Here is a 47,306-nt window from a genome sequence, read left to right as displayed (position 1 = left end):
CCCTCCTTCAAAACGTCGAAACCCCGGTTAAACAAAGGAAAAACCTCTGTTTAACCGAAAGTCCCCCTTAGGCAGTTCCCGATTGTGCACAACAAGCGATGTTTCTGTACGAAATTTCTCGATAATGCATCATATCCATTATAGACAAAAGGGAAAATTCTATACAGAAAAATTAAACACGACGACGTTTTGGCGGACGACATCCATTATGAGGAACTGGAGTAACATCTCTGATTGCTGTTACTTCTAGACCTGCAGCTTGAAGAGCACGAATTGCAGCTTCACGACCAGCACCAGGACCTTTTACAGTAACCTCTAAAGTTTTTAAACCGTGTTCCATTGCAACTTTAGCAGCAGTTTCAGCAGCCATTTGCGCAGCGAATGGAGTAGATTTACGAGATCCACGGAAACCAAGTGCACCAGCACTAGACCAAGAAAGCGCGTTACCATGAGTATCTGTAAGTGTTACGATTGTGTTGTTGAAAGTAGAACGAATATGAGCTATACCAGCTTCAATATTCTTTTTCACACGTTTTTTACGAGTGTTTGTTTTACGTGCCATTGTTAGTTCAACCTCCTTTACTTATTATTTCTTTTTATTTGCTACTGTACGACGTGGACCTTTACGTGTACGAGCATTGTTTTTAGAGTTTTGACCACGAACTGGTAAACCACGACGGTGACGAAGACCACGGTAAGAACCGATCTCCATTAGACGTTTAATGTTAAGAGAAACTTCACGACGAAGGTCTCCTTCAACTTTGATACGATCGACGATATCACGGATACGTCCTAATTCGTCTTCTGTTAAATCGCGAACTCGTGTTTCTGAAGAAACACCAGCTTCAGCAATAATTTTTTCAGCAGTTGTGCGACCAATGCCGAATACGTAAGTTAAAGAAATAACAACGCGTTTGTCACGAGGAATATCTACACCTGCGATACGTGCCATTCCGAATGCACCTCCTTCTGATTAACCTTGTTTTTGTTTATGTTTAGGGTTTTCACAAATAACCATTACTTTTCCACGTCTACGAATAACTTTACATTTTTCGCAGATCGGCTTAACTGACGGTCTTACTTTCATGTCTCGAACCTCCTTAAAGATTACGGAGTGCTATATTATTTAAAGCGGTACGTGATACGACCACGATTTAAATCGTACGGAGATAATTCTACCGTAACTTTATCTCCTGGTAAAATACGAATGAAGTTCATACGGATTTTACCAGAAACGTGAGCCAATACAACATGCCCATTCTCTAATTCTACTTTGAACATAGCATTTGGCAACGTTTCAATAACGGTACCTTCGACTTCAATTACATCATCTTTAGCCATTCAATGTTCTCCCTTCTTCAAATCAGTAACATTTTACACTGTTCTGAAATTCCGGAGAGCCAGCTACCTATAAAGTGGTAAGGATTTCGTATCCTGCTTCTGTAAGAGCAATCGTGTGCTCAAAATGTGCACACCATTTACCATCTACCGTTACCACTGTCCAGTCATCAGATAGTGTTTTTACATATCGTCTTCCTTGGTTCACCATCGGCTCAACACAAATGACCATTCCCGGTTTTAATCTAGGCCCTTGATTTGGTGGACCATAGTGCGGGATTTGTGGGTCTTCATGTAAGTTTTGCCCGATTCCGTGACCGACATACTCCCTAACGATCGAGAATCCACTATCTTCAACATACGTTTGAATCGCATGTGAAATATTAGATAATCGCTCGCCCGGTTTTGCGTGTTCTAGACCAAGATACAACGATTTTTCTGTGACATCAAGTAGCTTTTGAACAGATTCAGAAATGTTTCCTACTGGATACGTCCATGCAGAATCTCCATGGTATCCATTATGTTTCGCACCAATATCGATACTAATAATATCGCCTTCTTGGAGCTTGCGCTTTCCTGGAATCCCGTGTACAAGCTCTTCGTTTACCGAAGCACAAATGCTTCCCGGAAATCCGTTGTATCCTTTAAAAGATGGCACAGCGCCATATTTTAGAATCGTTTTTTCCGCTATTTGATCGAGCTCTTTCGTTGTAATTCCTGGGGCAATATGCTTTTTTAACTCTTGATGAGTTAAAGCCACAATCTTGCCAGCTTCTCGCATAATCTCGATTTCGCGAGGAGTTTTGCAAATAATCATTACGCTAAGCCTCCGATGAGAAGATCGACATCAGCAAATACTTTATCGATATCTTGCTCACCATTAATGCTTTTTAAATAACCAAGCTCTTCGTAGAAATCAAGCAAAGGCTTTGTTTGCTTAATATTCACTTCTAAACGATTTGCTACAGTTTCTTCATTGTCATCAGAACGCTGATATAACTCGCCACCACATTTATCGCACACGCCTTCTTTTGCTGACGGATTGAATTCTAAGTGGTAAGTCGCACCGCACTCTTTACAAATGCGACGGCCTGTTAAACGTTTTAGCAGTAATCCTGAATCCACATTAATGTTTAAAACATAATTAATCTTTTTGCCAAGATCTTTCATGATTTCTTCAAGAGCTGAAGCTTGTGCAACTGTTCGTGGAAAACCATCTAATAAGAAGCCTTTTACACAGTCTTCTTGACTCAAACGCTCACGCACGATTCCGATTGTAACTTCATCTGGTACAAGTGCTCCTTTATCAATAAAGGACTTAGCTTGTAAACCAAGTTCAGTTTCATCTTTCATAGCAGCACGAAACATGTCTCCTGTTGAAATGTGAGGGATGTTATACTTGGCAACAATCTTTTCGGCTTGTGTACCTTTACCGGCACCTGGAAGCCCCATTAAAATTAAGTTCATCGGTATTCCCCCTCATGAATGAGCATATAGGGAAGATGAATCTTCCCGCTTACTCACTGTTTGATAAACCCTTTGTAATGGCGTTTTACTAATTGACTTTCGAGCTGCTTCATTGTTTCTAAAGCAACACCGACAACAATTAGTAAACTTGTTCCACCTATCTGTGCAGATTGTGGCAGGTTTGCAAATTTAATAAATAAAACAGGCAGGATTGCAATCGCTGCTAAGAAAATTGCACCTACAAAGGTCAAACGATACAAGATCTTTGTTAGATACTGTTCTGTATTCTTACCCGGACGAATACCAGGAACATATCCACCTTGTTTGTTTAAGTTTTCAGCCATCTGTTCAGGATTTACTTGAACAAATGCATAGAAATATGCAAAGGCAATAATTAATGCAACGTATACGATCATACCCACTGGATGAGAATAATTAAAGTTTTCAATAATCCACTTCGATATTTCATGATTCGGGAAAAACTGTGCAATAGTCGGAGGCGTAATCAAGAATGAAACAGCAAAAATTACTGGAATAACACCAGCACTATTTACCTTAAGTGGTAAATGAGTGTTTTGTGCTCCAGTATAACCACCATTTCCAGTTACGCGCTTCGCATATTGAATCGGGATTTTTCTAACAGCTTGTTGAATGTAAATAACACCAACAATAACTGCTAACACAGCTAACAAAATTAAACCAACTTTTACGATACGGATGAACATTTGATCTCCGGCATCTTGGAATTGCTGTGCATACACTTGATTTATAGTATTTGGGATCGCTGCGGTAATACCAGCAAAGATGATGATAGAAATACCATTTCCTACTCCCTTTGCTGTAATTAACTCACCTAACCACATTAAAAATGCAGTTCCGGCAGTTAGTACCGTTGCAATATATAAATAAGTTGACCAGCTAGGGTCCAAAATTAATTGTCCACCTGCCATACCGTTAAAACCGATTGACATACCGATCGCTTGAATAAAAGCAAGAACAATTGTAAAGTAGCGGGTAAACTGAGCTAGTTTACGACGACCCATTTCACCTTGTTTTGACCATTCCGTAAATTTAGGAACAACATCCATCTGCAATAATTGCACGATGATGGATGCTGTAATGTACGGCATGATTCCCATCGCAAAGATGGAAAAGTTTTTTAAGGCTCCGCCGCCAAATGTATTCAGAATGCCCAATACATTCAACTGGTCTTGCGCTCTCAGTACATCTGCATTTGTATGAGGCACTGGGATGAACGTGCCAATTCGAAACACGATTAACATCGCTAAAGTGAATAATATTTTATTTCTTATCTCAGCAACGCGCATAAAGTTGGAGATTGTGCGAAACATTAGATCACCTCAACTGTTCCGCCAGCTGCTTCAATAGCTTCTTTTGCACTTGAAGAGAACTTGTGAGCTTTAACAGTAAGCTTCTTCTCTACAGCGCCGTTTGCAAGAATTTTAACACCGTCGTTTAATTTGCTGATAACGCCAGTCTCAAGCAATAATTCAGGTGTTACTTCTGTACCGTCTTCGAAACGATTTAACGTTGTTAAGTTAACGATAGCAAACTCTTTACGGTTGATGTTTGTGAAGCCGCGTTTTGGTAAACGACGGAATAATGGAGTTTGACCGCCTTCAAAACCAAGACGAACACCGCCACCAGAACGTGCGTTTTGTCCTTTGTGACCTTTTCCAGCAGTTTTACCGTTACCAGAACCGATACCACGACCTACACGATTACGAACTTTACGAGAACCTTCCGCAGGTTGTAATTCATGAAGTTTCATTCCCAGGCACCTCCTTATATTGATGAGTTATGATTAAGCTTCTTTTACAGTTACAAGGTGAGAAACTTTGTTGATCATACCGCGAATAGCAGGAGTTTCTTCCTTAACTACAGTTGAATTCAACTTTTTAAGACCTAAAGCTTCTACAGTCGCACGTTGATCTTGTGGACGACCAATTACACTACGAGTGAGGGTAATTTCTAACTTTTTCGCCATTATATTTTCCCTCCTTCTTAACCTAGTAGCTCTTCTACAGATTTACCGCGTAATTTTGCTACATCTTCAGCACGCTTAAGATCTTTTAATCCGTTCACAGTAGCACGGATCATGTTAATTGGTGTGTTAGTACCAAGAGATTTAGAAAGAATATCTTGTACACCAGCTAATTCAAGAACCGCACGAACTGGACCACCAGCGATAACTCCAGTACCTTCTGCAGCAGGTTTTAAGAATACTTCACCTGCTCCAAAGTTACCGATAATTTCGTGTGGAATTGTTGTACCAACTAATGGTACTTCGATTAAGTTTTTCTTAGCATCTTCGATAGCCTTGCGAATTGCATCTGGCACCTCTTGCGCTTTACCAGTACCGAATCCAACATGACCGTTTTTATCACCAACTACAACCAGTGCAGCGAAGCGGAAACGACGACCACCCTTAACAACTTTCGCAACACGGTTTATCGTAACTACACGTTCTTCAAGTTCAAATTTACTTGGGTCAATGCGACGCATCTATTTTCCCTCCTTTGACCATTAAAATTGTAAGCCAGCCTCACGAGCAGCTTCAGCTAAAGCTTTAACACGACCATGGTATAAGTAACCGCCGCGATCAAATACTACTTCTTTAACGCCTTTCTCTACAGCACGCTTAGCAACTAGCTCGCCAACTTTAGTGGCAGCTTCAGTGTTGCTAGTACCGTTAAGAGTAAGTTCTTTATCAAGAGTAGACGCACTTACTAATGTTACACCATTTACATCATCAATTACTTGAGCATAAATGTGTTGGTTAGAACGGAACACGTTTAAACGTGGACGTTCAGCTGTACCAGTAAGTTTTGCACGTACACGTGCATGTCTTTTCTTACGAACCGCATTTTTATCAGGTTTAGTGATCATTCTTGTCACTCCTTTCTTTCACCTAACGGGTTTACTTAGCAGTTTTACCTTCTTTACGACGTACAACTTCGCCTTCATAACGAATACCTTTGCCTTTATATGGCTCTGGAGCACGTACAGCGCGAACGTTAGCAGCAAATTCGCCAACACGTTGCTTGTCGATACCTTTAATTACGATCTTTGTAGGAGCAGGAACTTCAACTTCAAGACCAGCTTCTGGAGTCATCTCAACTGGGTGAGAATAACCTACGTTTAATACAAGTTTGTCACCTTGTTTTTGTGCACGGTAACCAACACCGATTAATTCAAGTCCGCGAGCGAAACCTGTTGTTACACCTTCAACCATGTTTCCAAGAAGAGCACGAGTTGTTCCGTGTAATGCACGGTGTTCCTTCTGTTCAGTAGGACGTTCTACTGTTAAGATATTTTCTTCAATTTTGATAACCATATCAGCATTGAAAGTACGAGTTAATTCACCTTTAGGGCCTTTTACAGTTACTGTATTATTTTCTGCTACTGTAACTGTAACACCTGCAGGGATTTCAAGAATCTTTTTACCAATACGAGACATGTGGTCACACCTCCGTTCGTTTTAAATATATATTACCAAACGTATGCTACTACTTCTCCACCAGTTTGTAATTGACGAGCATCTTTGTCTGTCATTACGCCCTTAGATGTAGAAACAAGTGCAATACCTAATCCGTTAAGTACACGTGGTACTTCATCAGCTTTTGCATAAACGCGTAAGCCAGGCTTACTAATACGTTTTAATCCAGTGATTACACGCTCGTTGTTTACACCGTATTTTAGGAAAATACGAAGGATACCTTGTTTGTTATCCTCGATGTATTCCACATCACGAATGAAACCTTCACGTTTTAGGATTTCAGCGATTTCTTTTTTGATTTTAGAAGCAGGAACTTCTAATTTCTCATGACGTACCATGTTCGCATTACGGATGCGAGTAAGCATATCTGCAATTGGATCTGTCATCACCATGTGTTTTACCTCCTTCCCATTTGTGGGTTTTACCAACTAGCTTTTTTAACACCAGGAATTTGACCTTTATATGCAAGTTCACGGAAACAAATACGGCAAAGTTTAAATTTGCGGTATACAGAATGCGGACGACCGCAGCGCTCGCAACGTGTATAGTCTTGCACTTTAAACTTAGGAGTACGCTTTTGTTTCGCAATCATAGATTTTTTAGCCACGTTTTCGCCTCCTCTACTTAGCGTTGGCTTCCATTATTTTTGGAATGGCATACCGAATTGTGTTAAAAGTTCACGAGCTTCTTCATCAGTTTTCGCTGTAGTAACGATTACGATGTCCATACCACGAACTTTGCTTACTTTATCATAATCAATCTCAGGGAAAATTAATTGCTCTTTAACACCTAATGTGTAGTTACCACGACCATCAAAAGATTTCTTAGATACACCACGGAAATCACGTACACGTGGTAAAGAAACTGATACTAATTTGTCGAAGAACTCATACATTTGCTCGCCGCGTAAAGTAACCTTTGCACCGATAGGCATACCCTCACGAAGACGGAAACCTGCGATAGATTTTTTAGCGCGAGTTACAACAGGCTTTTGACCTGCGATTTGTGTTAATTCTTCTACAGCACTGTCTAATGCTTTAGAATTGGATACCGCGTCACCAACACCAGTGTTGATTACAATCTTTTCGATTTTCGGTACTTCCATTACAGATTTATAGTTAAACTTGCTCATAAGAGCAGGAGTAATTTCTTTTTGGAATTTCTCTTTAAGGCGATTCAATGAAGGGACCTCCTTTCATATAGAACTTATTTATCTAATGATTCACCAGATTTTTTTGCAACACGAATTTTTTTACCATCTTCCACTTTGTAGCCTACACGAGTAGGTACACCTGTTTTAGGATCTAATGGCATAACATTAGATACGTGGATAGCTGCTTCTTTCGTGATAATTCCACCTTGTGGATTTAATTGAGATGGCTTAGAGTGCTTCTTAACGATGTTAACACCCTCAACGATAACACGGCTTTCTTTTGGAAAAGCTGCTAGGATAACACCTTGTTTCCCTTTGTCTTTACCACTGATTACCTGTACTTTATCACCTTTTTTTACATGCATCTTACTTCTGCACCTCCTTAGCAAGGCAATACCTTAAATTATAGAACTTCTGGAGCTAAAGAAACGATCTTCATGAAGTTGTTATCACGTAATTCACGAGCTACTGGTCCGAAGATACGAGTACCACGTGGGCTCTTATCGTCTTTAATGATAACCGCTGCGTTTTCATCAAAACGAATGTAAGAACCGTCTGGACGACGAGCACCGCTCTTCGTACGTACTACTACTGCTTTAACAACGTCACCTTTTTTAACAACGCCACCTGGTGTTGCTTGTTTTACCGTAGCAACGATAATATCACCGATGTTTGCGTATTTACGACCAGAGCCGCCTAATACTTTGATTGTTAAAAGTTCACGTGCGCCAGAGTTGTCAGCTACTTTCAAACGAGATTCTTGTTGGATCATGTTATGAAACCTCCCTTCGGACTTAAAATTCCGATTCGTCTATTTAGATAATAACCGCTTCTTCAACGATTTCAACTAAACGGAAACGCTTAGTAGCAGAAAGCGGGCGAGTTTCCATGATTTTTACGATATCGCCAACTTTTGCTTGATTTTGCTCATCATGCGCTTTATATTTCTTAGAATACTTAACGCGCTTTCCGTATAAGGAATGAGTTTTGTAAGTTTCAACTAAAACTGTAATCGTTTTGTCCATTTTGTCAGAAACAACACGACCAGTGTAAACTTTGCGTTGGTTACGTTCGCTCACTTTGCAAACCTCCCCTCAATTTATCGATTAATTCCGATCTCTCTTTCACGAACTACAGTTTTCATACGAGCGATCGCTTTACGCACTTCACGGATGCGTGTTGGATTCTCTAATTGTCCTGTAGCAAGTTGGAAGCGAAGGTTAAACAACTCTTCCTTTAATGCTTTAACTTTTGTTTCGATTTCAGCAGTGGTTAATTCACGAATATCATTAGTTTTCATTAGATTCACCACCATTTTCTTCACGTTTTACGAATTTACATTTCACTGGTAATTTGTGAGCCGCAAGACGTAATGCTTCGCGTGCTACCTCTTCAGATACACCCGCAATTTCAAACATAACCTTTCCAGGTTTTACAACTGCTACCCAACCTTCAGGAGCCCCTTTACCGGAACCCATACGTACTTCTAGAGGTTTAGCAGTGTAAGGTTTAGAAGGGAAAATCTTAATCCAAACTTTACCGCCACGTTTCATATAACGAGTCATTGCACGACGAGCTGCTTCGATTTGACGGTTTGTAATCCAAGATGCTTCTTGAGATTGTAAACCAAACTCACCAAAATGCACTTCAGCGCCACCTTTTGCACGACCACGCATTTTACCACGATGCTCTCTACGATATTTTACGCGTTTAGGCATTAACATATTATTTTCCTCCTTCCTCAGAAGCTTTCTTTTTTGTAGGAAGGACTTCTCCACGGTAGATCCATACTTTTACACCTAATTTACCGTACGTTGTATCAGCTTCAGCTGTTGCATAGTCAATATCAGCGCGAAGTGTATGAAGTGGAACAGTTCCTTCACTGTAAGATTCTGCACGAGCGATATCAGCTCCGCCAAGACGACCAGAAACCTGTGTTTTAATACCTTTAGCTCCTGCACGCATAGCACGTTGAATTGCTTGCTTTTGTGCACGACGGAAAGATACACGGTTTTCTAATTGACGAGCGATGTTTTCGCCTACTAATTTAGCGTCAAGATCAGCTCTCTTAACTTCTAAAATGTTGATGTGTACACGTTTACCTGTTAATTGGTTAAGAGCTTTACGAAGTGCTTCAACTTCTGTACCACCTTTACCAATTACCATACCAGGTTTTGCCGTGTGAATTGTAACATTTACACGATTTGCCGCACGCTCGATTTCTACTTTAGAAACAGCAGAATCTTTTAAGCGAACGTTAATGTATTCACGAATTTTGATGTCTTCATGTAAGAATGTAGCGTAGTCTTTTTCAGCGTACCAACGAGATTCCCAATCGCGAATAATACCGACGCGAAGACCAACTGGACTAACCTTTTGACCCATCGATTATCCCTCCTTCTTTTCTGATACCACAACTGTGATGTGGCTTGTGCGTTTGTTAATTTGGCTTGCACGACCCATTGCACGTGGACGGAAACGTTTTAACGTTGGACCTTCGTCAACGAAAACTTTCTCAACAACTAAGTTGTTTACATCCATTTCGTAGTTATGTTCTGCATTTGCAATTGCAGATTTCAAAACTTTTTCTACAACTGGAGAAGCAGTTTTTGGTGTGTGGTTAAGGATAGCAATCGCTTCACCCACTTGCTTACCTCGGATTAAGTCTACTACTAAACGAACTTTACGAGGAGCAATACGAACTGTTCTCGCTACTGCTTTAGCTTGCATTGAAGTGCCTCCTCTCATTATCTTCTAGTTTTCTTATCGTCAGCATCATGACCTTTGTACGTACGAGTTGGTGCGAACTCACCTAACTTGTGGCCTACCATATCTTCAGTTACGTATACAGGAACGTGTTTACGACCATCATATACAGCGATTGTATGACCAATAAACTGTGGGAAGATCGTTGAACGACGAGACCAAGTTTTTACAACTTGCTTTTGCTCAGTTTCATTTAACTTTGCAATTTTGTTCATTAAATGATCATCAACAAATGGTCCTTTTTTCAAGCTACGAGCCATTTTGGTGCCTCCCTTCGTGATTGCCGTACGGTTCTAGAAATGAACCGTACTACAACCCCATTATTTTTTACGACGACGAACGATGAATTTGTCAGACGCTTTATTTTTCTTACGAGTCTTGAATCCAAGAGTTGGTTTACCCCATGGAGACATTGGAGACTTACGTCCGATTGGTGAGCGACCTTCACCACCACCGTGTGGGTGATCAACTGGGTTCATTACAGAACCACGAACAGTTGGGCGTTTACCTAACCAGCGAGAGCGACCTGCTTTACCAATTTTAATAAGTTCATGGTGCTCGTTACCTACTTGACCTACTGTAGCGCGGCAAGTTGATAAGATTAAGCGTACTTCACCAGAAGTTAAACGTACAAGTACGTATTTACCTTCTTTACCAAGTACTTGAGCAGATGTACCAGCAGAACGAACTAATTGTCCACCACGACCTGGTTTAAGTTCGATGTTATGAACAACTGTACCTACTGGGATGTTGATTAATGGTAATGCGTTACCGATTTTAATGTCTGCTTCTGGGCCAGACATGATTTCCATACCTACTTCTAAGTTTTTAGGAGCAAGGATGTAACGTTTTTCACCGTCAACGTAGTGAATTAATGCGATATTCGCAGAGCGGTTTGGATCGTATTCGATCGTAGCAACGCGTCCTGGAATTCCATCTTTGTTACGTTTGAAGTCGATGATACGGTATTGACGCTTATGTCCGCCACCTTGGTGACGTACAGTGATTTTACCTTGGTTATTACGTCCAGCCTTTTTGCTTAAAGGCGCAAGTAATGATTTTTCCGGTCTATCAGTCGTGATTTCAGCGAAATCATTCGTAGTCATATTACGACGACCGTTAGTAGTTGGATTATACTTTTTGATTGCCATCTGATTTTCCCTCCTTCTTTAGTAAGAATTAAACTCCTTGGAAGATCTCGATTTCTTTGCTGTCAGCAGTAAGCTTAACGATTGCTTTACGACGACGGTTAGTAAAACCAGCGTGACGACCAACACGTTTTGCTTTTGGCTTGTAGTTCATGATATTTACTTTATCAACTTCAACACCAAAGATCGCTTCTACAGCATCTTTAACTTCCGTTTTATTAGCTTTAACGTCCACATCGAACGTGTATTTTTTTTCAGCCATCATTTCCATAGAACGTTCAGTGATAACTGGGCGCTTAATGATATCACGAGGATCTTTCATTATGCAAGCACCTCCTCTACTTTTTCCACTGCCGCTTTTGTCATGATTAGCTTATCATGATGAAGCACGTCTAAAACGTTCACGCCATCAGCAGTGATTACTGTTACTCCAGGAATATTGCGAGCAGATAACTCAACTGCTTCGTTTACATCAGCAGTTACGATAAGAGCTTTCTTCTCAACAGTTAATCCTTTAAGAACTGCTACCATGTCTTTTGTTTTTGGTGCATTTAACACTAAATCCTCAAGAACCACGATGTTGTTCTCAACTACTTTAGTAGCTAATGCAGATTTAATAGCTAAGCGACGAACTTTTTTAGGTAGTTTGTAAGCATAGCTTCTTGGTGTAGGTCCGAATACCGTACCACCACCACGCCATTGAGGAGAACGGATAGAGCCTTGACGAGCACGTCCAGTTCCTTTTTGACGCCATGGTTTACGACCTCCACCGCGCACTTCAGAGCGAGTTTTTACTTTGTGTGTACCTTGGCGTAAAGATGCACGTTGCATCAATACTGCTTCGAAAAGTACAGCTTGGTTTGGTTCGATACCGAAAATAGTTTCAGCTAATTGGATTTCACCAACTTCAGAACCAGTTTGATTATATAACTTTACTTTTGGCATTGGGGTTCCTCCTTTCTTACAGAAAATTATTTGCTAGCCTTAACAGCACTACGAACAACTACAAGAGATTTCTTAGCGCCAGGAACGTTGCCTTTTACTAATAGTAAATTGCGTTCAACATCAACTTGAACGATTTCTAAGTTTTGAATAGTAACTTGGTCTCCACCCATACGTCCAGCAAGTTTTTTGCCTTTGAATACACGGTTCGGAGCAACAGGCCCCATTGAACCAGGACGACGGTGGTAACGAGAACCATGAGACATAGGTCCGCGAGATTGTCCGTGGCGTTTAATAGCACCTTGGAAACCTTTACCTTTAGAAACACCTGTTACGTCTACAGTTTCACCTGCAGCGAAAACTTCTACTTTTACCTCTTGACCAACTTCTTGTCCTTCAACGTCTGCATCGCGAAGTTCGCGAATGAAGCGCTTAGGAGCAGTAGTTGCTTTAGCAGCGTGGCCTTGTTCAGGTTTGTTAGCTAATTTTTCACGTTTGTCAGCGAAGCCTAACTGAATTGCGTTGTAACCATCAGTCTCAACCGTTTTCTTTTGAAGAATAACGTTTGGAGTCGCTTCGATAACAGTTACAGGAATTAGCTCGCCATTTTCAGCAAATACTTGAGTCATACCGATCTTTTTTCCTAAGATTCCTTTGGTCATGAGTTACACCTCCTACATTTTAACTTATATAAATTATAGTTTGATTTCGATATCTACACCAGATGGTAAGTCTAAACGCATTAAAGAGTCTACTGTTTGTGGAGTAGGGCTCACGATGTCGATTAGACGTTTGTGCGTGCGCATTTCGAATTGCTCACGAGAATCTTTGTATTTATGAACCGCACGAAGAATCGTGTAAACAGTTTTTTCAGTTGGTAATGGGATTGGACCAGAAACTGTCGCCCCAGAACGCTTAGCTGTTTCTACAATTTTCTCAGCTGACTGATCAAGAATACGGTGATCGTAAGCTTTTAAACGAATACGAATTTTTTCTTTTGCCATTATTTTCCCTCCTTCGTTCGCCTATTTTAAAAATAGACATTCTCCATGGAAATTTCCACACACTCGCCATGGCAAAGCGGCCGGGTGTGTCAGCAACCTTCCACTTCATCGCAGTCAAAGACCAACATTGTTTATTATACAATGTTTTTAGCCTAGATGCAACACTTTATTTGTGCACATCATCATTTACTGTACTTTTGCTATTATACATGGCTCTTTAAAGAATTTCAAGTTTTCATCTGCCGTAATTCTTTTTACAGTTTCTGGTTGTCGGGTTTTGCATTTTATACATTATAGAAGAAACTCGTCAAAACTCAAAAATAGATATTATCTATTATAAATAAAAAACCCAAGGGAATATCCCTTGGGTTTCATATATCAATTAAGATTACTCAACGATAGTTGCAACTACGCCGTAACCTACTGTACGTCCACCTTCACGAATAGAGAACTTAGTTCCTTCTTCGATTGCGATTGGAGCGATAAGCTCGATAGTCATTTCAATGTTATCGCCAGGCATTACCATTTCAGTACCTTCTGGTAATTGGATGATACCAGTTACGTCAGTTGTACGGAAATAGAATTGTGGGCGGTAGTTAGCGAAGAATGGAGTGTGACGTCCACCTTCTTCTTTAGATAAAACGAAAACTTCAGCTTTGAATTTAGCGTGAGCTTTTACAGATCCAGTTTTAGCAAGAACTTGTCCACGTTGGATGTCTTCACGAGCAACCCCACGAAGTAAAGCACCGATGTTGTCTCCAGCTTGAGCTTGGTCAAGAAGCTTACGGAACATTTCTACACCTGTTACAGTTGTAGATTTGTTTTCTTCATCAAAACCGATGATTTCTACTACGTCACCAACTTTAACTACACCGCGCTCTACACGACCAGTAGCAACTGTACCACGACCTGTGATAGAGAACACGTCCTCAACAGGCATTAAGAATGCTTTTTCAGTGTCACGTTCTGGAGTTGGGATATAAGAATCAACTTCAGCCATTAATTCGATGATTTTTGCTTCCCACTCAGCATCTCCTTGAAGAGCTTTAAGAGCAGAACCTTTAACTACAGGGATATCATCGCCTGGGAAGTCGTATTCAGATAATAGATCGCGAACTTCCATTTCTACTAATTCTAATAACTCTTCGTCGTCAACCATGTCGCATTTGTTTAAGAATACAACGATGTAAGGAACACCTACTTGACGAGAAAGAAGGATGTGCTCACGAGTTTGAGGCATTGGGCCATCAGCAGCAGATACTACTAAGATACCGCCGTCCATTTGAGCAGCACCAGTGATCATGTTTTTAACATAGTCAGCATGGCCTGGGCAGTCAACGTGTGCATAGTGACGAGTTTCAGTTTCATACTCAACGTGTGCAGTTGAGATTGTGATACCGCGCTCTCTTTCTTCTGGAGCAGCATCGATTTGATCGTAACCTTTCGCTTCAGCACCACCAGCTTTTGCAAGAACTGTAGTGATAGCAGCAGTTAATGTAGTTTTACCATGGTCAACGTGGCCGATTGTACCAATGTTAACATGTGGTTTAGAACGTTCGAATTTAGCTTTTCCCATTCTAAATTCCTCCTTAGTTTATATAGATTATTTTATATTTAGACTAGAAAGTAAGGGGCCTAAGCCCCACTTTCTAAGCTTACATAAGTAGTTATACTTGAACAATCGATAAAAATCAATTATTCACCTTTATTTTTTTTCACAATTTCTTCTGAAATAGACTTCGGTACTTCTTCATAATGGTCAAATACCATTGAGAATGTTCCGCGACCTTGTGTGTTAGAACGTAGAGACGTTGCATAACCAAACATTTCAGAAAGTGGTACCATTGCACGAACAACTTGTGCGTTACCACGAGCTTCCATACCTTCTACACGTCCACGGCGAGAAGTTACGTCACCCATGATATCTCCCATGTACTCTTCAGGAATTACAACTTCAACTTTCATCATTGGCTCAAGAATTACTGGGTTACATTTAGAAACCGCAGCTTTAAGAGCCATAGATGCAGCAATTTTGAATGCCATCTCAGAGGAGTCAACATCATGGTAAGATCCGTCAACTAATGCAGCTTTAATGTCAACTAGTGGATAACCAGCTAGTACACCATTTTTAAGTGCATCTTCAAGACCCGCTCCAACAGCTGGGATGTATTCACGTGGAACTACACCACCGACGATCTTGTTTTGGAATTCGAATCCTTTACCTTCTTCATTAGGTTCAAACTCAATCCAAACGTGACCGAATTGTCCACGACCACCAGATTGACGAGCGAACTTACCTTCGACTTTCGCAGCAGCGCGGAAAGTCTCACGGTATGCTACCTGAGGAGCACCAACGTTTGCTTCCACTTTGAACTCACGGCGCATACGGTCAACGATGATATCAAGGTGAAGTTCACCCATACCAGCGATGATTGTTTGGCCAGTTTCTTGGTCAGTGTGAGCACGGAATGTTGGATCTTCTTCAGAAAGCTTAGATAATGCTGTACCCATTTTATCTTGGTCAGCTTTAGATTTAGGCTCGATAGCTACAGAGATAACTGGTTCTGGGAATTCCATAGACTCAAGGATAACAAGGCTCTTCTCATCACAAAGAGTGTCACCAGTTGTAGTATCTTTTAAACCTACAGCAGCAGCGATGTCACCAGCATAAACTGTTGAAATCTCTTCACGGCTGTTTGCATGCATTTGTAGGATACGACCTACACGTTCACGCTTACCTTTAGTTGAGTTTTTCACGTAAGATCCAGAGTTTAACACACCAGAGTATACGCGGAAGAATGTTAACTTACCAACATAAGGGTCAGTCATGATTTTGAATGCTAATGCTGCGAAAGGCTCTTCATCGCTAGAATGACGTTCTATCTCTTCATCTGTATCCGGAAGAGTACCTTTAATAGCAGGTACATCAAGAGGAGATGGTAGGTAGTCGATAACTGCATCTAACAGAATTTGAACACCTTTATTTTTGAATGCTGAACCACAGATTACTGGGAAGAATTCAACAGAAGTTGTAGCCTTACGGATACCAGCTTTAAGCTCTGCTACAGTGATTTCTTCACCTTCTAGGTACTTCATCATCATTTCTTCATCAAGCTCTGCTACCGCTTCAATAAGTTTTCCACGGTACTCAGCAGCTAATTCTTTATGTTCTGCAGGAATTTCGATACGTTGAATATCTGTTCCTAAGTCGTTTGCATACATGTATGCACACTCTTCTACTAGGTCAATAATTCCCGTGAACTCATCTTCAGCACCAATTGGTAACTGAATTGGATGTGCGTTTGCTTGTAAACGGTCATGAATTGTTCCTACAGAGTATAAGAAGTCTGCACCGATCTTGTCCATTTTGTTAACGAACACGATACGAGGTACGCCGTAAGTAGTAGCCTGACGCCAAACAGTTTCTGTTTGTGGCTCTACACCAGATTGCGCATCAAGTACTGCTACAGCACCATCAAGTACGCGTAAAGAACGTTCTACTTCTACAGTGAAATCTACGTGTCCTGGAGTATCAATGATATTTACACGATGACCTTTCCATTGAGCTGTAGTTGCTGCAGAAGTAATTGTGATACCACGCTCTTGTTCTTGCTCCATCCAGTCCATCTGAGATGCACCTTCGTGAGTTTCACCGATTTTGTGAATGCGGCCTGTGTAGTACAGGATACGCTCAGTTGCTGTTGTTTTACCAGCATCGATGTGAGCCATGATACCAATATTACGAGTGTTTTCTAAGGAGAACTCTCTAGTCATTTGGTGTCTTTCTCCTTCCTGATATGGATTGGATTTTTTATTTTAAGTAGCAAAAAAGCCACTTTATTTAGTTACATATGTCAGTATGTCCAGTACCCTCATTATGTAAAACGAGCGCCCATTGAAAGGGAGAGGCATTCTCCCTCTCCACACTTCCATAAGCGACAAATAAAGCGGTCTATGCTTGCAATTATTTTACGTTGAATCCTACCAACGGTAATGAGCAAATGCTTTGTTAGCTTCTGCCATTTTATGAGTGTCTTCACGTTTCTTAACAGATGCACCAGCATTGTTAGCTGCATCTAAGATTTCGTAAGCTAAACGCTCTTCCATAGTTTTTTCACCACGAAGACGAGCATAGTTTACTAACCAGCGAAGACCTAAAGTTGTACGGCGTTCTGGACGAACCTCAACTGGAACTTGGTAGTTAGCACCACCAACACGACGAGCGCGTACTTCAAGAACAGGCATAATATTCTTAAGAGCTTGCTCGAATACTTCCATTGGTTCGTTACCAGTACGTTCACGAACGATATCGAACGCATTATAAAGAATTGTTTGAGATTTACCTTTTTTACCGTCAACCATCATTTTGTTGATTAGGCGTGTTACAAGTTTAGAATTGTACATTGGATCTGGTAACACGTCACGTTTCGCAACAGGTCCTTTACGAGGCATATTGAATTCCTCCTTTCAGTTCAGTTTTATTATTTCTTAGCAGGTTTTGGTCTCTTAGTACCATATTTAGAACGGCCTTGCATACGCTTATCAACACCAGCTGTGTCAAGCGCACCACGAACGATGTGGTAACGTACCCCTGGTAAGTCTTTTACACGACCACCGCGAATTAATACTACGCTGTGTTCTTGTAAGTTATGACCGATACCTGGGATGTATGCTGTTACCTCGATACCATTTGTTAAACGTACACGAGCGTATTTACGTAACGCTGAGTTCGGTTTCTTTGGAGTCATTGTACCAACACGAGTACATACACCACGTTTTTGAGGTGCAGAGATATCAGTTGATTTTTTCTTTAAAGAGTTGAAACCTTTGTTTAACGCAGGTGATTTAGATTTCCATACTTTATCAGTACGACCTTTTCTCACTAATTGGTTAATAGTAGGCATTAATTTATCCTCCCTTCGCACGTTTGTATGACCACATATCCAGGTGGTTCATTATTAGTTGAAAACAAAGTTTTTGCAAGGAAGAGCAAATGCTCTCTCCTCACAAAAACAGTTTTAACTTGTTATTTCTTTTACTGAAGCTCCTACTTGCATCTCATAATGTTGAGATCCAGTTTTAAAAAGTATGTTGTGTTGCACCGCCACTAGCTACTGCAACCTTTTAACTATACAGTGTCGAATCATGTTCAACGCTTAATTAGGAGCAACCTTGCTTATATTAACATTTTGCATCGCATAATGTCAACTAAGATTATCTTTTTTATGCAAAATTTACGACGGAAAATTTTAGTTTTCTACGTAAACCTCGTCATTTTCTACATTTGTTTCTTCTTGTGCTGTTTTCACAAGATCGACTTTACGATAATGATTCATACCTGTACCAGCCGGAACAAGTTTACCGATAATAACATTCTCTTTCAGACCAAGAAGCTCGTCACGCTTACCTTTAATTGCTGCATCAGTTAACACACGAGTTGTTTCCTGGAATGATGCTGCAGATAAGAACGAATCTGTTTCAAGTGAAGCCTTCGTAATACCAAGAAGGATTGGGCGTGCTGTTGCTGGTTGTTTGCCTTTAAGCAACACTTTCGCATTTGCATCTGTAAATTGATGGATATCAAGTAAAGTTCCTGGTAATACATCTGTTTCACCAGCATCAATTACACGAACTTTACGAAGCATTTGGCGAACCATTACTTCAACGTGCTTATCACCAATTTCTACCCCTTGCATACGGTATACTTTTTGAACTTCACGAAGCAAGTATTCTTGAACTGCTGTAATATCTGTTACTTTCAGTAATTCTTTCGGATCGATAGAACCTTCAGTAAGTTCTTTACCATGTTCGATGCGGTGTCCTGGGGCTACTTTTAGACGAGCACCATAAGGAATTGCATACGTACGTGCTTCTACATCGCCTTGTACAACAACTTCTTGACGATCTTTCACATCGTTAATCGCTGCAACGACACCGTCGATTTCACTGATAACCGCTTGACCTTTCGGATTACGCGCTTCGAAAATCTCTTGAATACGCGGTAAACCTTGTGTGATATCGTCTCCAGCAACACCACCTGTATGGAATGTACGCATCGTTAACTGTGTACCTGGCTCACCGATAGATTGAGCTGCGATAATACCAACCGCTTCGCCTACCTCTACATCTGTACCAGTAGCTAAGTTACGACCATAACACTTCTTACATACGCCGTGGCGTGTGTTACATGTAAACGCAGAGCGGATGTACAATTGTTCAACGCCTGCTTTTTCAATGATATGAGCACTATCTTCTGTAATTAATTCATTTTCACGAACTAACACTTCGCCTGTTTCTGGATGTTTCAGAGTTTTTCTTGCGAAACGTCCTACAAGACGATCGTATAAGGATTCGATAATTTCGTTTCCTTCTTTAATTGCGCCAATTAATAAACCACGATCTGTTCCACAGTCATCTTCACGAACGATAACATCTTGTGCAACGTCAACAAGACGACGCGTTAAGTAACCAGAATCGGCAGTCTTAAGTGCTGTATCGGCAAGACCTTTACGCGCACCATGTGTAGAGATGAAGTACTCAAGTACCGTTAAACCTTCACGGAAACTTGATTTGATTGGAAGTTCGATGATACGTCCAGATGGGTTAGCCATCAAACCACGCATACCAGCAAGCTGAGTAAAGTTCGATGCGTTACCACGGGCACCAGAATCACTCATCATGAAGATCGGGTTGCGTTTATCTAACGTTTTCATCAATTTTCCTTGGATAACATCCTTCGCGTTACTCCAAATAGAGATAACACGATCGTAACGTTCTTCTTCCGTGATTAAACCGCGACGGAATTGTTTAATTACTGTATCTACTTTTGCTTGTGCTTCGTGTAGAATTTCTTCTTTTTCACCTAATACAAGGATATCTGCTACCCCAACTGTAATACCAGCTTTTGTAGAGTATTTAAATCCTAAGTTTTTCATACGGTCAAGCATGCGAGACGTTTCTGTAATTTTGAAACGTTTAAATACTTCCGCAATAATATTACCAAGGATTTTCTTGCTAAATGGTGCCACTTCTTCGCGACTAGCAATAATTTCTTTTACGTTAGAACCTTTTTCAACAAAATATTCCACTGGAGTTTCTTTCTCCAAGTTTGTTTTTGTTGGTTCGTTAATGTAAGGGAAAGATTTCGGTAAGATTTCATTGAATATTAACTTACCAACTGTTGTTAATAACAGTTTGCTGTTTTGCTCTTCTGTAAACGTTTCGTTGTTTACAGAGCTTGCTGCAACAGCAACACGAGTATGCAAATGTACATATCCGTTTTGGTATGCAAGTATTGCTTCGTTTGTATCTTTGAAAATCATACCTTCACCAATCGCACCTTCGCGCTCTAGCGTTAAGTAGTAGTTACCTAATACCATATCCTGAGACGGTGTAACAACTGGTTTTCCATCTTTCGGGTTTAAGATGTTTTGTGCAGCTAACATAAGAAGACGCGCTTCTGCTTGTGCTTCTGATGAAAGCGGAACGTGAACCGCCATTTGGTCACCGTCAAAGTCCGCGTTGTATGCAGTACATACAAGTGGATGCAGACGGATTGCGCGCCCTTCTACTAATGTAGGTTCAAACGCCTGAATACCAAGACGGTGAAGCGTTGGAGCGCGGTTTAGAAGTACAGGATGTTCTTTAATCACAGATTCTAAAACGTCCCAAACTTCAGGTTGTACTCGTTCAATTTTACGTTTCGCACTCTTAATGTTGTGTGCTAAACCTTGTCCTACTAGCTCTTTCATAACGAAAGGCTTGAACAGTTCAAGCGCCATTTCTTTTGGCAGACCGCATTGGTACATTTTTAAGTTCGGTCCTACAACGATAACCGAACGACCAGAGTAGTCAACACGTTTACCTAATAAGTTTTGACGGAAGCGTCCTTGCTTACCTTTTAACATATGTGAAAGAGATTTTAATGGACGGTTACCAGGTCCAGTAACTGGACGGCCACGACGACCATTATCGATTAAAGCATCTACCGCTTCTTGTAACATACGTTTTTCATTTTGAACAATGATGCTTGGAGCACCTAGGTCTAATAAACGTTTTAAACGATTGTTACGGTTAATTACACGACGGTATAAGTCATTTAAGTCAGAAGTTGCAAAACGTCCACCATCTAGCTGTACCATTGGACGAAGCTCTGGTGGGATAACTGGAAGAACATCTAGAATCATCCAAGATGGTTCATTTCCAGAGTTACGGAATGCTTCTAATACTTCTAGACGTTTAATAGCACGAGTACGGCGTTGTCCTTGTGCTGTTTTTAACTCTTCTTTTAAGAAGTCTACTTCTTTATCTAGATCGATATCTTGTAATAACTTCTTAATTGCCTCTGCGCCCATAGAAGCTTGGAAAGAGTTTCCGTATCTATCGCGATACGCACGGTATTCCTTCTCCGAAAGAAGTTGCTTCTTATCAAGCGGTGTATCGCCGCTTTCTGTTACCACATAAGAAGCGAAATAAATTACTTCTTCAAGCGCGCGAGGGGACATGTCTAAGACAAGTCCCATGCGGCTTGGGATACCTTTGAAATACCAAATATGAGATACAGGAGCAGCTAATTCAATATGACCCATACGTTCACGGCGAACTTTCGCACGCGTTACTTCAACGCCGCATCGATCACAAACTACACCTTTATAGCGGACACGTTTATATTTACCACAATGACATTCCCAGTCTTTTGTGGGACCGAAAATACGCTCACAGAACAAACCGTCTTTCTCTGGTTTCAATGTACGATAGTTAATCGTTTCGGGTTTTTTTACTTCCCCATATGACCAAGAACGAATTTTGTCTGGTGATGCAAGTCCGATCTTCATATATTCAAAGTTATTTACATCTATCAAGGGGCCTACCTCCCTTTTAGTCTACAGGTTATCCCAATTATTCCTTCGTTGTCTCAACTTCGACATTTAATTTATCTGCAGATTGATCATCATCATCAGTATCACGCATTTCAATTTCAGTATCGTCGCTAGACATCATCTTAACATCCATACCTAAACTTTGTAATTCCTTAATCAATACTTTGAATGATTCAGGAACACCTGGTTCTGGAACGTTTTCGCCTTTTACAATCGATTCGTACGTTTTCACACGACCAATAACATCATCCGACTTAACTGTTAAGATTTCTTGAAGAGTATAAGCAGCACCGTAAGCTTCAAGTGCCCAAACCTCCATCTCACCAAAACGTTGTCCACCGAACTGTGCTTTACCTCCAAGAGGTTGCTGCGTTACAAGTGAGTATGGTCCAGTAGAACGAGCATGAAGTTTATCGTCAACCATGTGTGCAAGTTTAATCATGTACATGACACCAACAGATACGCGATTGTCGAATGGTTCACCAGTACGGCCATCGTATAGAATCGTCTTCGCATCACGTGCCATACCAGCTTCTTCGATTGTTCCCCATACATCTTCCTCACGAGCACCATCAAATACTGGTGTTGCAACATGAATACCAAGATATCTTGCTGCCATACCAAGATGAAGCTCTAGCACCTGACCGATATTCATACGAGATGGTACCCCTAATGGGTTTAACATGATATCGATTGGTGTGCCATCTGGTAAGTAAGGCATATCTTCTTCCGGTAAAATACGGGAGATAACACCTTTGTTACCGTGACGACCGGCCATCTTGTCACCTTCAGAAATTTTACGTTTTTGAACGATATATGCACGTACAAGTTGATTCACACCTGGTGGCAATTCATCGCCATCTTCACGGTTGAATACTTTTACGTCTAAGATAATACCGCCACCACCGTGTGGTACACGTAATGATGTATCACGTACTTCACGAGCCTTCTCACCAAAGATCGCGTGTAATAGACGTTCTTCTGCTGTTAATTCTGTTACACCTTTTGGTGTTACTTTACCAACAAGTAGATCTCCATCTTTTACTTCCGCACCAATGCGAATAATACCACGCTCATCAAGATTACGAAGCGCATCTTCCCCTACGTTTGGAATATCGCGTGTAATTTCTTCTGGTCCTAGCTTTGTATCACGAGCTTCAGATTCATATTCTTCAATATGAATAGAAGTGTACACATCATCTTTTACAAGGCGTTCGCTCATAATGATCGCATCCTCGTAGTTATAACCATCCCATGTCATAAAGCCAACAAGCACGTTACGACCAAGTGCAAGTTCACCTTTTTCCATAGAAGGACCGTCTGCAAGAATCTCGCCTTTTACAACTTCATCGCCAACACTTACGATTGGACGTTGGTTGTAACAAGTTCCTTGGTTAGAACGGATGAATTTCAACATTTTGTAGCGATCTAAGTCACCTTTTACTTGTTGACCGTCTACTTCGATATAACGACGTACCCAAACCTCGCGAGCTTCTACACGTTCAACGATACCAGGATGTTTACAAATTACTGCAGCACCTGAATCTTTCGCCGATACATACTCCATACCAGTACCTACAATTGGAGATTCTGGGTTCATAAGCGGAACTGCTTGACGTTGCATGTTCGCGCCCATTAGTGCACGGTTCGAGTCATCGTTTTCTAAGAACGGTATACAAGCTGTTGCAGCAGACACAACCTGTTTTGGAGAGATATCCATGTAGTCGATGCGTTCACGTTTTACTACAACGTTCTCATCGCGGAAACGCGCTACAACGTCTTCATCAAGGAAATCCCCATCTTCAGATAAACGTGCGTTTGCTTGGGCAACGACATAATTATCTTGTTCATCAGCTGTTAAGTAATCTACGCGTGTTGTTACACGTCCAGTTTCTGGATCAACACGACGATATGGTGTTTCAATGAAACCAAATTCATTTACTTTCGCAAACGAAGATAGAGAGTTGATCAAACCAATGTTTGGTCCCTCTGGCGTTTCAATTGGACACATACGACCATAGTGAGAGTAGTGAACGTCACGCACTTCAAAGCCTGCACGCTCACGCGTTAAACCACCAGGCCCTAATGCAGATAGTCTTCGTTTATGTGTTAACTCTGCTAATGGGTTTGTTTGATCCATAAACTGAGATAACTGAGAGCTACCGAAGAACTCTTTAATAGATGCAATAACCGGACGAATGTTAATTAACGCTTGCGGTGTAATTGCATTTGTATCTTGAATTGACATTCTCTCACGGACAACACGTTCCATACGAGAAAGACCGATACGGAATTGGTTTTGTAACAATTCCCCTACAGAACGTAGGCGGCGGTTTCCTAAATGGTCAATATCGTCTGTGTCTCCTACTTTATATAGAAGATTAAAGAAATAGCTAATAGATGCAATAATATCACCTGGTGTAATATGTTTTATATCGCGATCGATATTCGCATTACCAATAATATTGATAGAGCGCTCTCCATCTGCATCTGGAGCATAAATCTTAATAGATTGTAACTCAACATCGCCTTCTACCACTCCGCCCATTGGTTTCGCTGTTTTAAAACCAATGTTCTTTTCTAAATAAGGTAAAATACGATCTAATGTACGGCGGTCTAAGATTGTTCCCTCTGCTACTAAAATTTCACCTGTCTCAGGATCCACTAAAGTTTCAGCTAGACGTTGGTTAAACAATCTGTTTTTAATGTGTAATTTCTTATTAATTTTGTAGCGACCTACATTTGCTAGATCATAACGTTTTGGATCAAAGAAGCGAGAAACAAGCAAGCTCTTCGCATTTTCTACTGTCGGTGGTTCACCTGGACGTAGACGCTCATAAATTTCAAGCAACGCTTTTTCTGTGCTATCCGTGTTATCTTTTTCTAGCGTATTGCTTAAGTATTCGTTATCACCTATCAATTCGGTGATTTCTTGATCAGAGCCAAACCCTAATGCGCGTAACAAAACAGTTACAGGCAGTTTACGCGTACGATCGATACGTACATAAACAACATCCTTAGCATCTGTTTCATACTCCAACCAAGCTCCGCGGTTTGGAATTACAGTAGCAGTAAATCCGCGTTTTCCGTTTTTGTCCACTTTTCCGCTGTAGTATACGCTTGGTGAACGAACTAACTGAGAAACAATAACGCGTTCTGCACCGTTAATTACAAATGTTCCTGTCTCTGTCATGAGCGGGAAATCCCCCATGAACACATCTTGCTCTTTTACTTCACCAGTTTCTTTATTGATTAGACGCACTTTTACACGAAGTGGTGCTGCATACGTCACATCACGCTCTTTACATTCTTCTACAGAGTATTTCGGTTCACCTAAACTGTAGTCGATAAACTCAAGCGATAGATTTCCCGTAAAGTCTTCAATCGGAGAAATGTCTTGAAACATTTCTCGCAAACCCTCATCAAGAAACCACTGATAAGAAGAGGTTTGAATTTCGATAAGATTTGGTAATTCTAATACCTCACTAATACGGGCATAACTTCTTCGTTGGCGGTGTCGTCCGTATTGAACTAGTTGACCTGTCAACTGCTTCACCCCTCAAATCAAGAGTATTATAAACGCACAAAAATGTGCAAAATCACAACTAAATACGACTAACACAAATTGCGTAGCCTTTTTTCTCTAAAAAGATAGATACGTTGAGTGTTTCTAACTGCTCAAAAAAGAAAAATGGCTTCTATAAGAAAACCATCATTCTGTTTCATAATCTGCTGATTTTACTATCTTTTCCAAGAGAAGCAAAAATATACATTGTTCTCAACGCAGAAAATCATATATTGGCATTTTATAATGTTAACACAACCAAAAATAACAGTCAACGTTTTTTTGATTTTATGATATAATAGCCTTTTCTCTTTTCTACGACTTCCACAACATCAAACACTTCTTCTAATTTTTTCACCGCAGATGGCGCACCTTGTTTTTTCTGGATTACAACCCAAAGCTCTCCGCCCGGCACAAGATGATCCACCGCTTTTTCTAGAATCTCATGCACCACGCGCTTCCCAGCTCGGATTGGTGGATTAGATAAAATAGCAGCGTATTCCCCACTCACATTTTCATATACACTACTTTGATAAATTCGGACATTTTCAATCCGGTTATTAGCAGCGTTTTCTTTCGCAAGCCCGAGCGCCCTCTCATTCACATCCACCATATGAACCGCGCACTCTTGAAACTCTTTTGCTAAAGATAAACCTATCGGACCATATCCACACCCAACATCTAATACATCACCTCGGGCATCCGGCATTTGAAAGGCTTCAATTAAAAGACGTGAACCAAAATCCACTTCATTTTTTGAAAATACTCCATGGTCAGATAAGAAAACAAATCGAGATCCTCTGAGCGTATATTCCCAACGTTTACGATCACTTTTACTAGAAGGATCATTAGAAAAATAATGGTCTGCCATATGGCCACCTCTTTTCTTTACAGTTAAAAAAAAAGCTCGCATAAGAGCGAGCTTTTTTTTAAAGCCTCAAAAGTTAATTACTTAACTTCTACAGCAGCGCCAACTTCTTCAAGTTTAGCTTTGATTTCTTCAGCTTCTTCTTTAGAAACGCCTTCTTTAACTGCTTTTGGAGTGTTGTCAGCTAATTCTTTAGCTTCTTTTAATCCAAGACCAGTGATTTCGCGAACAACTTTGATAACTTTGATTTTTTGAGCGCCTGCATCAGCAAGTACTACATCAAATTCAGTTTTTTCAGCAGCAGCTTCACCAGCAGCGCCACCCATTACAGCTACAGGAGCAGCAGCAGTTACGCCGAATTCTTCCTCGATAGCTTTTACTAAGTCGTTAAGTTCTAATACAGTCATATTTTTAACTGCTTCAATGATTTGTTCTTTAGTCATTGTAAATATCCTCCTTAATTAAATAAGTTCATATTGTTTGATCGATAACACGTAATTATCTTTTAAAAAATTAAGCGCCTTGCTCTTCTTTTTGATCTGCAACAGCTTTTGTAGCAAGTGCAAGATTACGAATTGGAGCTTGAAGAACGCTAAGAAGCATAGAAAGTAATCCTTCACGTGATGGAAGAGTAGCGATAGCTTTAACCTCATCAACAGTTACAAGTTTACCTTCGATTACACCAGCTTTAATTTCTAAAGCTTCGTGTTTTTTCGCGAAGTCGTTTAATACTTTCGCAGGAGCAACTACATCTTCATTACTGAACGCGATAGCGTTTGGTCCTGTTAGGTATTCGTTTAACTCAGTTAGTTCAGCAGTTTCTGCAGCACGACGAGTTAAAGAGTTTTTGTAAACTTTGAACTCAACGCCAGCTTCACGTAATGCTTTACGTAATTCTGTTACTTCAGATACCGTTAAACCACGGTAGTCAACAACGATTGTTGATTTACTCTCGCTAAGTTTACCAGCGATTTCAGTTACAACATGTTGTTTTGCTTCGATTGCTTTAGTCATGTTATTACACCTCCTGTAGATTAATATAGAAGATGTACCGAAAGTGCACTAAAAAGCCTCCGTGCCCAGTTATAGACATGGAGGCATATAGTCACAGAAAATTTCCGTTCCGTATATTTACACCTCGGCAGGATATTAAGCCAAATTGGCACCTACTGTCTACGGTACACTATTAAAATTCACAACATAGATGATTATATTAGAACTTCATTACGAAGTCAACTTCCAATTTTTACGCGATAGTAGAAACGTCAACGCGTACGCCAGGTCCCATTGTAGAAGCAACTGTTACGTTCTTCATGTAAGTGCCTTTTGCAGCAGCTGGTTTAGCTTTTAGAAGCGCATCAGCAATTGTTTCTAAGTTTTCAACTAATTTTGCATCTTCGAAAGATACTTTACCGATTGGTACATGGATGTTACCAGCTTTATCAACGCGGTATTCTACTTTACCAGCTTTGATTTCGTTAACTGCTTTTGTTACGTCGAAAGTAACTGTTCCAGTTTTAGGGTTTGGCATTAAACCTTTAGGTCCTAATACACGACCAAGTTTACCAACTTCACCCATCATATCAGGAGTTGCTACTACTACGTCAAAGTCAAACCAACCTTGTTGGATTTTGTTGATGTAGTCTGCATCACCTACGAAGTCAGCTCCAGCAGCTTCAGCTTCTTTTAGTTTTTCGCCTTTAGCGAATACTAATACACGTTGTACTTTACCAGTACCGTGCGGAAGAACAACTGCACCACGAATTTGTTGGTCAGCTTTCTTAGGATCAACGCCTAAACGGAATGCAGCTTCTACACTTGCATCAAATTTAGCTGTGTTTGTTTTCTTTACTAATTCTACTGCCTCTGTTGCAGAGTAAGCAGTCGCACGATCAACAAGCTTTGCAGCTTCTACGTACTTTTTACCTCTTTTAGCCATTTTTATTTCCTCCTCAATGTGGTTTTAGCGGAATAACCTCCCACGTTTACGCCTTCTTTTCGATACAATCGAGGATGTGCGCCCATCCTTTTATTTAAAAAACGACATTCATTTACGATAATAAAGGTTGCGAATTGGAACACCAGACCCGCAACCTCTTTTACAAAAAAACAAATCGAATTAGTCTTCGATAACAATGCCCATACTGCGTGCAGTACCTTCAACCATACGCATTGCAGCTTCTACGCTAGCAGCGTTTAGGTCAGGCATTTTAGTTTCAGCGATTTCGCGAACTTTATCACGCTTAACAGTTGCCACTTTATTACGATTTGGTTCACCAGAACCAGACTCGATACCAGCTACTTTCTTAAGAAGAACAGCAGCAGGAGGAGTTTTAGTAATGAAAGTGAATGAACGGTCTTCAAATACTGTAATTTCAACAGGAATGATTAGACCAGCTTGATCTGCTGTACGAGCGTTGAACTCTTTACAGAAGCCCATGATGTTAACACCTGCTTGTCCTAATGCTGGACCAACTGGTGGAGCTGGGTTAGCTTTACCTGCAGGAATTTGAAGTTTTACCATTTTAATTACCTTTTTAGCCACGAGACACACCTCCTTAAGTCCGTGATGTGGTCAATGGGCAATTATTTTTTGCCCTCCCACTTCATATTTTATCTTTAACGATAAAATTTTTCAAAAAACGTCTCCGTTACCGAAGACGTATTGACCTTAAAGATATTATCACTTTTTACAATTCATTTCAAGTTTGATTTTATAATTTTTCAATTTGGTGGAAGTCTAACTCAACTGAAGTTTCGCGACCAAACATATCAACAAGTACTGTAACCCTTTGTTTTTCTAGGTCAATTTCACTAATAGCACCTGTATAGTTCGCAAACGGACCTTCATTCACACGTACTGTCTCATGAAGTTCAAAATCAAAGTCAACCACTTCATTTTCCATTCCCATGTGTTTTAAGATCACAACAACTTCTTCTTCTAACAGCGGTGATGGTTTTGAACCCGATCCAGAAGAACCAACAAATCCCGTTACCCCCGGTGTATTACGAACAACATACCAAGAATCATCCGTCATGATAATTTCTACTAATACGTAGCCAGGAAATACTTTCCTCTTAGTTACTTTCTCTTTTCCGTTTTTCATTTCTACTTCTGTTTCCTCTGGAACAATAACACGGAAAATCTTATCTTGCATACCCATTGATTCTACACGCTTCTCTAGGTTTGTTTTTACTTTATTTTCATATCCAGAATAAGTATGGACAACATACCAACGTTTTTCCATTAATTTAGGACGACCGTCCTTCCCTCCCTGACGTACATTTTTTCGCGCAAATGAAAAAACCCGTTCACCGGGCTTTTACACAGTTCGTATAAATAACATTAACATTATATCATGTATAAGTGCTTCTTATTCAAGAATTAAACGAATTAAAGAAGAAATCCCCATATCCACCACTGCAAAGAAAACTGCACAGAACACAACGGTTGCAATTACAGTAAGTGTCGAACGGAATAATTCATCTTTTTTCGGCCAACTTACTTTTTTCATTTCACGGCTTACATCGCCAAAAAAGTTCGTCAAACGCATTTCCGGGACCTCCAGTGCATACTTACAATTATTTATTTTGTTTCTTTATGAATCATATGCGCATTGCATGTTTTACAAAATTTCTTTATTTCAAGACGCTCCACTGAGCTTGTATCTTTCATTGTGGAATAGTTTCGGTTATTACACTTTTCACATGCGAGTACAACTTTTTTTCTCACCCGTTACACCAGCCTTGTAACATTATTTCCTTAAAAATGTATCATACAATAAAAGACAATGTCAATGACACTTCCCACCTACTCTAAAAAGAAAAGAAGAGAAAAAACCTCTCCTTTATATATTAATCAATTATTTTAATATACCTTTAAGAAGTGTCTATATAAACCCACTTTTTATTTCCCAACATATAAGCCACTACTTTATAAAATAAAAATGACGCGCTCTCGCCCTTTATTTTAATCCGTGCATGTACAGCAAAAAGATTTGACCACTTCTATATATGGTTTTCAATTGGTATTTATATCTTTCGCTTAATAGAGGATGCATTCACAGTTGCCGTTTCTCTCATTTCCATATAACGTTCTAGTTTTCTTTTTACTCGTTGCAGAGCATTATCAATGGATTTCACGTGACGATTCAGTTGCTCTGAAATTTCCTGATACGACCTTCCATCTAAGTACAAAGACAGTACTTTTCTTTCTAAATCGCTTAATAATTCAGATATTTTTAACTCTATATCAACATACTCTTCTTGGCTAATAATCATCTCTTCAGGATCCGTCATCTTCGCCTCAGATATAACATCTAACAGAGTTCGATCAGATTCTTCATCATAGATTGGTTTGTCTAAGGATACATACGAATTTAAAGGAATATGTTTCTGTCTTGTCGCAGTTTTAATAGCGGTAATAATTTGGCGTGTAATACATAATTCCGCAAAAGCTTTAAAGGAAGATAGCTTGTCCTCTTTATAATCACGAATCGCCTTAAATAATCCAATCATACCTTCTTGAATAATATCTTCACGATCTGCACCAACTAAAAAATAAGATCTTGATTTTGCACGAACAAAGTTTTTGTACTTATGAATCAAATACTCTAGCGCATCCACGCTACCTTTCCTTACTAATTCAACTATCTCTTCATCCTCTAAATCACTAAAGGTAACATTGTTGTCGCTTACGAAGTCTACTTCCAATCTGATCCCTCCGACCGCTATTTATTTAGCAATATTATACAGTAAGCACAAGGAGAGCGTCAATGTCTCAACGCCCTCCTCGTCTTAATTTTTCTAATTTTTCTGTAACTTCTTCACTAAATATCGTTCGCATAGCCGGTTGTGTTTCTTTTGTCTTCTTCGTTTCATGACGTACGGTTCGTTCCATCGCCAGAACTTCTATCTCTAACTCACGCGCTGATTTACGAAGGGCACCTTGCCCAAAAATAGCCCACTGCTCTGTGTAATCAGACGTCGCAACATAAATACGTGTATTGATATTACGTAGCTCTATTGCGAGCTGCTCAATTTTCTCATCGGCTGTTTGGTTCTTTCTTGTAAAAATCACATCAACACGCGCTTGTTTCATCTTCTTTTCGATTCCATAAACAGAATATGCATCAAACACAATCATAACTTTTGTGCCTGTATACCCTTGATAATCTGCCATTTTATCAATAAGTAAGTCGCGTGAAGCCTGCAGGTCTACATCCCTTAGCTTTCTCAAATTTGCCCAAGCCCCAATAACGTTATAGCCATCAACGATTAAAAGATCGTTCATTCTTACTTACCGACTGGATGACGTTTCCGATACACTTCATACATTAACAAACTAGCAGCAACTGAAGCATTTAAGGATGTAACTTTACCAGCCATCGGCAAATGGATGAGGAAGTCGCATTTCTCGCCAATAAGGCGACTCATACCTTTCCCTTCACTACCAATAACTAAGCCAATTGGCATCTTTCCATCTAAATTACGATAATCATCTTTTCCTTTTGCATCTGTACCTGCAATCCAAAGGCCGCGCTCTTTTAATTCATCAATCGTTCTCGATAAATTTGTCACACGAGTTACCGGAACATACTCAATCGCTCCCGTTGAAGCTTTTGCAACTGCAGCTGTTAAACCAACCGCTCTGCGCTTTGGAATAATAATACCGTGAGCGCCTACCGCGTCTGCTGTACGCATAATAGAACCTAAGTTGTGCGGATCTTCAATCTCATCAAGAATTAAAAAGAAAGGATCTTCATTCCGCTTAGCTGCTAACGCAAATAAATCCTCTAAGTCCGCATATTCATATGCTGCCACTTGTGCAATTACACCTTGATGATTCCCCTCTACAAGTTGATCTAATTTTTTCTTCGGTGAATTCTGTACTAAAATTTTGTTTTCTTTCGCTAATGCAAGTACAATTTGGACTTGTCCTTTCGTAGCACCTTCTGCAATCCAAATTTTATTAATATCACGACCTGATCTCAGCGCTTCAATTACAGGGTTACGACCAATAATATATTCACTATTCACGCTTACGCGCCTCCTTCCTGATTCTCTAATACATGAATCGCCTCAAATACAATCTCTTCGATTCGCGTTTGATGATTTAATAAATAATGATATCCAATCAAAGCCTCAAAAGCAGTACTATGTCGATACGTTTGTACATCTGTATTTTTCGGAACAGAACCTGATTTTGCATTACGCCCTCTTCTTAATACAGCTTCCTCTTCTTCATTAAGAAAGGATGTCTCTAATAGATGATAAACCACTTTTGCTTGCGCTTTTGCAGAAACAAAGCTTGTCCCCAAACGATGTAATTGATTTGGACGAACTGTCCCTTTCTGAAGTAAGTGATAGCGGATATATTGTTCATATACCGCATCACCCATATACGCTAACGCTAAGCTATTTAATTGTTTTGCATCAATCATGTTTAGCCTCTTTTCCATCTCGTACCTTGTGGCGTGTCTTCCAAAATAATGTTACGCTCTTTTAACTCATCGCGAATTTGATCGGATAGTGCAAAATCACGATTTTTACGAGCCTCAATACGTTTTTGAATTAATGCTTCAATTTCCTCGTCAAGCAATTCTTCTTTCGTTAATTCTAATCCTAAAATTCCAAATAGCGTTTCAAATTGTTTCACATACGCTTCAATTACCACTTTTGATGTATGTTGTTCTAATAAATATTGATTTGCATGATTCGCTAAGTTGTATAACTCTGTTACGGCGTTTGCTGTATTAAAGTCATCATCCATTGACTCTTCAAATGCAACTTGGAATTTCCCCATCTCAGCTAACCACTTCTCATTGTGATCCGTTAAATCTGTACTACTCTCCATGCGATGCTTTAAGTTACCGTAAGCCGTTTTAATACGATCCAATCCGTTACTTGTATGCCGCAATAATTCCTCACTAAAATTAATTGGATGACGATAATGCACAGATAACATAAAGAAACGAATTAATTGTGGATCGTATTGCTTAATAATGTCGTGAACAAGAACAAAATTACCTAACGATTTAGACATCTTTTCATTATCAATATTAATATATCCGTTATGCATCCAGTAACGTGCAAATGTTTTCCCCGTCAATGCTTCTGATTGAGCAATTTCATTTTCATGATGCGGGAATGTTAAATCTTGCCCGCCAGCATGAATATCGATTGTATCACCTAAATACTTACGTGCCATTGCCGAGCATTCAATATGCCAACCTGGACGACCTTTCCCCCAAGGACTATCCCAGAAGATTTCTCCTTCTTTCGCTGTTTTCCATAATGCAAAGTCAAGTGGATCTTGTTTCTTTTCTCCAACTTCAATGCGCGCACCATGACGCAGGTCTGCAATTGGTTGATGTGATAATTTACCGTATCCTTCAAATTCTTTCGTTCTGTAGTACACATCACCTTCAGATTCATATGCATATCCTTTATTCACAAGTTCCTGAATAAACTCAATAATGATATCCATATTTTCTGTTACACGAGGATGAACCGTCGCATGTTTGCAACCTAATGCCGTTACATCTTCAAAGTATGCTTCAACAAAACGGTCTGCAATTGTCGGAACATCTTCTCCTAGCTCATTCGCCGCTTTAATTAATTTATCATCTACATCAGTAAAGTTAGAAACATATTGTACATCGTACCCTTTATGTTCTAAATAACGACGTACTGTGTCGAATACCATAGGCGGTCTTGCATTCCCAATATGAATGTAATTGTATACAGTTGGTCCGCATACATACATTTTCACTTTATTTTCTTCTAAAGGAATAAACGCTTCTTTCTGACGCGTTAACGTATTATAAATGTGAATAGTCATTTTTATCCGTCCTTTCTGTTTTCAATACTAGTTGTTTTTTCAATTGTTCAAGCTCTTCTTCCATCGCTTTCAACTTATCAAAAATCGGATCTGGAAGATCACAATGATTTAATTCTTGCCCTACTTTTACGCCATTTTGAATCACGACACGACCAGGAATGCCTACAACTGTAGAATGTGCAGGCACTTCTTTCAGCACAACTGAACCAGCACCAACTTTAGAATTTTCTCCAACTGTAATCGATCCAAGTACTTTTGCACCTGTTGCAATTAACACGTTATCTTTAATGGTTGGATGACGTTTTCCTTTTTCTTTTCCTGTTCCACCTAACGTAACGCCTTGATAAATTGTCACATTATCTCCAATTTCACACGTTTCTCCAATTACAACCCCCATACCATGATCGATAAAAAATTTACGACCGATCGTTGCTCCTGGGTGAATTTCAATACCTGTAAAAAAACGACTCATTTGCGAGATAGCACGTGCAAAAAAGAAAAATTTCCGTTTATAAAAGGCGTGCGCAATACGATGTGCCCAAATTGCGTGCAAACCAGAGTAAGTTAAAATCACTTCGATATAACTTCTCGCTGCTGGATCCTGTTCAAAGACGACTTCAATATCCTCCCGAAGCCTCTTAAACATCGTTGTTCCCCCTTTTTGTTTAAAGTGAAACTCCCCCTATACCTTTAATGTATAGAAAAAGGCGTCTCTGTCTATAGACAGAGACGCCTTACTAGCGCGGTTCCACTCTGTTTAGGCCAAAAAAAGACCTCAAACTCAAACATGATAACGGTTTATACCGCTTCTGCTTACTTTATCTCGAAGTACATTCGCTGTTCAGCAGAAGACTCAAAGGGGCACTTCAAAAATCCACTTTTAAACCACTTCCAGCCAAATGGTGGTTTTCTCTGTAAAAAGCATGATTTTCTACTTCTCCTTCTCGTCGCTTTTGTTTATTTCATTTTGGAGTATTTTCATTATATTTCTAAATCCGTAAAATGTTAACCAATTACTTTACGAACACGATTTAAAACTTTTTCTTTTCCAAGAAGTGCAATTGCATTCGGAAGCTCTGGGCCATGTGTTTGACCAGTCGTTGCAACACGAATTGGCATGAACAAGCCTTTTCCTTTTTGACCAGTTTGCTTTTGAACAGCTTTAATTGCTGCTTTAACTGCTGCGGGTTCTACTTCTTCTAATGCTTCTAATTCTGCTGCGAACACGCGAAGAACTTCTGGTACTTGTTCACCTTTCAATACCTCTTGTCCTTCTTCTTCGTAATCTACATGATCTTTAAAGAACATGTCGGATAGCTCAACAATCTCAGCACCGAAACTCATTTGATCATGATATAGAGCAATCACATCACGAATCCAAGCTAATTCTTGTTCAGTTGGATTTTCATTTATACGGCTAGCTTTCACTAAATGCGGCAAGCTTAATTCGACAACGCGATCTAAGTCTTGTTTTTTCATATATTGGTTGTTCATCCATTTTAATTTTTGCGAATCGAATACCGCTGGTGATTTCGATAAACGAGCTGCATCGAACATTTCAATAAACTCATCTTTAGAGAAGACTTCCTCTTCCCCTACTGGTGACCAACCTAATAATGCGATAAAGTTAAAAATTGCTTCTGGAAGATATCCTAGCGCTTCATATTGTTCAATAAATTGAATAATTGATTCGTCGCGTTTACTTAATTTTTTACGGCTTTCATTTACGATTAACGTCATATGACCAAATTGCGGTACATCCCAACCAAATGCTTCATAAATCATCATTTGTTTTGGCGTATTCGAAATATGGTCATCACCACGAAGAACGTGCGAGATTTCCATAAAATGATCATCTGCCGCTACCGCAAAGTTATAAGTTGGAATGCCATCTTTCTTCACGATAACAAAGTCACCGAAGTCATTTGAGTTAAAGGATACTTCCCCTTTTACAATATCATTAAAAATATATTCACGGTTTTCAGGTACACGGAAACGAATGCTCGGAATGCGTCCTTCTTCCTCGAATTGATTTACTTGTTCTTCTGTTAGTTCACGGTGGTTACCTGCATAACGAGGTGTTTCACCACGAGCAATTTGCCCTTCACGTTCTGCTTCTAATTCTTCTTCTGTCATATAGCATTTATAAGCTAAACCACGCTCAAGTAAATCTTCATATAAATTTTTATAAATATCTAAACGCTCCATTTGACGGTATGGGCCGTATTCACCACCAACATCGACGCTTTCATCCCAGTCCATACCAAGCCATTTTAAGTACGTTAATTGGCTTTCTTCGCCGCCAGCAATATTACGCTTTACGTCTGTATCTTCAATACGGATAATAAATTTTCCGTTTTGACTACGAGCGAATAAATAGTTAAATAATGCCGTACGTGCATTTCCGATATGTAAGTGTCCTGTTGGACTTGGCGCATAGCGCACTCTCACTTGCTTTTCCATAATTGGTACACCTTCCATTCTTAATGTCAACAGATTCCTTAATTGTACACCAAAAAATTATGATTATCCATCTTACGAATTAAAAACAACTATTTTTTCTGTAATAATACAATAGCTTGTGAAGCTATTCCTTCTTCTCGCCCTGTAAAACCTAATTTTTCTGTCGTCGTCGCTTTTACATTCACATTCTTGATGTCTGTTTGCAGCAGCTCACTAATTCTCATACGCATACTTTCAATGTGTGGTGCCATTTTTGGCTTTTGAGCAATAATTGTACAATCTAGATTTCCAAGTACATACCCTTGCTCTGCAACAAACTCCCATACCTTTTGCAAAAGCACAGCAGAATCCGCATCCTTAAATGCAGGATCTGTATCTGGAAAGTGCTTACCGATATCTCCCGCAGCAATTGCTCCTAAACAAGCATCTGCAATTGTATGTAAAAGAACATCAGCATCAGAGTGTCCAAGTAACCCTTTCTCATACGGAATTGTAATCCCACCAATAATTAATGGTCTTCCTTCTGCAAATGCATGCACATCAAAACCTTGTCCAATTCGAAACATTTCCAATTCCTCCTCAAACTATACTAATAAATTTTATCCCGCTATTTATGAACAGCTTCACATTATATTACTCGCATGGACATATAAAAGTCCGCGCGCCAGTTTTTCCACTCTATACACAGAAAAGCTCGGTAGCTACCGAGCTTTTCCATTATAACATTGCTACTGTATTTGCAAAACTCGCAAGAAGCTTTCGGCAATCACTAAATCTTCAGGTGTTGTCACCTTAATATTGTAATAACTGCCTTTTACAACTCCTACCCCTTTAGAAAGACGCTCTACCAAGCTGGCATCGTCAGTCCCAAGAAAACCCGCCTGTTTTGCACTCTTATGCGCCTCTAACAAAATAGGAACATGAAACCCTTGCGGTGTTTGAACTGCTCGCAACTCAGAACGTTCTACTGTTTCAACAACATTATCATGAATCACTTTTTTAATTGTATCTTTCACAGGTACGGCACAAATAGAAGCACCTTTTTCTTTCGCCATTTGCAATACATCTTCAATCATCTTTTTCGTTACAAACGGACGCGCTCCGTCATGGACAAGTACATACTCTCCTTCTCTTACATACATAAGAGCATTATATACGCTATCCTGGCGCTCATTCCCACCTTGAACAAATTGGATATCTTTTTGAATATGATAAGTTTGAAAAAGTTCTTCGAAATAAGAACGCTCTCTCTCATTAATCGCTAAAATAATCAGTCTACATTGTTCATCTTTTTCAAAAGCCCGTAATGTATGAATAATAATAGGAGCATCATCAAGTTGCAAAAACAACTTATTTTTCCCCGCGCCCATACGCTTACCTTGTCCTGCTGCTGGAATAATTAATGTATACATCGTCTTAGCCCTCTACTTATAACGCCTTCTCTAACAATTTACGCTTTGCAAAAATCATACGGCCTGCAGATGTTTGCAATACACTTGTAACAAGTACATCAAGTTGAGAACCAACATGCTCTCTGCCATCTTCGACAACGATCATTGTACCATCATCTAAATAAGCAACACCTTGATTTTGCTCTTTCCCATCTTTCACGACATATACCCTTAACTCTTCACCTGGAAGTACAACTGGCTTAATGGCATTCGCTAAATCATTAATGTTTAAAACCGTCACACCTTGCAATTCAGAAACTTTATTTAAGTTAAAATCATTTGTAACAACAGTTCCGCCAGTTAATTTTGCTAGTTTCACAAGCTTACTATCGACTTCCTGAATGTCTTCGAAATCACCTTCATAAATTTCTACTGGAATAGGTAACTCTTTTTGAATACGATTTAGAATATCCAAACCTCTTCGTCCGCGATTACGCTTTAATGCATCCGAAGAATCAGCGATATGTTGTAATTCTTCTAACACAAATTGAGGAATGACAATTGTTCCTTCCAAAAATTTCGTTTGGCAAATGTCCGCAATACGACCATCAATAATAACACTTGTATCTAGTATTTTCCAATCGGAAGTTGACGTTTCTACTTCCTCATTTTCATTGCTCGTATTTTTCTTCTTTCCTCCGCGTTGCGATAATGTAAATAATCCCAACAATTCATTTCTCTTTTTAAACCCTACCTGGAATCCTAAATAACCAAGTAATATTGTGAAAAAGATTTGCAATACTGTACTAATGACTTGAATGGTAATTTCGCGAATCGGAATCAAGATCAAATACGCAACAATTAGCCCTGAAATTAATCCTAATGTTCCAAATAAAACATCTGTAACAGGTGCTTTTACAAGCGCTTCCTCAATATGTTTAATAAGCTGAACAATATAATCTACAAGCCAAAATGTTGTTAAAAATAAAATGATTGCACCAATAATTGCACGAATATAAGAACCTTCAAGCCAAGGTACTGCACCTACACCCAACATATCAATCACTTTTGGAATAAGAAAAATCCCTAACGCTCCTCCAATAACTAAAAAGAAAAGCTGTACGATTCGTTTTAACATTCAACCACCTCCTACTCATTATTAACCATTACTTCGCCACTCAAAACGTCGAGTGCAAAAGTGGACGTGTTTTTTCATGATTTGTTTTATTTACCAATATATCATATCATATATAAAAAATCTTTGAGTGTCGTTATATTATGAAATCAATGTAATATTCTTAATTGTGTCTGCTCATATACAAGTGTTCTTGAATTCGTTTTAAACCCTCTCGTATCTTTTTCGCCCGTACTTCTCCAATTCCTTCCACATCATCCAAATCTGCAATTGTTGCACGGCAAATTCCTTGTAAATTCTTAAAACGATTAATTAGGTTTTCGATAATAAGAGGTGGAACTCTAGAAATTTTACTTGCAATTCGATACCCTCGCGGTGTAATACTTTCTTCTAGTTTCGTTTGTCCAGAATATCCAAGTAGTTTTACTAAATCGCTGTCTTCTAGAAGTTGGGCATTTGCAAGCTCTTGTAATTTTTTTAAAACTTGATAATGATCCTGTGTTTTTTCATGATAATAGTCTTTAATTAATAGTGCAGCTTCTGCTTCTACATCAGCAAGCAATTCTGTTAACTGCAAACGAATAAGTCTTCCTTCTGTTCCTAACTCATGAATGTAACTAAAGATTTCATTTTTAATACGCAGCATCATTTCAACGCTATGCAATACATGTACAACTTCAGACATCGTAACGACTTCTTCAAATTCCAAAATACCAAGGTTTGTTATCCCTTCATTCCATACAGCCTTATACTTTTCTAATGTTTGAATTGCTTGATTTGCTTTTGTTAAGATAACCCCGATATCTTTTAATGTGTAACGTAAATTCCCTTGGTATAAAGTAATTACGTTTCGTCTTTGTGAAATAGCAACAACAAGACTATTTGTTTGCTTCGCCACTCGCTCCGCCGTTCGGTGGCGCATACCTGTTTCAATAGATTCAATAGTTGGATCCGGAACTAACTGTCCATTCGCAATTAAGATTTTACTCCCCGTTTCATTTAAAATCAGAGCTCCATCCATTTTCGCTAGTTCGTATAGACTAGCAGGAGAAAAGGCACAATTAATATGAAATCCTCCATCAACAATACTTTTAATCTGTTCGTTGTATCCGAGTACAATAAGCCCACCCGTTTGTGCGCGAAGCACATTATCAATTCCTTCTCTTAGCGGTGTCCCCGGTGCAACAAGCTGCAAAATATTAATAATACTTTTAGAACGTTGCTTATGTTCTTCCATAATCTTATCCTCCTAGTGCAAATCGAAGAGCCTCTCCTATATTTGATACACCAACTACTTCAATGCCTTCTGGAATCGTCCATCCACCTAAATTTTTCCTTGGGATAATTACACGTTGAAACCCTAATTTTGCCGCTTCTTGTACACGCTGTTCAATACGAGAGACACGGCGCACTTCTCCAGTTAAGCCAACTTCACCAATAACGGCATCGCCTGGGGAAGTCGTTTTATCACGAAAACTTGATGCAATGCTTATCGCAACTGCCAAATCCACTGCTGGTTCATCTAACTTGATTCCTCCAGCAACTTTTAAATAAGCATCTTGATTTTGGAGCAATAACCCTGCTCTTTTTTCTAGCACTGCCATAATAAGAGAGACACGATTATGATCAATTCCCGTTGCCATTCTTCTTGGATTCCCAAAACTTGTAGGAGAAATTAATGCTTGTATTTCTACTAAAACAGGTCTTGTCCCTTCCATAGAGGCAACAACCGTTGAACCCGCAACACCAACAGGTCTTTCTTCTAGGAAGATTTCAGAAGGGTTTAACACTTCCGAAAGACCAAGTTCCTTCATTTCAAAAATTCCCATCTCATTGGTTGAACCGAAACGATTTTTTACTGCTCGTAAAATTCGATATGTATGATGACGATCCCCTTCAAAATAAAGAACAGCATCCACCATATGTTCTAACATACGAGGACCGGCAATAGCTCCTTCTTTCGTTACATGCCCTACAATAAAAATAGGAATTCCTTTTGTTTTCGCAAGCTTCATCAATTCCGCTGTACATTCACGTACTTGTGAGACACTTCCCGGTGCTGAAGTTACTTCCGGTAAATGAATCGTTTGAATAGAATCAATTACAACAAATGACGGATTCATTTCATCTATATATACTGCAATTCGTTGTAAATCTGTTTCTGACACAACAAATAAATTATCTCCATTTACATGAAGGCGATCTGCCCGAAGTTTAATTTGTTTTGCAGATTCTTCACCCGATATATATAAGACATCATAGGCAAGGTCTGCTAGTTGGGATGATATTTGCAACAGCAATGTAGATTTCCCAATACCAGGATCCCCCCCTATAAGTACGAGAGAACCATCTACAATTCCTCCTCCAAGAACCCGGTTAAATTCTTGGAATTTCGTTTCAATACGCGCTTCTGTTTTCGTTTCCACTTCTTTCAAACGACGAGGCTTCGTTACTTCAGTTTGAATTGCATTTGCATAATTAAGTCGACGTGATGATACAACTGGTTCCATCTCCTCGACTAGAGTATTCCACTGTCCACACCCTGGACACCTTCCCATGTACTTCGGCGAGTGATAACCACATTCTTGACATATAAATTTTGTTTTCTTTTTAGCCATCGTTTTTCACACTTCACTTTCATGTGTAACAAAAGTATTTCTTTCTTGTACAAGAAAGAGGGCTATTGTTTAGCCCCCTTTTGTTTGTCTATGCTTATTTTACCTTTTCTGCACTGCGAATGACAAATGTTTCCCCTTCTGTATCAAAAACAACTTTTTGACCTTTCTCAACAACTCCTTTAAGAAGTTCTTCTGATAATCGATCTTCAACATGTTTTTGAATTGCACGACGTAGTGGACGTGCACCATACTCTGGATCAAATCCTTTATCAGCAATCGCTTCAATTGCAGCATCTGTTAGCTCTAAATCAATTTCCTGTTCTTTTAAACGTTTAACTAACTGTTCTACCATAAGAGTAACAATTTCTTTAATATGTTTCTTCTCTAATGTATGGAACACAATAATTTCATCAATACGGTTTAAGAACTCAGGGCGGAATGCTTTTTTCAACTCATCCATTACTTTACCCTTCATATCTGCATAATCACGACTTTCATCTTGTACATTAAATCCAAGATGTTTATTTCGTTTTAATGCATCTGCACCGACGTTGGAGGTCATAATCACAATTGTATTACGGAAATCGACTGTACGGCCTTTCGAATCAGTTAAACGACCATCTTCTAGTACTTGCAGTAAAATATTGAATACATCTGGATGCGCTTTTTCTACCTCGTCAAGTAAAACAACAGAGTATGGTTTTCTACGAACCTTTTCTGTTAGCTGGCCACCTTCTTCATATCCAACATATCCTGGAGGAGAACCCACTAAACGAGAAGTAGAGTGTTTCTCCATGTACTCCGACATGTCAATACGAATCATTGCATCCTCATCACCAAACATAGATTCCGCTAATGCACGTGCAAGTTCTGTTTTACCAACACCAGTTGGTCCTAAGAAAATAAAAGAACCAATTGGACGTTTTGGATCTTTTAAACCTGCTCTTGCACGGCGTACTGCTTTTGCAACTGCAACTACAGCCTCATCCTGTCCAATTAAACGATCATGTAAAATACTTTCTAGGTTCAATAATTTGTCTGTTTCTGTTTGAGCTAGCTTTGAAACTGGAATTCGCGTCCACGTTGAAACAACATTTGCAATATCTTCTACCGTTACCTCTGAGTTCTCTTTACCTTGCTGCTCTTTCCATTGACGCTTCGTATCCTCTAATTTCTCACGTAGACGTTGTTCCATATCACGTAAAGAAGCTGCTTTTTCAAATTCCTGACTTTGCACTGCTGCATCTTTTTCTTTTCTTACCTCTTCTAGTTTCATTTCAAGCTCTTTTAAGTTTGGTGGTGTTGTATAAGAACGTAAACGAACCTTTGAAGCTGCCTCATCAATTAGATCAATTGCTTTATCAGGTAGGAAACGATCTGTAATGTATCGATCAGATAATTTTACAGCGGCATTAATCGCATCATCTGAGATAGAAACGCGATGATGCGCTTCATAACGGTCACGTAATCCTTTTAAAATTTGGATTGATTCTTCAAGACTTGGTTCATCCACCTGGATTGGTTGGAAACGTCGCTCTAATGCCGCATCTTTTTCAATATATTTACGATACTCATCTAGCGTTGTTGCTCCAATACATTGCAGTTCCCCGCGTGCTAATGATGGTTTCAAAATATTGGATGCATCAATTGCTCCTTCTGCACCACCCGCCCCTATTAATGTATGAAGCTCATCTATGAATAAAATAATATTACCTGCTTGACGAATTTCATCCATGACTTTCTTTAAGCGGTCTTCAAACTCACCGCGATATTTCGTACCGGCAACTACAGTCCCCATATCTAATGTCATAACACGCTTATCACGTAAAGTTTCTGGAACTTCATTATTTACAATTTGTTGTGCTAATCCTTCAGCAATCGCAGTTTTACCAACACCAGGTTCTCCGATTAATACAGGATTATTTTTTGTTCTTCTACTTAACACTTCAATTACACGTTGAATCTCTTTGCTGCGGCCAATCACAGGATCTAAACGCCCTTCGCGAGCCACAACTGTTAAATCGCGAGCTAAACTATCAAGTGTCGGTGTACTTGCATTAGCAGAACCACCACCTTGATGACCGGACGCTGTCTCATTACTACCAAGAAGTTGCAGTACTTGTTGACGTGCTTTATTTAAACTTACACCTAAATTGTTTAAAACACGGGCTGCCACCCCTTCGCCTTCACGAATAAGACCAAGTAAAATATGCTCTGTTCCCACGTAAGAATGACCTAGTTTACGAGCTTCATCCATGGACAACTCAATCACTTTTTTTGCACGTGGCGTATAGTGAACTGTTTGAGACATCTCCGTACCACGTCCAATTAGCGCCTCTACTTCCTTTTGAACTTTCTCCGGGCTTAATCCAAGTGCGACCAATGCTTTCGCAGCAATTCCTTCTCCTTCTCGTACAAGACCGAGTAAAATATGCTCTGTACCAATATTATTATGCCCAATGCGTATCGCTTCTTCTTGGGATAATGCTAATACTTTTTGTGCTCGCTCTGTAAATCTTCCAAACATCATATAAATCACACTCCTACTTCGCTCGATTTTGTTCAATTTGTAATCTTTCACGAATAAGTGCTGCTCTGCGGTAATCTCTTTCGTCAGGCTGCAGTGGACCACCAGCATATTGCTGTAAAATTCCCGGCTGTGTAAGTACCATTAATTCTGTTAAAATATTCCTGGATATACTTTCGATATATCCAAGATCAATGCCAAGTCGCACATCCGATAAACATGTTGCAGCCTCAGCAGATTCAATTAAACGACTATTTGCCAATACACCATAAGAACGATATACCTTATCTTCAAGCTCTACACCTGAATTTTTCATGACAGATTTCCTCGCTGTTCGCTCTTGCTGAATAAGTTGCTGAACAACACTTTTTAAATCTTCTACAATATCTTCTTCAGATTTTCCTAATGTCATTTGATTCGAAAGTTGAAATATATTTCCTAGTGCTTCACTACCTTCACCATATATCCCTCTTACCACTAAACCAAGTTGATTAATTGCTTGAACTATACGATTCATTTGTCCTGTTAAAACGAGAGCAGGCAAATGTATCATCACTGAAGCTCGTAAACCCGTTCCTATATTTGTAGGGCAACTCGTTAAATAACCAACTTGTTCATCAAATGCGTATCCAACCTGACTCTCTATCCAATCATCAATTCGATTTGCACTGTGCAGCGCTTCTAATAACTGTAATCCCGGAAATAAACATTGAATTCGAATATGATCTTCTTCATTAAGCATAACGCTTACTTGTTCATTCTCAGATAATAAACAAGCACCATATTCTGTTCCCACTAAATCCGGACTTACAAGGTGCTTTTCTACTAATACTCTTCGCTGCAACGGCTGAATGCTATTCATTTGTAAAAGTTCAAATCTTCCAAAAGGTTCAACCGTTTGATTAGCAAACTTTTCTTGAAATACCTTAATCATTTGCTCCGCTTCTTCATTTGTCAACATAGTCGGGAACTTGTAATCTCGTAAATTCCGAGCCAATCGAACGCGACTGCTTAAAACAATATCAGAATCAGGACCATCTTCTCTCATCCACGGGCTAATTGCTTCGTTCATAATACGATCGAGTGACATAGAACTATTCCCCCTCTCTATGCTCACGAAGCCGATTTTCTAAGCTACGAATTTTATCACGTAATTCCGCAGCCTGTTCAAACTCTTCTTGTTGTATACATTCCTGCAATTTTAGTTTTAACTCATCTAATTCTTTTTTCAGATGAATATTTCCTCCTATACGGTTAGGAAATTTCCCATTGTGGCTCGTATGCCCACCATGAAGCCGCTTTAGCATCGGCTGTAATTGTTCTTTAAATGTTTCATAACAAGAAGAGCAACCAAATCTACCGATCTTTGCAAATTGTGAATACGTCATATTACATTTCGAACATTGCAACGGATCTGTATTTGAAAGGCCATTCGCTTCTTTCTCAAGGGTAGGTTGTTCAACATGTAGTAAACCTGCTAATAAATTATGAAATGAAAAACTAGATTTGTTTGATTGAAAGAAAGACGTATATCCATTTTCTTGTGCACACCGCTCACAAAGATGAATCTCCGTCTTTTCTCCATTCATTACTTTTGTAAAATGTAGCGTTGCTGATCGTGAATTACAGTTTTGACAAATCAACGTATTTCCCCACCTTTACAATAGGAACGAATTATAAATTTATAACTTTATTCGTTCAACTAACCTTTAGAAGATAGATCATTCCTAAAAGAAGTTTTACTTATATTTCAGTGTTCTAAGCATCGCTCGAAGCATACGTGCTCGCAATTCATCTCGAAGTGGTAAGTCTGTTAGTAATACAGATCGATCTAACACACTAAACATGAGCTTCGCTTCCCTAGTTGTAACAATGCCTTCTTCAGCTAAACGCCTTATTATATTCTCGGCGCTTGACTGAGCGATACTATACTGAATCATTTGTAACATTTGATCGATAATGTCTATATCATCATGCAATTTGACTTTTATAATGCGAATGTAACCCCCGCCACCTCGTTTGCTTTCCACTACAAATCCTCTTTCTAGCGTAAAACGAGTATTAATAACGTAGTTAATCTGAGACGGAACGCAATCAAATTTATCAGCAATTTCGCTTCTTTTAATTTCAATTGCACTATTATTACTTAAGTCAATAACTTGCTTTAGATATTGTTCAATAATATCAGATATATTTCTCATTTATCCTCCACCTTTATTGACTTTGACTATCTTTGACTTTAATTATATACGTATTAAAAAATTTTGCAACTCTTTTGCTTCTTTCTCTATCCTATCCATATTTTCTCACGTTTAATCAGCTGTTCTTTATTTTATGAATAAGGAATATAAAGTTTCCTAATTATAAAACGAAACTTCCACCAGTGAAGATTTTCAATTCATTTTTTACAGGGTAAAACACAAAAAAGACGAGTCTACTGACTCGTCTTTCGTTTGCCTGGCAACGTCCTACTCTCACAGGGACAAAGTCCCAACTACCATCGGCGCTAGAGAGCTTAACTTCCGTGTTCGGTATGGGAACGGGTGTGACCTCTCTGCCATCATTACCAGACTTTTATTATTATACACATTCTTTTCAGAATGTCAAAAGGAATTTTGAAAAATATATTCCTTCAAAACTAGATAACATTTGCTTCATATTGGATTTAATCCAGCTCCA

58 protein-coding genes, 1 rRNA gene and 2 other annotated features are annotated in these 47,306 nt (G+C 39.4%); all 59 genes read right to left on the bottom strand.

Features of this window, described 5'->3' with window-relative positions:
- Positions 1–172: 172 nt before the first annotated feature.
- A complete protein-coding gene (rpsK, locus tag H280_RS0116875) occupies positions 173–562 on the bottom strand; it encodes a 30S ribosomal protein S11 (protein ID WP_003194384.1) in 390 nt (129 codons plus the stop codon).
- A gap of 24 nt (positions 563–586) precedes the next feature.
- Entirely contained in the window at positions 587–952 is a 366-nt protein-coding gene (gene rpsM, locus H280_RS0116870) for a 30S ribosomal protein S13 (RefSeq protein ID WP_020062313.1), read from the bottom strand.
- Between the two features lie 21 nt (positions 953–973).
- Positions 974–1,087 (bottom strand): 50S ribosomal protein L36, encoded by a 114-nt coding sequence (gene rpmJ, locus H280_RS0116865; RefSeq protein WP_000868344.1) that lies wholly within the window; start codon positions 1,085–1,087, stop codon positions 974–976.
- A gap of 35 nt (positions 1,088–1,122) precedes the next feature.
- A complete protein-coding gene (gene infA / locus H280_RS0116860; RefSeq protein ID WP_020062312.1) occupies positions 1,123–1,341 on the bottom strand; it encodes a translation initiation factor IF-1 in 219 nt (72 codons plus the stop codon).
- A 67-nt stretch (positions 1,342–1,408) separates the two neighbouring features.
- Positions 1,409–2,155, bottom strand: a complete 747-nt coding sequence (gene map / locus H280_RS0116855; protein WP_020062311.1) for a type I methionyl aminopeptidase — start codon at positions 2,153–2,155, stop codon at positions 1,409–1,411.
- Entirely contained in the window at positions 2,155–2,805 is a 651-nt protein-coding gene (locus tag H280_RS0116850) for an adenylate kinase (protein ID WP_020062310.1), read from the bottom strand. Before H280_RS0116850 ends, map begins: the two co-directional genes overlap by 1 nt.
- Before the next feature lie 53 nt (positions 2,806–2,858).
- Complete coding sequence (gene secY / locus H280_RS0116845; RefSeq protein ID WP_020062309.1) at positions 2,859–4,157, bottom strand: preprotein translocase subunit SecY; 1,299 nt, start codon at positions 4,155–4,157, stop codon at positions 2,859–2,861.
- Entirely contained in the window at positions 4,157–4,597 is a 441-nt protein-coding gene (rplO, locus tag H280_RS0116840) for a 50S ribosomal protein L15 (RefSeq protein ID WP_020062308.1), read from the bottom strand. The genes secY and rplO overlap by 1 nt, the downstream gene beginning before the upstream one ends.
- Before the next feature lie 33 nt (positions 4,598–4,630).
- On the bottom strand, positions 4,631–4,813 hold the full coding sequence (gene rpmD / locus H280_RS0116835; RefSeq protein WP_020062307.1) for a 50S ribosomal protein L30: 183 nt from the start codon (positions 4,811–4,813) through the stop codon (positions 4,631–4,633).
- Positions 4,814–4,830: 17 nt separating this feature from the next.
- The gene (gene rpsE, locus H280_RS0116830; RefSeq protein ID WP_020062306.1) at positions 4,831–5,331 is read right to left on the bottom strand and encodes a 30S ribosomal protein S5; all 501 of its coding nucleotides are present in this window, start codon (positions 5,329–5,331) and stop codon (positions 4,831–4,833) included.
- Between the two features lie 21 nt (positions 5,332–5,352).
- Positions 5,353–5,715, bottom strand: coding sequence for a 50S ribosomal protein L18 (rplR, locus tag H280_RS0116825; RefSeq protein ID WP_020062305.1), 363 nt, complete (start codon positions 5,713–5,715; stop codon positions 5,353–5,355).
- Positions 5,716–5,746: 31 nt separating this feature from the next.
- Positions 5,747–6,286 (bottom strand): 50S ribosomal protein L6, encoded by a 540-nt coding sequence (gene rplF, locus H280_RS0116820; protein ID WP_020062304.1) that lies wholly within the window; start codon positions 6,284–6,286, stop codon positions 5,747–5,749.
- Between the two features lie 32 nt (positions 6,287–6,318).
- A complete protein-coding gene (gene rpsH, locus H280_RS0116815; RefSeq protein ID WP_020062303.1) occupies positions 6,319–6,717 on the bottom strand; it encodes a 30S ribosomal protein S8 in 399 nt (132 codons plus the stop codon).
- 29 nt (positions 6,718–6,746) lie between these two features.
- Complete coding sequence (gene rpsN, locus H280_RS0116810; protein ID WP_020062302.1) at positions 6,747–6,932, bottom strand: 30S ribosomal protein S14; 186 nt, start codon at positions 6,930–6,932, stop codon at positions 6,747–6,749.
- Positions 6,933–6,965: 33 nt separating this feature from the next.
- Positions 6,966–7,505 (bottom strand): 50S ribosomal protein L5, encoded by a 540-nt coding sequence (gene rplE / locus H280_RS0116805; protein WP_020062301.1) that lies wholly within the window; start codon positions 7,503–7,505, stop codon positions 6,966–6,968.
- 26 nt (positions 7,506–7,531) lie between these two features.
- Positions 7,532–7,843 carry a 50S ribosomal protein L24 gene (gene rplX, locus H280_RS0116800; protein WP_020062300.1) on the bottom strand — a complete coding sequence of 104 codons (312 nt, stop codon included), beginning with the start codon at positions 7,841–7,843 and terminating at the stop codon, positions 7,532–7,534.
- Between the two features lie 38 nt (positions 7,844–7,881).
- A complete protein-coding gene (rplN, locus tag H280_RS0116795; RefSeq protein ID WP_020062299.1) occupies positions 7,882–8,250 on the bottom strand; it encodes a 50S ribosomal protein L14 in 369 nt (122 codons plus the stop codon).
- Positions 8,251–8,293: 43 nt separating this feature from the next.
- Positions 8,294–8,557 carry a 30S ribosomal protein S17 gene (gene rpsQ / locus H280_RS0116790; protein WP_011983253.1) on the bottom strand — a complete coding sequence of 88 codons (264 nt, stop codon included), beginning with the start codon at positions 8,555–8,557 and terminating at the stop codon, positions 8,294–8,296.
- A gap of 20 nt (positions 8,558–8,577) precedes the next feature.
- Positions 8,578–8,778: a 50S ribosomal protein L29 gene (rpmC, locus tag H280_RS0116785; protein WP_000855718.1), complete on the bottom strand. Its 201-nt coding sequence runs from the start codon at positions 8,776–8,778 to the stop codon at positions 8,578–8,580.
- Positions 8,768–9,202: a 50S ribosomal protein L16 gene (gene rplP / locus H280_RS0116780; protein ID WP_020062298.1), complete on the bottom strand. Its 435-nt coding sequence runs from the start codon at positions 9,200–9,202 to the stop codon at positions 8,768–8,770. Before rplP ends, rpmC begins: the two co-directional genes overlap by 11 nt.
- Before the next feature lies 1 nt (position 9,203).
- The gene (gene rpsC, locus H280_RS0116775) at positions 9,204–9,863 is read right to left on the bottom strand and encodes a 30S ribosomal protein S3 (protein WP_020062297.1); all 660 of its coding nucleotides are present in this window, start codon (positions 9,861–9,863) and stop codon (positions 9,204–9,206) included.
- A 3-nt stretch (positions 9,864–9,866) separates the two neighbouring features.
- The gene (rplV, locus tag H280_RS0116770) at positions 9,867–10,208 is read right to left on the bottom strand and encodes a 50S ribosomal protein L22 (RefSeq protein ID WP_011983250.1); all 342 of its coding nucleotides are present in this window, start codon (positions 10,206–10,208) and stop codon (positions 9,867–9,869) included.
- Between the two features lie 17 nt (positions 10,209–10,225).
- A complete protein-coding gene (gene rpsS / locus H280_RS0116765; protein WP_020062296.1) occupies positions 10,226–10,504 on the bottom strand; it encodes a 30S ribosomal protein S19 in 279 nt (92 codons plus the stop codon).
- Positions 10,505–10,564: 60 nt separating this feature from the next.
- On the bottom strand, positions 10,565–11,395 hold the full coding sequence (gene rplB, locus H280_RS0116760; protein ID WP_020062295.1) for a 50S ribosomal protein L2: 831 nt from the start codon (positions 11,393–11,395) through the stop codon (positions 10,565–10,567).
- A gap of 28 nt (positions 11,396–11,423) precedes the next feature.
- Positions 11,424–11,714 carry a 50S ribosomal protein L23 gene (gene rplW, locus H280_RS0116755; protein ID WP_020062294.1) on the bottom strand — a complete coding sequence of 97 codons (291 nt, stop codon included), beginning with the start codon at positions 11,712–11,714 and terminating at the stop codon, positions 11,424–11,426.
- On the bottom strand, positions 11,714–12,337 hold the full coding sequence (rplD, locus tag H280_RS0116750) for a 50S ribosomal protein L4 (protein ID WP_020062293.1): 624 nt from the start codon (positions 12,335–12,337) through the stop codon (positions 11,714–11,716). The genes rplW and rplD overlap by 1 nt, the downstream gene beginning before the upstream one ends.
- A gap of 26 nt (positions 12,338–12,363) precedes the next feature.
- Positions 12,364–12,996: a 50S ribosomal protein L3 gene (gene rplC / locus H280_RS0116745; RefSeq protein WP_020062292.1), complete on the bottom strand. Its 633-nt coding sequence runs from the start codon at positions 12,994–12,996 to the stop codon at positions 12,364–12,366.
- A 33-nt stretch (positions 12,997–13,029) separates the two neighbouring features.
- Complete coding sequence (rpsJ, locus tag H280_RS0116740; protein ID WP_001040596.1) at positions 13,030–13,338, bottom strand: 30S ribosomal protein S10; 309 nt, start codon at positions 13,336–13,338, stop codon at positions 13,030–13,032.
- A 388-nt stretch (positions 13,339–13,726) separates the two neighbouring features.
- Positions 13,727–14,914, bottom strand: a complete 1,188-nt coding sequence (gene tuf, locus H280_RS0116735) for an elongation factor Tu (protein ID WP_020062291.1) — start codon at positions 14,912–14,914, stop codon at positions 13,727–13,729.
- Positions 14,915–15,033: 119 nt separating this feature from the next.
- Positions 15,034–17,112, bottom strand: a complete 2,079-nt coding sequence (gene fusA, locus H280_RS0116730) for an elongation factor G (protein ID WP_020062290.1) — start codon at positions 17,110–17,112, stop codon at positions 15,034–15,036.
- A 207-nt stretch (positions 17,113–17,319) separates the two neighbouring features.
- Positions 17,320–17,790, bottom strand: a complete 471-nt coding sequence (rpsG, locus tag H280_RS0116725) for a 30S ribosomal protein S7 (RefSeq protein WP_020062289.1) — start codon at positions 17,788–17,790, stop codon at positions 17,320–17,322.
- Between the two features lie 29 nt (positions 17,791–17,819).
- Entirely contained in the window at positions 17,820–18,242 is a 423-nt protein-coding gene (gene rpsL, locus H280_RS0116720; RefSeq protein ID WP_020062288.1) for a 30S ribosomal protein S12, read from the bottom strand.
- Between the two features lie 345 nt (positions 18,243–18,587).
- The gene (gene rpoC, locus H280_RS0116715; protein ID WP_020062287.1) at positions 18,588–22,199 is read right to left on the bottom strand and encodes a DNA-directed RNA polymerase subunit beta'; all 3,612 of its coding nucleotides are present in this window, start codon (positions 22,197–22,199) and stop codon (positions 18,588–18,590) included.
- Positions 22,200–22,236: 37 nt separating this feature from the next.
- Positions 22,237–25,764: a DNA-directed RNA polymerase subunit beta gene (gene rpoB / locus H280_RS0116710; RefSeq protein WP_020062286.1), complete on the bottom strand. Its 3,528-nt coding sequence runs from the start codon at positions 25,762–25,764 to the stop codon at positions 22,237–22,239.
- 289 nt (positions 25,765–26,053) lie between these two features.
- The gene (locus H280_RS0116705) at positions 26,054–26,653 is read right to left on the bottom strand and encodes a class I SAM-dependent methyltransferase (RefSeq protein ID WP_020062285.1); all 600 of its coding nucleotides are present in this window, start codon (positions 26,651–26,653) and stop codon (positions 26,054–26,056) included.
- A gap of 77 nt (positions 26,654–26,730) precedes the next feature.
- On the bottom strand, positions 26,731–27,093 hold the full coding sequence (gene rplL / locus H280_RS0116700; RefSeq protein WP_020062284.1) for a 50S ribosomal protein L7/L12: 363 nt from the start codon (positions 27,091–27,093) through the stop codon (positions 26,731–26,733).
- 70 nt (positions 27,094–27,163) lie between these two features.
- Positions 27,164–27,664 (bottom strand): 50S ribosomal protein L10, encoded by a 501-nt coding sequence (gene rplJ / locus H280_RS0116695; protein WP_020062283.1) that lies wholly within the window; start codon positions 27,662–27,664, stop codon positions 27,164–27,166.
- A 41-nt stretch (positions 27,665–27,705) separates the two neighbouring features.
- Positions 27,706–27,847, bottom strand: a sequence feature (ribosomal protein L10 leader region).
- 49 nt (positions 27,848–27,896) lie between these two features.
- Entirely contained in the window at positions 27,897–28,589 is a 693-nt protein-coding gene (gene rplA, locus H280_RS0116690) for a 50S ribosomal protein L1 (RefSeq protein ID WP_020062282.1), read from the bottom strand.
- Positions 28,590–28,769: 180 nt separating this feature from the next.
- Entirely contained in the window at positions 28,770–29,195 is a 426-nt protein-coding gene (rplK, locus tag H280_RS0116685) for a 50S ribosomal protein L11 (protein WP_001085872.1), read from the bottom strand.
- A gap of 169 nt (positions 29,196–29,364) precedes the next feature.
- The gene (gene nusG / locus H280_RS0116680) at positions 29,365–29,898 is read right to left on the bottom strand and encodes a transcription termination/antitermination protein NusG (RefSeq protein WP_020062281.1); all 534 of its coding nucleotides are present in this window, start codon (positions 29,896–29,898) and stop codon (positions 29,365–29,367) included.
- A 126-nt stretch (positions 29,899–30,024) separates the two neighbouring features.
- The gene (secE, locus tag H280_RS0116675; RefSeq protein WP_020062280.1) at positions 30,025–30,204 is read right to left on the bottom strand and encodes a preprotein translocase subunit SecE; all 180 of its coding nucleotides are present in this window, start codon (positions 30,202–30,204) and stop codon (positions 30,025–30,027) included.
- A 32-nt stretch (positions 30,205–30,236) separates the two neighbouring features.
- Positions 30,237–30,383, bottom strand: a complete 147-nt coding sequence (gene rpmG / locus H280_RS25255) for a 50S ribosomal protein L33 (protein WP_081625682.1) — start codon at positions 30,381–30,383, stop codon at positions 30,237–30,239.
- A gap of 299 nt (positions 30,384–30,682) precedes the next feature.
- Positions 30,683–31,363, bottom strand: a complete 681-nt coding sequence (locus H280_RS0116670) for an RNA polymerase sporulation sigma factor SigH (RefSeq protein WP_020062279.1) — start codon at positions 31,361–31,363, stop codon at positions 30,683–30,685.
- Between the two features lie 67 nt (positions 31,364–31,430).
- Entirely contained in the window at positions 31,431–31,943 is a 513-nt protein-coding gene (locus H280_RS0116665; RefSeq protein ID WP_020062278.1) for an NYN domain-containing protein, read from the bottom strand.
- A gap of 2 nt (positions 31,944–31,945) precedes the next feature.
- The gene (gene rlmB / locus H280_RS0116660) at positions 31,946–32,689 is read right to left on the bottom strand and encodes a 23S rRNA (guanosine(2251)-2'-O)-methyltransferase RlmB (protein WP_020062277.1); all 744 of its coding nucleotides are present in this window, start codon (positions 32,687–32,689) and stop codon (positions 31,946–31,948) included.
- A 2-nt stretch (positions 32,690–32,691) separates the two neighbouring features.
- On the bottom strand, positions 32,692–33,093 hold the full coding sequence (locus H280_RS0116655; RefSeq protein WP_020062276.1) for a Mini-ribonuclease 3: 402 nt from the start codon (positions 33,091–33,093) through the stop codon (positions 32,692–32,694).
- A gap of 2 nt (positions 33,094–33,095) precedes the next feature.
- A complete protein-coding gene (gene cysS, locus H280_RS0116650) occupies positions 33,096–34,493 on the bottom strand; it encodes a cysteine--tRNA ligase (RefSeq protein WP_020062275.1) in 1,398 nt (465 codons plus the stop codon).
- On the bottom strand, positions 34,474–35,139 hold the full coding sequence (cysE, locus tag H280_RS0116645) for a serine O-acetyltransferase (RefSeq protein ID WP_020062274.1): 666 nt from the start codon (positions 35,137–35,139) through the stop codon (positions 34,474–34,476). Before cysE ends, cysS begins: the two co-directional genes overlap by 20 nt.
- 76 nt (positions 35,140–35,215) lie before the next feature.
- Positions 35,216–35,450 (bottom strand) — a binding site (T-box leader).
- 48 nt (positions 35,451–35,498) lie between these two features.
- The gene (gltX, locus tag H280_RS0116640; protein ID WP_020062273.1) at positions 35,499–36,956 is read right to left on the bottom strand and encodes a glutamate--tRNA ligase; all 1,458 of its coding nucleotides are present in this window, start codon (positions 36,954–36,956) and stop codon (positions 35,499–35,501) included.
- Positions 36,957–37,045: 89 nt separating this feature from the next.
- Positions 37,046–37,522 carry a 2-C-methyl-D-erythritol 2,4-cyclodiphosphate synthase gene (ispF, locus tag H280_RS0116635; RefSeq protein WP_020062272.1) on the bottom strand — a complete coding sequence of 159 codons (477 nt, stop codon included), beginning with the start codon at positions 37,520–37,522 and terminating at the stop codon, positions 37,046–37,048.
- Between the two features lie 162 nt (positions 37,523–37,684).
- Positions 37,685–38,368: a 2-C-methyl-D-erythritol 4-phosphate cytidylyltransferase gene (gene ispD / locus H280_RS0116630; RefSeq protein ID WP_020062271.1), complete on the bottom strand. Its 684-nt coding sequence runs from the start codon at positions 38,366–38,368 to the stop codon at positions 37,685–37,687.
- A gap of 16 nt (positions 38,369–38,384) precedes the next feature.
- Complete coding sequence (locus H280_RS0116625) at positions 38,385–39,485, bottom strand: PIN/TRAM domain-containing protein (RefSeq protein WP_020062270.1); 1,101 nt, start codon at positions 39,483–39,485, stop codon at positions 38,385–38,387.
- A gap of 160 nt (positions 39,486–39,645) precedes the next feature.
- Entirely contained in the window at positions 39,646–40,719 is a 1,074-nt protein-coding gene (gene disA, locus H280_RS0116620) for a DNA integrity scanning diadenylate cyclase DisA (RefSeq protein WP_020062269.1), read from the bottom strand.
- Between the two features lie 4 nt (positions 40,720–40,723).
- Entirely contained in the window at positions 40,724–42,100 is a 1,377-nt protein-coding gene (radA, locus tag H280_RS0116615; RefSeq protein ID WP_028411276.1) for a DNA repair protein RadA, read from the bottom strand.
- Positions 42,101–42,194: 94 nt separating this feature from the next.
- Positions 42,195–44,630, bottom strand: a complete 2,436-nt coding sequence (gene clpC, locus H280_RS0116610; protein WP_020062266.1) for an ATP-dependent protease ATP-binding subunit ClpC — start codon at positions 44,628–44,630, stop codon at positions 42,195–42,197.
- A gap of 13 nt (positions 44,631–44,643) precedes the next feature.
- Entirely contained in the window at positions 44,644–45,717 is a 1,074-nt protein-coding gene (locus tag H280_RS0116605; protein WP_020062265.1) for a protein arginine kinase, read from the bottom strand.
- A 4-nt stretch (positions 45,718–45,721) separates the two neighbouring features.
- Entirely contained in the window at positions 45,722–46,270 is a 549-nt protein-coding gene (locus H280_RS0116600) for a UvrB/UvrC motif-containing protein (protein WP_020062264.1), read from the bottom strand.
- A gap of 96 nt (positions 46,271–46,366) precedes the next feature.
- On the bottom strand, positions 46,367–46,828 hold the full coding sequence (locus tag H280_RS0116595; RefSeq protein ID WP_020062263.1) for a CtsR family transcriptional regulator: 462 nt from the start codon (positions 46,826–46,828) through the stop codon (positions 46,367–46,369).
- Between the two features lie 254 nt (positions 46,829–47,082).
- A 5S ribosomal RNA gene (rrf, locus tag H280_RS0116590) occupies positions 47,083–47,198 on the bottom strand.
- Between the last annotated feature and the right edge of the window lie 108 nt (positions 47,199–47,306).

Origin of the sequence: Bacillus sp. 123MFChir2, assembly GCF_000383235.1 — a bacterium.
In the GTDB taxonomy this organism is placed as follows: domain Bacteria; phylum Bacillota; class Bacilli; order Bacillales; family Bacillaceae_G; genus Bacillus_A.
This window is presented reverse-complemented; position numbering and strand designations above follow the sequence as displayed.

What these genes read in the sequence shown, in the direction of transcription:
- rplF (WP_020062304.1), bottom strand. Translation starts at nt 6,286, where the DNA reads ATGTCTCGTATTGGTAAAAAGATTCTTGAAATCCCTGCAGGTGTTACA.
- ispF (WP_020062272.1), bottom strand. Translation starts at nt 37,522, where the DNA reads ATGTTTCGAATTGGACAAGGTTTTGATGTGCATGCATTTGCAGAAGGA.
- rpsL (WP_020062288.1), bottom strand. Translation starts at nt 18,242, where the DNA reads ATGCCTACTATTAACCAATTAGTGAGAAAAGGTCGTACTGATAAAGTA.
- secY (WP_020062309.1), bottom strand. Translation starts at nt 4,157, where the DNA reads ATGTTTCGCACAATCTCCAACTTTATGCGCGTTGCTGAGATAAGAAAT.
- rplJ (WP_020062283.1), bottom strand. Translation starts at nt 27,664, where the DNA reads ATGACTAAAGCAATCGAAGCAAAACAACATGTTGTAACTGAAATCGCT.
- H280_RS0116655 (WP_020062276.1), bottom strand. Translation starts at nt 33,093, where the DNA reads ATGATTGATGCAAAACAATTAAATAGCTTAGCGTTAGCGTATATGGGT.
- H280_RS0116595 (WP_020062263.1), bottom strand. Translation starts at nt 46,828, where the DNA reads ATGAGAAATATATCTGATATTATTGAACAATATCTAAAGCAAGTTATT.
- disA (WP_020062269.1), bottom strand. Translation starts at nt 40,719, where the DNA reads ATGGAAGAACATAAGCAACGTTCTAAAAGTATTATTAATATTTTGCAG.
- cysS (WP_020062275.1), bottom strand. Translation starts at nt 34,493, where the DNA reads ATGACTATTCACATTTATAATACGTTAACGCGTCAGAAAGAAGCGTTT.
- gltX (WP_020062273.1), bottom strand. Translation starts at nt 36,956, where the DNA reads ATGGAAAAGCAAGTGAGAGTGCGCTATGCGCCAAGTCCAACAGGACAC.
- H280_RS0116665 (WP_020062278.1), bottom strand. Translation starts at nt 31,943, where the DNA reads ATGAACGATCTTTTAATCGTTGATGGCTATAACGTTATTGGGGCTTGG.
- rplA (WP_020062282.1), bottom strand. Translation starts at nt 28,589, where the DNA reads ATGGCTAAAAGAGGTAAAAAGTACGTAGAAGCTGCAAAGCTTGTTGAT.
- rpsE (WP_020062306.1), bottom strand. Translation starts at nt 5,331, where the DNA reads ATGCGTCGCATTGACCCAAGTAAATTTGAACTTGAAGAACGTGTAGTT.
- rplL (WP_020062284.1), bottom strand. Translation starts at nt 27,093, where the DNA reads ATGACTAAAGAACAAATCATTGAAGCAGTTAAAAATATGACTGTATTA.
- rpmC (WP_000855718.1), bottom strand. Translation starts at nt 8,778, where the DNA reads ATGAAAACTAATGATATTCGTGAATTAACCACTGCTGAAATCGAAACA.
- secE (WP_020062280.1), bottom strand. Translation starts at nt 30,204, where the DNA reads ATGCGTTTGACGAACTTTTTTGGCGATGTAAGCCGTGAAATGAAAAAA.
- H280_RS0116850 (WP_020062310.1), bottom strand. Translation starts at nt 2,805, where the DNA reads ATGAACTTAATTTTAATGGGGCTTCCAGGTGCCGGTAAAGGTACACAA.
- rpsS (WP_020062296.1), bottom strand. Translation starts at nt 10,504, where the DNA reads ATGGCTCGTAGCTTGAAAAAAGGACCATTTGTTGATGATCATTTAATG.
- infA (WP_020062312.1), bottom strand. Translation starts at nt 1,341, where the DNA reads ATGGCTAAAGATGATGTAATTGAAGTCGAAGGTACCGTTATTGAAACG.
- rplP (WP_020062298.1), bottom strand. Translation starts at nt 9,202, where the DNA reads ATGTTAATGCCTAAACGCGTAAAATATCGTAGAGAGCATCGTGGTAAA.
- H280_RS0116625 (WP_020062270.1), bottom strand. Translation starts at nt 39,485, where the DNA reads ATGTTAAAACGAATCGTACAGCTTTTCTTTTTAGTTATTGGAGGAGCG.
- H280_RS0116705 (WP_020062285.1), bottom strand. Translation starts at nt 26,653, where the DNA reads ATGGCAGACCATTATTTTTCTAATGATCCTTCTAGTAAAAGTGATCGT.
- rplB (WP_020062295.1), bottom strand. Translation starts at nt 11,395, where the DNA reads ATGGCAATCAAAAAGTATAATCCAACTACTAACGGTCGTCGTAATATG.
- rplD (WP_020062293.1), bottom strand. Translation starts at nt 12,337, where the DNA reads ATGCCAAAAGTAAAGTTATATAATCAAACTGGTTCTGAAGTTGGTGAA.
- rpsM (WP_020062313.1), bottom strand. Translation starts at nt 952, where the DNA reads ATGGCACGTATCGCAGGTGTAGATATTCCTCGTGACAAACGCGTTGTT.
- cysE (WP_020062274.1), bottom strand. Translation starts at nt 35,139, where the DNA reads ATGTTTAAGAGGCTTCGGGAGGATATTGAAGTCGTCTTTGAACAGGAT.
- rpsC (WP_020062297.1), bottom strand. Translation starts at nt 9,863, where the DNA reads ATGGGTCAAAAGGTTAGTCCAGTTGGTCTTCGCGTCGGTATTATTCGC.
- tuf (WP_020062291.1), bottom strand. Translation starts at nt 14,914, where the DNA reads ATGGGAAAAGCTAAATTCGAACGTTCTAAACCACATGTTAACATTGGT.
- ispD (WP_020062271.1), bottom strand. Translation starts at nt 38,368, where the DNA reads ATGTATACATTAATTATTCCAGCAGCAGGACAAGGTAAGCGTATGGGC.
- rplV (WP_011983250.1), bottom strand. Translation starts at nt 10,208, where the DNA reads ATGCAAGCTAAAGCAGTAGCGAGAACAGTTCGTATTGCTCCTCGTAAA.
- rpsH (WP_020062303.1), bottom strand. Translation starts at nt 6,717, where the DNA reads ATGGTGATGACAGATCCAATTGCAGATATGCTTACTCGCATCCGTAAT.
- rpsK (WP_003194384.1), bottom strand. Translation starts at nt 562, where the DNA reads ATGGCACGTAAAACAAACACTCGTAAAAAACGTGTGAAAAAGAATATT.
- rpsJ (WP_001040596.1), bottom strand. Translation starts at nt 13,338, where the DNA reads ATGGCAAAAGAAAAAATTCGTATTCGTTTAAAAGCTTACGATCACCGT.
- rplR (WP_020062305.1), bottom strand. Translation starts at nt 5,715, where the DNA reads ATGATCACTAAACCTGATAAAAATGCGGTTCGTAAGAAAAGACATGCA.
- radA (WP_028411276.1), bottom strand. Translation starts at nt 42,100, where the DNA reads ATGGCTAAAAAGAAAACAAAATTTATATGTCAAGAATGTGGTTATCAC.
- H280_RS0116605 (WP_020062265.1), bottom strand. Translation starts at nt 45,717, where the DNA reads ATGTCACTCGATCGTATTATGAACGAAGCAATTAGCCCGTGGATGAGA.
- rplN (WP_020062299.1), bottom strand. Translation starts at nt 8,250, where the DNA reads ATGATCCAACAAGAATCTCGTTTGAAAGTAGCTGACAACTCTGGCGCA.
- rpmD (WP_020062307.1), bottom strand. Translation starts at nt 4,813, where the DNA reads ATGGCGAAAAAGTTAGAAATTACCCTCACTCGTAGTGTAATTGGTCGT.
- rpmJ (WP_000868344.1), bottom strand. Translation starts at nt 1,087, where the DNA reads ATGAAAGTAAGACCGTCAGTTAAGCCGATCTGCGAAAAATGTAAAGTT.
- nusG (WP_020062281.1), bottom strand. Translation starts at nt 29,898, where the DNA reads ATGGAAAAACGTTGGTATGTTGTCCATACTTATTCTGGATATGAAAAT.
- rplW (WP_020062294.1), bottom strand. Translation starts at nt 11,714, where the DNA reads ATGAAAGATCCTCGTGATATCATTAAGCGCCCAGTTATCACTGAACGT.
- rplO (WP_020062308.1), bottom strand. Translation starts at nt 4,597, where the DNA reads ATGAAACTTCATGAATTACAACCTGCGGAAGGTTCTCGTAAAGTTCGT.
- map (WP_020062311.1), bottom strand. Translation starts at nt 2,155, where the DNA reads ATGATTATTTGCAAAACTCCTCGCGAAATCGAGATTATGCGAGAAGCT.
- rplX (WP_020062300.1), bottom strand. Translation starts at nt 7,843, where the DNA reads ATGCATGTAAAAAAAGGTGATAAAGTACAGGTAATCAGTGGTAAAGAC.
- rplC (WP_020062292.1), bottom strand. Translation starts at nt 12,996, where the DNA reads ATGACCAAAGGAATCTTAGGAAAAAAGATCGGTATGACTCAAGTATTT.
- fusA (WP_020062290.1), bottom strand. Translation starts at nt 17,112, where the DNA reads ATGACTAGAGAGTTCTCCTTAGAAAACACTCGTAATATTGGTATCATG.
- rpsG (WP_020062289.1), bottom strand. Translation starts at nt 17,790, where the DNA reads ATGCCTCGTAAAGGACCTGTTGCGAAACGTGACGTGTTACCAGATCCA.
- clpC (WP_020062266.1), bottom strand. Translation starts at nt 44,630, where the DNA reads ATGATGTTTGGAAGATTTACAGAGCGAGCACAAAAAGTATTAGCATTA.